The sequence below is a fragment of the Gordonia sp. OPL2 genome (assembly GCF_003797825.1).
Lineage (GTDB): Bacteria > Actinomycetota > Actinomycetes > Mycobacteriales > Mycobacteriaceae > Gordonia.
Genome location: NZ_RKME01000005.1, coordinates 171861 through 229531 on the forward strand (window position 1 = coordinate 171861; position 57671 = coordinate 229531).

The 57671-nt window shown below is 67.4% G+C and carries 52 protein-coding genes and 1 riboswitch (2 of these 53 cut by a window edge); of the genes, 21 read left to right on the top strand and 31 right to left on the bottom strand.

Annotated features, from left to right (window positions below; all coding sequences use genetic code 11):
* Positions 1-171 carry the 5' portion of a bacterioferritin-associated ferredoxin gene (locus tag EEB19_RS07715; RefSeq protein WP_187584789.1) on the bottom strand. Its footprint begins 12 nt before the window's first position, so the window shows 171 of its 183 coding nt (coding positions 1-171); it begins with the start codon at positions 169-171; the stop codon falls past the left edge of the window.
* A gap of 114 nt (positions 172-285) precedes the next feature.
* Between EEB19_RS07715 and EEB19_RS07720 the strand changes: the two genes are divergently transcribed.
* The 3 genes from EEB19_RS07720 to EEB19_RS07730 are packed head-to-tail and all read left to right on the top strand — an operon-like array spanning position 286 to position 3319.
* The gene (locus tag EEB19_RS07720; RefSeq protein WP_187584791.1) at positions 286-1122 is read left to right on the top strand and encodes an exodeoxyribonuclease III; all 837 of its coding nucleotides are present in this window, start codon (positions 286-288) and stop codon (positions 1120-1122) included.
* A gap of 60 nt (positions 1123-1182) precedes the next feature.
* On the top strand, positions 1183-2217 hold the full coding sequence (gene trpS, locus EEB19_RS07725; protein WP_187584793.1) for a tryptophan--tRNA ligase: 1035 nt from the start codon (positions 1183-1185) through the stop codon (positions 2215-2217).
* Between the two features lie 49 nt (positions 2218-2266).
* Entirely contained in the window at positions 2267-3319 is a 1053-nt protein-coding gene (locus EEB19_RS07730) for a YhjD/YihY/BrkB family envelope integrity protein (protein ID WP_187584795.1), read from the top strand.
* Positions 3320-3340: 21 nt separating this feature from the next.
* Here the strand turns inward: EEB19_RS07730 and EEB19_RS07735 are convergent, their stop codons facing one another.
* Genes EEB19_RS07735 through EEB19_RS07750 form a run of 4 tightly spaced genes read right to left on the bottom strand, consistent with a single transcriptional unit; the run spans position 3341 to position 7496 of the window.
* Positions 3341-4621 carry a D-alanyl-D-alanine carboxypeptidase family protein gene (locus EEB19_RS07735; protein WP_187584798.1) on the bottom strand — a complete coding sequence of 427 codons (1281 nt, stop codon included), beginning with the start codon at positions 4619-4621 and terminating at the stop codon, positions 3341-3343.
* Positions 4622-4641: 20 nt separating this feature from the next.
* On the bottom strand, positions 4642-5649 hold the full coding sequence (locus tag EEB19_RS07740) for an adenosine deaminase (RefSeq protein WP_187584800.1): 1008 nt from the start codon (positions 5647-5649) through the stop codon (positions 4642-4644).
* A 3-nt stretch (positions 5650-5652) separates the two neighbouring features.
* On the bottom strand, positions 5653-7035 hold the full coding sequence (locus tag EEB19_RS07745) for an aspartate aminotransferase family protein (protein ID WP_187584801.1): 1383 nt from the start codon (positions 7033-7035) through the stop codon (positions 5653-5655).
* Positions 7032-7496, bottom strand: a complete 465-nt coding sequence (locus EEB19_RS07750) for an Lrp/AsnC family transcriptional regulator (RefSeq protein ID WP_262365509.1) — start codon at positions 7494-7496, stop codon at positions 7032-7034. The genes EEB19_RS07745 and EEB19_RS07750 overlap by 4 nt, the downstream gene beginning before the upstream one ends.
* Positions 7497-7608: 112 nt before the next feature.
* Here EEB19_RS07750 and EEB19_RS07755 point away from each other — a divergent pair, with 112 nt between their 5' ends.
* Both EEB19_RS07755 and EEB19_RS07760 read left to right on the top strand, forming a co-directional pair.
* On the top strand, positions 7609-9099 hold the full coding sequence (locus EEB19_RS07755) for a gamma-aminobutyraldehyde dehydrogenase (protein ID WP_187584805.1): 1491 nt from the start codon (positions 7609-7611) through the stop codon (positions 9097-9099).
* Positions 9100-9164: 65 nt separating this feature from the next.
* Entirely contained in the window at positions 9165-10541 is a 1377-nt protein-coding gene (locus EEB19_RS07760; RefSeq protein ID WP_187584807.1) for an FAD-binding oxidoreductase, read from the top strand.
* Here the strand turns inward: EEB19_RS07760 and EEB19_RS07765 are convergent.
* The 8 genes from EEB19_RS07765 to sdhC form a co-directional block, all read right to left on the bottom strand.
* A complete protein-coding gene (locus tag EEB19_RS07765) occupies positions 10538-11257 on the bottom strand; it encodes a type 1 glutamine amidotransferase (RefSeq protein WP_187584809.1) in 720 nt (239 codons plus the stop codon). The two genes, EEB19_RS07760 and EEB19_RS07765, sit on opposite strands and share 4 nt — an antisense overlap.
* Positions 11254-12150, bottom strand: coding sequence for a universal stress protein (locus tag EEB19_RS07770; RefSeq protein WP_187584811.1), 897 nt, complete (start codon positions 12148-12150; stop codon positions 11254-11256). The genes EEB19_RS07765 and EEB19_RS07770 overlap by 4 nt, the downstream gene beginning before the upstream one ends.
* Positions 12140-13645, bottom strand: a complete 1506-nt coding sequence (locus EEB19_RS07775) for an APC family permease (RefSeq protein ID WP_187584813.1) — start codon at positions 13643-13645, stop codon at positions 12140-12142. The genes EEB19_RS07770 and EEB19_RS07775 overlap by 11 nt, the downstream gene beginning before the upstream one ends.
* A 114-nt stretch (positions 13646-13759) precedes the next feature.
* Positions 13760-14194, bottom strand: a complete 435-nt coding sequence (locus EEB19_RS07780; protein WP_187584815.1) for a hypothetical protein — start codon at positions 14192-14194, stop codon at positions 13760-13762.
* Positions 14195-14304: 110 nt separating this feature from the next.
* Positions 14305-15093 (bottom strand): succinate dehydrogenase iron-sulfur subunit, encoded by a 789-nt coding sequence (locus EEB19_RS07785; RefSeq protein ID WP_187584817.1) that lies wholly within the window; start codon positions 15091-15093, stop codon positions 14305-14307.
* Positions 15093-16847, bottom strand: a complete 1755-nt coding sequence (gene sdhA, locus EEB19_RS07790) for a succinate dehydrogenase flavoprotein subunit (RefSeq protein ID WP_187584819.1) — start codon at positions 16845-16847, stop codon at positions 15093-15095. Before sdhA ends, EEB19_RS07785 begins: the two co-directional genes overlap by 1 nt.
* A 17-nt stretch (positions 16848-16864) precedes the next feature.
* Positions 16865-17323, bottom strand: coding sequence for a succinate dehydrogenase hydrophobic membrane anchor subunit (locus EEB19_RS07795; protein WP_187584821.1), 459 nt, complete (start codon positions 17321-17323; stop codon positions 16865-16867).
* Positions 17324-17333: 10 nt separating this feature from the next.
* Complete coding sequence (gene sdhC, locus EEB19_RS07800) at positions 17334-17741, bottom strand: succinate dehydrogenase, cytochrome b556 subunit (protein WP_187584823.1); 408 nt, start codon at positions 17739-17741, stop codon at positions 17334-17336.
* 224 nt (positions 17742-17965) lie between these two features.
* On the opposite strand from sdhC, the gene EEB19_RS07805 reads away from it, so the two are divergent.
* Genes EEB19_RS07805 through EEB19_RS07815 form a run of 3 tightly spaced genes read left to right on the top strand, consistent with a single transcriptional unit; the run spans position 17966 to position 20834 of the window.
* Positions 17966-18367, top strand: a complete 402-nt coding sequence (locus EEB19_RS07805) for a cytidine deaminase (protein WP_187584825.1) — start codon at positions 17966-17968, stop codon at positions 18365-18367.
* Positions 18364-19695: a thymidine phosphorylase gene (locus tag EEB19_RS07810; protein ID WP_187584827.1), complete on the top strand. Its 1332-nt coding sequence runs from the start codon at positions 18364-18366 to the stop codon at positions 19693-19695. The genes EEB19_RS07805 and EEB19_RS07810 overlap by 4 nt, the downstream gene beginning before the upstream one ends.
* A 2-nt stretch (positions 19696-19697) precedes the next feature.
* On the top strand, positions 19698-20834 hold the full coding sequence (locus EEB19_RS07815; RefSeq protein ID WP_187584829.1) for an adenosine deaminase: 1137 nt from the start codon (positions 19698-19700) through the stop codon (positions 20832-20834).
* A 4-nt stretch (positions 20835-20838) separates the two neighbouring features.
* Here EEB19_RS07815 and EEB19_RS07820 read toward each other — a convergent pair whose 3' ends face one another.
* The 3 genes from EEB19_RS07820 to EEB19_RS07830 all read right to left on the bottom strand — a co-directional run bounded on the left by EEB19_RS07820 (position 20839) and on the right by EEB19_RS07830 (position 23482).
* A complete protein-coding gene (locus EEB19_RS07820; protein ID WP_187584831.1) occupies positions 20839-22134 on the bottom strand; it encodes a primosomal protein in 1296 nt (431 codons plus the stop codon).
* Between the two features lie 86 nt (positions 22135-22220).
* Entirely contained in the window at positions 22221-23156 is a 936-nt protein-coding gene (locus EEB19_RS07825; RefSeq protein ID WP_187584832.1) for a C40 family peptidase, read from the bottom strand.
* Positions 23156-23482, bottom strand: a complete 327-nt coding sequence (locus tag EEB19_RS07830) for a type VII secretion target (RefSeq protein ID WP_187584834.1) — start codon at positions 23480-23482, stop codon at positions 23156-23158. The genes EEB19_RS07825 and EEB19_RS07830 overlap by 1 nt, the downstream gene beginning before the upstream one ends.
* A 50-nt stretch (positions 23483-23532) precedes the next feature.
* On the opposite strand from EEB19_RS07830, the gene upp reads away from it, so the two are divergent.
* Positions 23533-24156 carry a uracil phosphoribosyltransferase gene (upp, locus tag EEB19_RS07835; protein ID WP_187584836.1) on the top strand — a complete coding sequence of 208 codons (624 nt, stop codon included), beginning with the start codon at positions 23533-23535 and terminating at the stop codon, positions 24154-24156.
* A gap of 13 nt (positions 24157-24169) precedes the next feature.
* Here upp and EEB19_RS07840 read toward each other — a convergent pair whose 3' ends face one another.
* Genes EEB19_RS07840 through EEB19_RS07850 form a run of 3 tightly spaced genes read right to left on the bottom strand, consistent with a single transcriptional unit; the run spans position 24170 to position 27400 of the window.
* On the bottom strand, positions 24170-24961 hold the full coding sequence (locus tag EEB19_RS07840; RefSeq protein ID WP_262365510.1) for an ABC transporter ATP-binding protein: 792 nt from the start codon (positions 24959-24961) through the stop codon (positions 24170-24172).
* The gene (locus EEB19_RS07845; protein WP_187584840.1) at positions 24945-26594 is read right to left on the bottom strand and encodes a phospho-sugar mutase; all 1650 of its coding nucleotides are present in this window, start codon (positions 26592-26594) and stop codon (positions 24945-24947) included. Before EEB19_RS07845 ends, EEB19_RS07840 begins: the two co-directional genes overlap by 17 nt.
* A 2-nt stretch (positions 26595-26596) precedes the next feature.
* Positions 26597-27400, bottom strand: coding sequence for a purine-nucleoside phosphorylase (locus EEB19_RS07850; protein ID WP_187584842.1), 804 nt, complete (start codon positions 27398-27400; stop codon positions 26597-26599).
* Positions 27401-27436: 36 nt separating this feature from the next.
* On the opposite strand from EEB19_RS07850, the gene EEB19_RS07855 reads away from it, so the two are divergent.
* Positions 27437-28135, top strand: a complete 699-nt coding sequence (locus EEB19_RS07855; protein WP_187584844.1) for an enoyl-CoA hydratase/isomerase family protein — start codon at positions 27437-27439, stop codon at positions 28133-28135.
* A 10-nt stretch (positions 28136-28145) separates the two neighbouring features.
* Entirely contained in the window at positions 28146-29339 is a 1194-nt protein-coding gene (locus EEB19_RS07860) for a M20 family metallopeptidase (RefSeq protein WP_187584846.1), read from the top strand.
* A gap of 10 nt (positions 29340-29349) precedes the next feature.
* Here the strand turns inward: EEB19_RS07860 and EEB19_RS07865 are convergent, their stop codons facing one another.
* Positions 29350-29832: a gamma-glutamylcyclotransferase gene (locus EEB19_RS07865; RefSeq protein ID WP_187584848.1), complete on the bottom strand. Its 483-nt coding sequence runs from the start codon at positions 29830-29832 to the stop codon at positions 29350-29352.
* Positions 29833-29986: 154 nt separating this feature from the next.
* Between EEB19_RS07865 and EEB19_RS07870 the strand changes: the two genes are divergently transcribed.
* Positions 29987-31390 (top strand): NAD(P)H-quinone dehydrogenase, encoded by a 1404-nt coding sequence (locus EEB19_RS07870; RefSeq protein ID WP_187584850.1) that lies wholly within the window; start codon positions 29987-29989, stop codon positions 31388-31390.
* A 100-nt stretch (positions 31391-31490) separates the two neighbouring features.
* On the opposite strand, the gene EEB19_RS07875 is transcribed toward EEB19_RS07870, so the two are convergent.
* Both EEB19_RS07875 and EEB19_RS07880 read right to left on the bottom strand, forming a co-directional pair.
* On the bottom strand, positions 31491-32156 hold the full coding sequence (locus tag EEB19_RS07875) for a DUF3558 domain-containing protein (RefSeq protein ID WP_187584852.1): 666 nt from the start codon (positions 32154-32156) through the stop codon (positions 31491-31493).
* Entirely contained in the window at positions 32156-32548 is a 393-nt protein-coding gene (locus tag EEB19_RS07880) for a hypothetical protein (RefSeq protein ID WP_187584854.1), read from the bottom strand. Before EEB19_RS07880 ends, EEB19_RS07875 begins: the two co-directional genes overlap by 1 nt.
* 241 nt (positions 32549-32789) lie before the next feature.
* On the opposite strand from EEB19_RS07880, the gene EEB19_RS07885 reads away from it, so the two are divergent.
* Both EEB19_RS07885 and EEB19_RS07890 read left to right on the top strand, forming a co-directional pair.
* The gene (locus EEB19_RS07885) at positions 32790-33989 is read left to right on the top strand and encodes a hypothetical protein (protein WP_187584856.1); all 1200 of its coding nucleotides are present in this window, start codon (positions 32790-32792) and stop codon (positions 33987-33989) included.
* The gene (locus EEB19_RS07890; protein WP_187584858.1) at positions 33986-34420 is read left to right on the top strand and encodes a hypothetical protein; all 435 of its coding nucleotides are present in this window, start codon (positions 33986-33988) and stop codon (positions 34418-34420) included. The genes EEB19_RS07885 and EEB19_RS07890 overlap by 4 nt, the downstream gene beginning before the upstream one ends.
* 3 nt (positions 34421-34423) lie before the next feature.
* Here EEB19_RS07890 and EEB19_RS07895 read toward each other — a convergent pair whose 3' ends face one another.
* On the bottom strand, positions 34424-35734 hold the full coding sequence (locus EEB19_RS07895; RefSeq protein ID WP_262365511.1) for a 13E12 repeat family protein: 1311 nt from the start codon (positions 35732-35734) through the stop codon (positions 34424-34426).
* Between the two features lie 129 nt (positions 35735-35863).
* A complete protein-coding gene (glpK, locus tag EEB19_RS07900; RefSeq protein ID WP_187584962.1) occupies positions 35864-37351 on the bottom strand; it encodes a glycerol kinase GlpK in 1488 nt (495 codons plus the stop codon).
* A 75-nt stretch (positions 37352-37426) separates the two neighbouring features.
* On the opposite strand from glpK, the gene EEB19_RS07905 reads away from it, so the two are divergent.
* Together EEB19_RS07905 and EEB19_RS07910 are read left to right on the top strand one after the other, a co-directional pair.
* Positions 37427-39169 carry a glycerol-3-phosphate dehydrogenase/oxidase gene (locus tag EEB19_RS07905; protein ID WP_187584860.1) on the top strand — a complete coding sequence of 581 codons (1743 nt, stop codon included), beginning with the start codon at positions 37427-37429 and terminating at the stop codon, positions 39167-39169.
* Between the two features lie 92 nt (positions 39170-39261).
* Positions 39262-39684, top strand: a complete 423-nt coding sequence (locus EEB19_RS07910) for a pyridoxamine 5'-phosphate oxidase family protein (RefSeq protein WP_187584862.1) — start codon at positions 39262-39264, stop codon at positions 39682-39684.
* Positions 39685-39721: 37 nt separating this feature from the next.
* Here EEB19_RS07910 and EEB19_RS07915 read toward each other — a convergent pair whose 3' ends face one another.
* The gene (locus EEB19_RS07915; RefSeq protein WP_187584864.1) at positions 39722-40519 is read right to left on the bottom strand and encodes a DNA-formamidopyrimidine glycosylase family protein; all 798 of its coding nucleotides are present in this window, start codon (positions 40517-40519) and stop codon (positions 39722-39724) included.
* Positions 40512-45128: an ATP-dependent helicase gene (locus tag EEB19_RS07920; protein ID WP_187584866.1), complete on the bottom strand. Its 4617-nt coding sequence runs from the start codon at positions 45126-45128 to the stop codon at positions 40512-40514. Before EEB19_RS07920 ends, EEB19_RS07915 begins: the two co-directional genes overlap by 8 nt.
* 44 nt (positions 45129-45172) lie before the next feature.
* Positions 45173-45273, top strand: a riboswitch (adenosylcobalamin-variant (AdoCbl-variant) riboswitch).
* Between the two features lie 34 nt (positions 45274-45307).
* Here EEB19_RS07920 and EEB19_RS07925 point away from each other — a divergent pair.
* The 4 genes from EEB19_RS07925 to EEB19_RS07940 all read left to right on the top strand — a co-directional run bounded on the left by EEB19_RS07925 (position 45308) and on the right by EEB19_RS07940 (position 48248).
* Positions 45308-45535: a CbtB-domain containing protein gene (locus EEB19_RS07925; protein WP_187584868.1), complete on the top strand. Its 228-nt coding sequence runs from the start codon at positions 45308-45310 to the stop codon at positions 45533-45535.
* 30 nt (positions 45536-45565) lie between these two features.
* Positions 45566-46402 (top strand): CbtA family protein, encoded by an 837-nt coding sequence (locus EEB19_RS07930; RefSeq protein ID WP_187584870.1) that lies wholly within the window; start codon positions 45566-45568, stop codon positions 46400-46402.
* A 17-nt stretch (positions 46403-46419) separates the two neighbouring features.
* Positions 46420-46923, top strand: a complete 504-nt coding sequence (locus EEB19_RS07935; protein ID WP_187584872.1) for a histidine phosphatase family protein — start codon at positions 46420-46422, stop codon at positions 46921-46923.
* 98 nt (positions 46924-47021) lie between these two features.
* Positions 47022-48248: an acyl-CoA dehydrogenase family protein gene (locus EEB19_RS07940; RefSeq protein WP_187584874.1), complete on the top strand. Its 1227-nt coding sequence runs from the start codon at positions 47022-47024 to the stop codon at positions 48246-48248.
* 18 nt (positions 48249-48266) lie between these two features.
* On the opposite strand, the gene EEB19_RS07945 is transcribed toward EEB19_RS07940, so the two are convergent.
* The 5 genes from EEB19_RS07945 to EEB19_RS07965 form a co-directional block, all read right to left on the bottom strand.
* Positions 48267-51008, bottom strand: a complete 2742-nt coding sequence (locus EEB19_RS07945) for a molybdopterin cofactor-binding domain-containing protein (RefSeq protein WP_187584876.1) — start codon at positions 51006-51008, stop codon at positions 48267-48269.
* Complete coding sequence (locus tag EEB19_RS07950) at positions 51005-51823, bottom strand: FAD binding domain-containing protein (RefSeq protein ID WP_187584878.1); 819 nt, start codon at positions 51821-51823, stop codon at positions 51005-51007. Before EEB19_RS07950 ends, EEB19_RS07945 begins: the two co-directional genes overlap by 4 nt.
* A complete protein-coding gene (locus EEB19_RS07955) occupies positions 51823-53184 on the bottom strand; it encodes an 8-oxoguanine deaminase (RefSeq protein ID WP_187584963.1) in 1362 nt (453 codons plus the stop codon). The genes EEB19_RS07950 and EEB19_RS07955 overlap by 1 nt, the downstream gene beginning before the upstream one ends.
* 65 nt (positions 53185-53249) lie before the next feature.
* Positions 53250-54719, bottom strand: coding sequence for an MFS transporter (locus tag EEB19_RS07960; RefSeq protein ID WP_262365515.1), 1470 nt, complete (start codon positions 54717-54719; stop codon positions 53250-53252).
* 94 nt (positions 54720-54813) lie between these two features.
* Positions 54814-56241: a short-chain fatty acyl-CoA regulator family protein gene (locus EEB19_RS07965; protein ID WP_262365512.1), complete on the bottom strand. Its 1428-nt coding sequence runs from the start codon at positions 56239-56241 to the stop codon at positions 54814-54816.
* Positions 56242-56360: 119 nt separating this feature from the next.
* On the opposite strand from EEB19_RS07965, the gene prpD reads away from it, so the two are divergent.
* Positions 56361-57671 carry the 5' portion of a 2-methylcitrate dehydratase PrpD gene (gene prpD, locus EEB19_RS07970; RefSeq protein WP_187584880.1) on the top strand. Its footprint extends 192 nt past the window's final position, so the window shows 1311 of its 1503 coding nt (coding positions 1-1311); its start codon is at positions 56361-56363; the stop codon falls past the right edge of the window.

Consider the following 57671-nt stretch of genomic DNA (forward strand, 5'->3'; position numbering starts at 1 on the left):
GGTGGCGGTGGCATTCCTCTCGCTGATGATGGCCTGAAGTCGTTCGAGGCAGGTACCGCAGCCCTCTCCGGCGCCGCAACGTTCGCTGACCGCGTCCACCGACATGGCGCCGGCGGAGCAGTGCTCGTGGACCTCGTCCTCGGTCACCGCCCGGCAGATGCAGACGAACATTTCCTCACCTCGAATCCTCAGTTAGGTAAGGGTTACATAAAGGTGCCGGGCATAGCAAGGGTTGGCTTACCTCTGGTACGGACGCACCATATCTGGCCGGTACGCTGTGGCCCTGTGTCGCTCACCATCAGCACCGTCAACGTCAACGGCATCCGCGCCGCGGTCAAACACCGTTCCGAGTCCAATCGAGGCATGCTCGCGTGGCTGGCCGGAGCCGCGTCCGACGTCATCCTGATGCAGGAGATCCGTGCCGACGAGGATCAGGCCCGAGAGGCGCTCGCACCCGCCCTCGACGACGGGTGGGAGCTGACGATGAGTTCGTCGTCGGTCAAGGGCCACGCGGGAGTCGGTGTGCTGAGCCGGATTCCGATCGTCGCGACCCGCATCGGGTTCGGCAGCGACGAGTTCGACGCCACCGGCCGCTACCTCGAGGCGGATCTCGACAGCCCGCTCGGCGCCACGACGGTCGCCAGCCTGTACCTGCCCAAGGGAGCCGCGGCGACGGATGAGCCGAAAGTGGTCGCGAAGTTCGACGAGAAGGTGCGCTTCCTGGACGAGTTCGGGTCGCATCTCGACCGCCTACGTCGGCGTCGTCGGCACGTCGTGGTCGGCGGTGACTGGAACATCGCGCCCGCCGAGGCCGACATCAAGAACTGGAAGGGCAATCTGAAGAGCCCCGGATTCCTGCCGCACGAACGTGGCTGGGTGGGTGATCTCCTGTCATCGGGATGGACCGACGTGGCGCGGGAACTCGCGCCCGAGGAGCAGGGCCCGTACACCTGGTGGTCCTGGCGGGGCAAGGCCTTCGACAACGACTCGGGGTGGCGGATCGACTACCAGCTGGCCAACCGCTCCCTGGCGCGGCACGCGGTGAAGGCGACCGTCGACCGTGCCGACGCCTACGACCTGCGCTGGTCGGATCACGCTCCCATGACGGTCGTCTACGACTGAGCGCTCGCACCGACGACGCTCACCGACAGGTCCCCGCCGCCGTCTGCGAAACTGGAGACCATGAGCAGTGACGTCTCCGCAGCCGGTGCCGCGCGACCGCGCGTGCTGTCCGGGATCCAGCCGACCAGCGATTCCTTCCATCTCGGGAACTATCTGGGTGCTGTGCGTCAGTGGGTCGCCCTGCAGGACGACTTCGAGGCGTTCTACTTCATCCCGGACATGCACGCACTCACCGTCCCGTTCGACCCGAAAACCCTCGCGGAGCGGACCCGGCTCAGCGTCGCACAGCTGCTCGCCGTCGGCGTCGACCCGAGCCGTTCGACGATCTACGTGCAGTCCCACATCCCGGAGATCGCCCAGTTGACCTGGGTGCTGTCGTGCATCACCGGATTCGGTGAGGCCAGCCGGATGACGCAGTTCAAGGACAAGTCGGCGAAACAGGGAGTCGACGTCGCCGGCGTGGGCCTGTTCACCTATCCCATCCTCATGGCCGCCGACATCCTCGCCTTCCAGGTCGATCGGGTCCCCGTCGGCGAGGACCAGCGCCAGCACCTCGAGCTCACCCGTGACCTCGCACAGCGGTTCAACTCACGCTTCGGCCGCGTGCTCAAGGTCCCCGAGGCCCACATCGTCAAGGAGTACGCCAAGATCTACGACCTGCAGAACCCGACCGCGAAGATGAGCAAGTCGGCCGAGTCCGACCGCGGTCTGATCAATCTGCTCGACGAACCCAAGCGTTCGGCGAAGAAGATCCGATCGGCGGTCACCGACACCGACACGGAGATCCGATTCGATCCCGAGACCAAACCGGGCGTGAGCAATCTCCTCACCATCCAGTCCGCACTCGGCGGGACACCGGTGGACGTCCTCGTCGACAAGTATCAGGGGAAGGGCTACGGCGACCTCAAGGTCGACACCGCCGATGTCCTGACCGAGTTCGTCACGCCTCTGCGCGGCCGGGTCGACGAGTACATGCAGGACCCGGCCCAACTCGACGCGATCCTCGCGCAGGGCGCGGAGCGCGCGCGAGGCGTCGCCTCGACGACTCTGGCCTCCGTGTATGACAAAGTGGGTTTTCTGACACCCGGAGGCTGACATCCGTTGACCCGACTGGCCCGGTGACCCGAGCGAGGAGGCGGTACTCGTGAGTTCGGTAGTGGATTCGAGTAAATCGGTCGTCGATCGTGCGAAGACGACGTTCCAGGAGCGGCGCGAGCGCTGGCCGTGGCTGGAGCACCTGATCCAGACGGTGCAGCGATACAACGACCGGCGCGGGAATCTGTACGCGGCCTCGATCAGCTTCAACGGGATCCTGGCGCTGGTCCCGATCGTCATGGTGGTGTTCGCCATCGGCGGCTTCGTGCTCGCAAACCAGCCGGAACTGCTGAAGGAACTCCAGGACGCCATCGTCGAAAACGTGCCGGAGGGCATGGACGAGCAGGTCAACGATCTGATCAACTCCGCCATCGACTCCCGTGCCGCGGTGGGCATCGTCGGTCTTCTCGGTGCGGCGTTCACCGGGATCGGATGGATCTCCGGGGTGCGGCTGGGGATGACGGAGATGTGGGGCGGACGCGTGAACCGCAATGCCGTCATGTCGAAGGTGTGGGACCTGGTCACCTTCGTCGTGCTGGGACTGGCGTTCGCGGCCACCATGGCTCTCACCGCCCTCGGCAACTCGGGCCTGACGACCGAGGTGTTGTCGTGGGTCGGGCTCGACGACGCGTCCTGGGCGCCGGCAGTCGTCCGAACCGTGTCGACCATCGTGTCGGTGCTGGCGACCTGGCTGCTGTTCACCTTCGTGATGTCACGACTGCCCCTGGTGCAGTTGCCGTTTCGCAACACCCTCAAGGCCGGGCTGCTCACCGCGATCGCCTTCGAGATCGTCAAGACGGTCGGCGGTATCTACCTGCAGTCCGTGCTGAGCGGACCGGCGGGCGTCGCCTTCGGGCCCATCATCGGTCTGCTGGTGTTCGCGTATCTGGCGTCGCGGATCGTGCTCTACGCCGCCGCCTGGTGCGCGACGGATCCGATCAACGACGAGTTCCAGGTGACCGAGGAGGACGAGCCGCTGCCGCCGGTCGTGGTGTCCCCGAACTACGACGTCAACCCGGTCTCCAAGCCTGCATCGCTCGTCGCTGCCGCCGGAATCGGTGCAGCGGCCAGTGCTGTCGCGGGCTGGTTGCTCCGCCGCTGACGGCCTCGGCGGCGTCCGCCCTCAGCGTCGGGCGAAGAGGCGAAGTGCGATGAGCAGCAGCACGATTGCCGCGAGTGCCGCGATCAGACCGATCAGGATGCGCACCGACCATCGAGTGGGGTGATTGGTTCCGCCTGCGGTCACGGTCGTGTCGGCTGCCGACGTCGGGGTCGGGGTCGCCGTGTGCGCTGCTCTGTTGGCACCGGCCGCGGCGCCCGGTGCGACCAGCGTCCCCGTCGACGACTCGGCGGGTGCGCGGAATCCGTAGTCGAACAGCGACTTCGCCTGATCCCAGTACGAATCGGACTCGACGGTGAGCCCGAACATCTGCACGATCATGATCCGTCGGCCATCGCGCTCGACGGCACCGACGAATGTCTTGCGTGCGTCGTCGGTGTAGCCGGTTTTTCCGCCGAGCGTTCCCGGATAGCCCTCCAGGAGCAGCTGATTGGACGTGTACATCGGGTAGGCGGGGTGATCGGTGTCGCCGGGGACGTCGGGGCGCTTCGGATAGCCGGGGAACGGATGGGTGCGCAACGCGATCAGGTCGCGGAAAGTGCTGTGGCGCATGGCCTCGCGAAAGATGAGCGCCAGATCGTACGGCGAGCTCGACATCCCCGCAGCGTCCAATCCCGACGGTGACGCCGCGCGCGTGTCCAGGGCGTTCAGGGCCCGTGCCTTCGCGTTCATCTTGTCGAGCGTCGACTCGGTCCCGCCGAGCTCGCGGGCCAGGGCATGAGCACAATCGTTGCCGGACACCACGATCAGCCCGGTCAGCAGGTCTCGCGTCGTGTAGTGCCCGCCCGGGCCCATGCCGCATGAATCACCTTCGGCGCCCCAATCCTCCGCGGTCGCGACGACCGGTGTGTCGAGGTCGAGTTCGTCCAGCGCGACGAGGGCCAGCAACACCTTGATCGTGGAGGCCGGGCGGTACCGGCCGTGCGGGTCCTTGGCCGCGATGACATTGCCGCTGTCGAGGTCGGCGATGAGCCACCCGGCCGACGTCAGGTTCGGGGGTACCGGACCGAGCGCCGGGTCGGCGACGACACCGCACCCCGCGAGCTGCTCGCCACCCACCGGCGTGTCCGGGACGGGCAACGGAGTCGGTGACGAGGCGCCCGGGGCGACGACCTCGGATTCGTCGACCGGCGGGGGAGGACCGACCCGATGGGGACAGTGATCGGTGACGGGGGTCGGGATCGGCGTGAGCGGAGCTGCCGAGCTGACCGACGCCGGCACGATGGGGACGATCGAGATGCAGGCCGCGACGAGAACCGCCGCCGTTCGTCTCCCCACCCTCATCGCTCGGAGGTTACCAGCGGTCAGTCCGCCGCGGCCTCGAGCCAATGGTCGATGCGCGCATGCACCTGCTCCTTGCGTTCCGCGGAGAGAAAACTGGCGGACACCGAATTGTGCGCGAGGCGTGCGAGCGTGGCGTCGTCGAGGTCGAAGGTCTCGGCCACGGCGGCGAAATTGTCGTCGGCGTATCCGCCGAAGTAGGCGGGATCGTCCGAGTTGATCGTGACGTGTGCTCCGGCCGCCAGCAGGTCGGGAAGGGGGTGCGAGGCGAGGTCGGTCACGGCCTGCAGGCGCACATTCGACAACGGGCACACCGTCAGCGGGACACTATCGGCAGCCAGCTCGGCCACCAATGCGGGATCGTCGACACTGCGAATACCGTGATCGACCCGCTCGACGGCCAGCGTGTCCATCGCCATCCGGATCGACTCGGGGCCGCCTTCCTCGCCGGCGTGGGCCACCCGCCGCAGGCCGAGCGCGCCGGCACGGTCGAAGACCTCGGCGAACAGCGACGCCGGATATCCCACCTCGGCGGAGTCCAGGCCCACCCCGAGGATCGGGGCCTCGCACGCGGTGAGTTCGTCGAGGGTGGCGATGGCCTCGGCGACCGGCCGGTCCCGGAGGAAGCATGCGATGAGCTCCGCGGTGAACCCGAATTCCGAACGTGCTCGGTCGAATCCGTCGGTCAGGCCGCTCACCACGTCGGTGACGGGCACACCGCGAATCCGATGCGCCTGCGGATCGAAGAACACCTCCGCGTGCACCACCCCGCCCGCGTGCGCGCGTCTGGCGTATTCGTAGGCGAGACGACCGAAGTCATGGCGACGACGGAGAACGGCCATGTTCTCGTAGTAGATGTCGAGGAACGACTGCAGATTGCTGAACACATATCGGCCGCGCAATGACTCGGCGTCGCGGTAGGGCAGATCGATGCCGGCATCGCGCGCCAACTCCAGCACGAGCTCGGGTTCCAACGTGCCCTCGATGTGGACGTGCAACTCGACCTTGGGCAACTCCTGGATCCTCGTCATGATCTACAGGAGGGTATATGCCTCCGTCAGCACCGACCGCAGGATCTGTTCCATCTCGTCGAACTCCACCTGACCGGCGATGAGCGGCGGCGCGAGCTGCACGACCGGATCCCCACGATCGTCGGCGCGGCAGTAGAGGCCGGCCTCGAACAGTGCGCTGGACAGGAATCCGCGGAGGATGCGTTCGGATTCGGCGTTGCTGAACGTCTCCTTGGTTGCCTTGTCCTTCACCAGTTCGATCCCGTAGAAGTAGCCTTCGCCGCGAACGTCACCGACGATCGGCAGATCGTTCAGCCGTTCCAGCGTCGCCCGGAACGCGGGCGCGTTCTGCTTCACGTGATCGTTGAGGCCTTCGCGTTCGAAGAGATCCAGGTTCGCCAGCGCGACGGCCGCCGACACCGGATGCCCGCCGAAGGTGTAGCCGTGCGGGAAGGAGGTCGTGCCGTCGCGGAACGGCTCGAACAGCCGGTCGCTGGCGATCATCGCGCCGATCGGCGAATAGCCCGAGGTCATGCCCTTCGCGCAGGTGATGATGTCCGGAACGTAGCCGAAATCGTCACAGGCGAACATCGATCCGATGCGGCCGAACGCGCAGATCACCTCATCGGACACCAACAGCACGTCGTACTCGTCGCAGATCTCGCGGACACGTTCGAAGTAGCCGGGCGGGGGCGGGAAGCACCCCCCGGCGTTCTGCACGGGTTCGAGGAAGACCGCGGCGACAGTATCGGGGCCCTCGAACTCGATGGCCTCGGCGATGCGGTCGGCGGCCCATCGTCCGAACTTCTTGGGGTCGCCGGCGAGTTCGTCGTCGGCCCGGTAGATGTTGGTGTTCGGTGCGCGGAAACCACCTGGCGTCAGCGGCTCGAACATCTGCTTCAGCGCGGGCACGCCGGTGATGGCGAGCGCGCCCTGCGGTGTGCCGTGATAGGCGACTGCACGCGAGATCACCTTGTGCTTCATGGGTTTTCCGACCAGTTTGTAGTACTGTTTGGCCAGCTTCCAGGCGCTCTCGACGGCCTCACCGCCGCCGGTGGTGAAGAAGACGCGGTTGAGATCGCCTGGTGCGTATGCGGCGAGGCGTTCGGCGAGTTCGACGGCCGGCGGTGTCGCGTACGACCAGATCGGGAAGAACGCAAGCTCTTTGGCCTGTTTTGCCGCGGCCTCGGCCAGTTCGACCCGCCCGTGACCGGCCTGGACGACGAACAGCCCGGCGAGGCCGTCGAGGTAACTGCGTCCGCGGTCGTCGTAGATCCGCATGCCCTCACCGCGGGTGATCACCGGCGGAGTGATGCCTTCACCGTGACGGGCGAAGTGGCCCCAGAGGTGGGCGGCGCTGCGCTCGCCGAGCGAGAGATCGGCGGCGGGTTCGTTGGCAATGGTCATCGGGTACCCCAATTGTATTGTTGTTTGACCAGTTTCAGATAGACGAGCGTCTCGGTCGCGGTGACCTCGGTGTGCGTGCGGACCTTCTGGTTCAGGATGCGCAGGAGATGGTCGTCGTCCTCGCACACGACCTCGATCAGGATGTCGAACGATCCGGCGGTGAGTACGACGTAATCGATCTCGGGGCAGGCCGACAGCTGCTCGGCCAATGCCTCGGTATCTCCGGTGCAACGGATGCCGATCAATGCCTGCCGGGAGAATCCGAGCTTCAGCGGATCGGTCACCGCGACGATCTGCAGCAACCCGCTCTCGCTGAGGCGCTGCACGCGGTTGCGGACTGCGGCCTCGGAGAGACCGACCGCCTTGCCGATCGACGCATACGAACTCCGACCATCGGCCTGGAGTTCTTCGATGATCTTCTTGGCCGTCGCGTCGAGTGCGGGTGAGGGAGGTTCGACCACATATCGATGTTGACGGATTCGGTAGAAGTTGGCAACCCGAAGCAATGTTATCCGTAGTGAAATTCGGACTTCACATAGTGATTCCGTCATCTGCGCTGTTAGACTCTCCGCCATGTCCACCCCTGACACAGTGCCCGGATCCTGGATCGACGGAGCAGCTGTAGCCGGCTCCGGACCGACCCACACGGTCATCGACCCGGCCACCGACGCGACTGTTGCCACCGTAACCCTGGCGACACCGGCCGACGTGGATGCGGCGGTCAGGTCGGCGCGGGTGGCGCAGTCGGAGTGGGGCGGCGCGACACCGGCCGAACGCTCGGAGGTGCTGCGGCGACTGGCCGACGTCTTGCGGACCGAGGCAGCCGCCATCGCCGCCGAGGAGGTCGCGCAGACCGGGCGGACCATCCGGCTCGCGACGGAGTTCGACGTGCCGGGCAGCATCGACAACGTCGACTTCTTCGCCGGGCTGGCCCGCAACCTCGACGGAAAGGCCAGCGCCGAGTACTCCGGGGATCACACGTCGTCGATCAGGCGCGAACCCGTCGGCGTCGTCGGGTCGATCGCGCCGTGGAACTACCCGTTGCAGATGGCGGTGTGGAAGGTCATCCCCGCCCTCGCCGCCGGATGCGCGGTTGTGCTGAAGCCCGCGGAACTCACCCCGCTGACCACGCTCACCCTGGCCCGTCTGGCGACCGAGGCCGGACTGCCCGACGGGGTGTTCAATGTCGTGGTCGGCACCGGATCCGAGGTGGGGTCCGCGCTGTCGGGGCACGCCGGTCTGGACATGGTCACGTTCACCGGGTCCACCGGTGTCGGTCGCCAGGTGATGGCGCAGGCCGCTCGTAACGGCACCCGAGTGCAACTCGAACTCGGCGGCAAGGCGCCGTTCGTCGTGTTCGACGACGCCGATCTCACCGCGGCGGTCCACGGTGCGGTCGCCGGATCGCTGATCAACGCCGGGCAGGACTGCACCGCCGCGACCCGGGCCATCGTCGCGCCTGCGTTGTACGACGACTTCGTCGCCGGTGTCGCCGAACTGATGGCATCGATGACCGTCGGCGACCCGACCGATCCGGCCACCGACATGGGTTCGCTCAGTTCGCGCGCACACCGCGACAAGGTGGCGGGGATGGTCGATCGCGCCGTCGCCGCCGGTGCCCGACTGGTGACCGGCGGCGGGATCGTCGACGGCCCGGGTGCGTTCTACCGGCCGACGTTGCTCGCCGACGTGACCGAGGATGCGGAGGTGTACCGGGACGAGGTCTTCGGGCCGGTGCTGACCGTGAGCACCTTCGCCGACGACGACGACGCGATCCGCCGCGCCAACGACACCGTCTACGGACTCGCCGCGTCGGCGTGGACGCGTGACGTCTTCCGCGCGCAGCGGGCCGGCCGCGAGATCCACGCCGGGTGTGTCTGGATCAACGATCACATCCCGATCATCAGCGAGATGCCGCACGGCGGATTCGGCGCATCCGGCTTCGGCAAGGACATGTCCGCCTACTCGCTCGACGAGTACCTGGCAGTCAAGCACGTGATGAGCGACATCACCGCGATTGCCGAGAAGCCTTGGCATCGAACCGTGTTCGCGGGTGGGCGGTGACCCGCGGCGGCTCGGGCGGTCCCGCACAGCCGTGGGCGACGGAGCCGACCGAGCGGGGTCGCGCCATGGTGGCACAGGCGAGCCGAGAACCCTACTGGCTGGACCGGCCGCAACGCCCTGCGCCCCGACCACGTCTCGACACCTCGGTCACCGCCGACTTGCTCGTCGTCGGCGGCGGGTTCACAGGTCTGTGGACGGCGGTCCAGGCGGCCGAGGAGAACCCGGGCCGTCGTGTCGTGCTGGTGGAGCGCGACCGGATCGCCGAACAGGCGTCGGGCCGCAACGGCGGATTCTGCTCGGCGAGCATCACCCACGGTCTCGCGAACGGTCTGGACCGATTCGGTGACGAGATGCCCCAGCTGATCCGCATGGGGCGCGAGACCCTCGATGCAATCGAGTCGACACTCGAGCGGCTGGGCATCGACGCCGACGCGGAACGCACCGGTGAGCTCGACATCGCCAACTTCGACTGGCAGGTGGCCGATCTCCAGGAGTATTCCTCGCAGGGCGCGCTCCTCGGGGCGACGCTCCCGCTGCTGCCGGGACCGCAGGCGCGTGAGCGCGTCTCGTCGCCGATGGTGGCGGCCGCCGTCCTGGACCCCGACGTGATCATGCTCGATCCGGCGAAGCTGGCATGGGGACTGACCCGGGCCGCGGAGGATCTGGGAGTCACCGTCTACGAGAACACCGAGGTCACCGGACTCGCCTCCGACGGCGATCGTGTCCGGGCGAGCACGGCATTCGGTGAGATCGATGCTGCAGCAGTTGTTCTCGCGACGTCGGCGAGCCCGTCGCTGCTGCGTCGTCTCCGGTTGTACACCGTGCCGGTGTGGGACTACGCGTTGATGACCGAGCCGCTGTCGCCGGAGCAGCGGGCCGCGGTCGGATGGGCGGGGCGCGAAGGCCTCGCCGACAGCGGACCCCGTTTCCACTACTTCCGGCTGACCGCCGACGACCGCATCCTGTTCGGTGGCTGGGATGCGCTGTACCACTACGGTTCCGACGCCGATCCGCGTCATGCCTTCGAGCCGCGGGAGTTCGGTCTGCTGGGCGAACACCTGCTGCAGTTCTTCCCGCAGTTGGAGGGAATCCGGGCGACACACGCCTGGGGTGGGGTCATCGACACCTGTTCCCGGTTCTGCGCGTTCTGGGACCGCGCACTCGACGGCAGGGTGGTCAGTGTCGTCGGCTTCACCGGACTCGGCGTCGGCGCATCGCATTTCGGTGCGCGCACCGCGCTCGACCTCGTGGACGGACTCGACACCGAACGGACCCGACTGGCGATGGTCCGGACCAAGCCGATCCCGTTTCCGCCGGAACCGTTGCGCTGGTTCGGCATCACCCTCACCCGCAGAGAACTCGCCCGTAGCGAGCGTCGGCAGGGCAAGCGCGGTGCATGGTTGAGCATGATGGACCGGATCGGTCTCGGCTTCGACAGCTAGGGACCGATGTGCAGGTCGAACCACCGCCGGATCGCGGCGACGGCCATCGGATGCGTGACTCGGGAGGCGTCGGCGACGTCGGCGGTCAGGCGTTGCACGCCGTCCTCGCCGAGCGTCGCGCACAGTTCCGCCCGATACTCGTCGACCGCGAGCCACTCCCGTAGGAGCGGGGAATCCACTTCGAGGTGGAACTGGACGCCGTAGTGCGGGCCGTGGCGGAACAGTTGGTGTCGATACGCCGCCGACGACGCGAGCAGGTGGGCGCCGGGTGGCAGCGAGAACGTGTCGAAATGCCAGTGCAGCGCAGGGAAGCTCGACGCTCCGAGACCGGACCAGACGGGGTCACGCAGCCCGTCGTCTGTGAACGTGACGTCGAAGACGCCGATCTCCGGTGCGGGCCCGGTCGTCACCCCGGCGCCGAGTGCGGTGGCGAGGAGTTGAGAACCGAGGCAGGCACCCCAGATCGGGATACCGGCGTCGACAGCGCGGCGCAGGAAGGCGATCTCCTCGTCGATCCATGGGACGGTGGGGCCGTCGTCGGCGCCCATCGGACCGCCCATGACGAGGATGCCGTCATGGTCCGCGGGGTCGGCGGTCAGCGGCTCGGCCCACATCCGGACGGTCTCGATCCGCGCGCGGTCGGCGAGTCCGACGCCGAGCGCGCCCGGGGATTCGCATTCGGCGTGCCGCAGTTCGAGGACGGTGCGTGTGGTCACTGGTCCGTCGACCGGGGCACGACGATGACCGGAGCCGTGGTCCAGCGCAGTATCCGCGCCGCGGTACTGCCGAGGAAGACCCGATTGATCGACCCGAGATGACCGGAGCCCACCGCCACGATGTCGCCGTCGTCCCACGGCAGGTTGTCGAGGGCCTCGTCGAGGGTCGCGCCGTCGGCGACGAGGACGTCGACGTCGAGGTCGTCGGGAACCGTCGAGCGGGTCTCGTCCAGCAGCTTCTGGGCGACCGCGACCTGCTGCTCGCGTGCATCGCGCGACGACTCGTCGTCGAACGGGGAGTTCAGCGAGACCAGCGAGAGCAGGCGTACATCGAGGCCCGACGTCGTCGCCAGGGTGAGCGCGAACGGCAGCGGGTTGCTGCGACCGGGCTTCACCGACACCGCGACGGTCACCGAATCGAGCTGTGCCGGTGGACGTTCGGCGTAGCCGCGGGGAGCGAGCGCGACGGGCAGCGGTGACGAGTGCAGCAGCTCGGTGCTGACCGTGCCCAGGCTGTGGCGGCGGAACAATCCGTCGCCGGTGCCACCGACGACGATCAGCTCCGCCCCGGCTCGCTGTGCGGCGTCGATGAGGCCCTGCGCGAACGAATCGTCGAGGGTGACGATCGCGCGCTTCTCGATGCCGTCGGGGATCTCCGCGGCGCCGTCGGCGAGCCATTGCGCCGCCTGGTTCTCGATGCGCTCCTGATACGCGCGGAGTCCGGGCTGACCGTCGTACTCCACCGGATGGACGACGCAGATGAGATCGATCGCGGCCCCCGTCACCCGAGCGATGGCGACGGCCAGGGCGACGCCGTCACGACCGGATGGCGTGGCGAGGTAGCCGACGGCGAGCCGGCGTGGTGGTTGCGCGGACTGCGGTTCAGTAGACATCGGGCACCTTCACTTCGGTGTTGGCGTCGAGGGTCTCGCCCTTGAAGAAGCTGCTGTTGTGCGCGTAACAGGCCAACATGAGCGGGATGCCGAGAACGAGCATGCCCACCCCCAGGATGAACACCCCGCCGACACCGCCGATGGACGTCGAACCGTAGTCGGGCTGGATCATGTCGATGGCGCTCTTGACGAAGGCCCAGGTCATGGCGACCGCGCCGAGTAGGGGGAACAGACCACGCATGAAGAAGTTCCGGGCCGACTCGAACAGCGTCCGACGGAAGTACCACACGCACGAGTACGCGGTGATCCCGTAGTAGAACGCGACCGCGAGACCGAGCGACGCGATGGAGTCGCCGAGCGTGTTCTGGCTCAGGAACGACAGCACCAGATAGAACACCAGGGCCGAGATCCCCATGACGGCGGTACCGAACGCCGGCGTCATGTAGCGGGGGTGGATGGACGCAAAGCGTTCGGGCAGTGCCTTGTAGACGGCCATCGACAGGCTGCCTCGGGCCGTCGGCAGAATCGTGGACTGCGTCGACGAGAGCGCCGAGATGCTGACGGTGAGCAACAGTGCCGCGGCCATCACCCCGCCGGCCACGGGTTCGCCGAGGATGGTGAGCACGTCGTCGGCGTTGTCGGGGTTGTTGAGACCGATCCCGGTGTCGCCGAACCCGGCGAAGGACTCCACCGCATAGGCGACGAGCACGTAGGTGGCGACCAGGATGAGACAGGTGATCACTGCGGCGCGGCCCGGGGTCTTCTCGGGGTCCTTCGTCTCCTCGCCGATCGCCAGGCACGCGTCCCAGCCCCAATAGATGAAGATGCACAGGATCACCGCCGCGGCGATCTCGGACTGACTGAGACCGCCGGGCCACAGCCAACTGATCTCGGGCGAGATCGCCTGTGGGCCCGCCTTGTCGAGGCCGACCTTCACCAGCGCGATGACGCTGGCGAGAATGAGCACCGCGAACTGCACGAACATCAGCACCGCCTGCATGCGTTCGCTGATCACGATGCCGCGGATACTGATCCACGTCATCACCGCAATGAAGAGGCAGCCCAGAAGGACTTTGACCCACAGCGTGTCCGCCAGTGAGTCCAGGCCCAGGAACTTGAGTAGGTAGACGGCCGCGATCTCGGCAACGTTGGCCAGCACGATGATGGCCGAGACCGCCAGGCCCCAGCCGCCTATCCACCCGATCCAGGGGCCGAAGGCCTTCGTCCCCCAGGTGAACGTGGTCCCGCAGTCCGGGGTGTCGCGGGAGAGCTCGCGATAGGCGAAGGCCACGAGGAGCATCGGGATGAAGGCCAGCACGAACATCGCCGGAGCCTTCATGTGGACGGCCGCGACCACATACCCGAGGGTCGCCGCGAGGCTGTAGGCCGGCGCGACCGCCGACAACCCGATGATGACGTTGCCCAGCAGCCCGATGGAACCGGCCCGCAGTCCCTTCTCACCCGCGTGGATCTCGGCGTGTGTGGTTTCGACCATTCTGACTCCCACTCATGGAACAAGGTGGGATCAGATTACGATTTCCGCAACGCGTTCGCGCGCCAAGGAAGGAAATTGATGGGAAAGCGGCCGATTTTCGACGGATTCGGTCGTCTAGTGGCAGTAGGCAGTGGCATACCGCGGCCCGCGTGCCGTCTTCTCACGGACCTTTGTCTTGTTGATCCACACCGCGCACCGGGCGAAACGGCCGTCGGACTGCAGGACGGTGTCGATCTTCTGATGTCGCACGCGGCTCGTGTAGACGAGTGAACCCGACCAGAGTCCGGTGCGCTTGTCGAAGCGGTTCAGCGGCACGTCGCTCTGTCGCCGCATCCGGTTGTGTGCGTCGTACCAGGCGACCGCACTGTTGTACTGACGATCGGAGGTGAGGACGACGGTGATGCGGTCACCGGTGCCGGGGTAGCGGGGACCGGCCTGGGCCGGATGAGCGAGCGGCGTGCCGACGCCGAGGATCAGGATGAGGCCGGCGACGACGAGACGTGTACGGGTCATGTTCTTTGGACGCATCGGTGCGCGTTCCGGTTCCATGCGCGGACACCCGAATCCTCGTCAACGCCGACACCGCCCCTCCCGGGTGGGAGAGGCGGTGTCGTGGGCTGCAGAGAGAAGATCTGCGGGTCGCGTGTGCGACGCGGTTGTCAGCGCGAGAACATCAGGGCGCGCTTGACCTCTTGGATCGCCTGGGTCACCTGGATGCCACGGGGGCAGGCGTCGGTGCAGTTGAACGTGGTCCGGCACCGCCAGACGCCGTCGACGTCGTTGAGGATGTCGAGGCGCTCGATGGCGCCCTCGTCACGACTGTCGAAGATGAAGCGGTGTGCGTTCACGATGGCGGCCGGGCCGAAGTAACTGCCCTCGTTCCAGAACACCGGACAGCTCGTCGTGCAGCAGGCGCAGAGGATGCACTTGGTGGTGTCGTCGAAGCGGGCGCGGTCGTGCTGACTCTGGATGCGCTCACGCGTCGGCTCGTTGCCGCTGGTGATCAGGAACGGCTTGATGGCGCGGTAGGCGTCGAAGAAGGGTTCCATGTCGACCACGAGATCCTTCTCCACCGGAAGCCCCTTGATGGGCTCGATGGTGATGGTGATCTCCTTGGACTTGTCCTTCGGGAGCATGTCCTTCATCAGCAGCTTGCACGCCAGGCGATTGACGCCGTTGATGCGCATCGCGTCCGAACCGCAGACACCGTGGGCGCAGCTGCGCCGGAAGGTGAGCGTGCCGTCGAGGTAGCCCTTCACATACAGCAGCAGGTTAAGCAGACGATCGGTCGGCAGGGCCGGCACACGGAAGCTCTCGAAACCCTGGGCGTCGGGATTCTCCGGGTTGAACCGGTAGATCTTCAAGGTCACCATGGTGGCCTCGTCGGGTACCGGGGGCAATGGCGGTTCGTCGGAGGCCGGTGCCGGGTTGTCCATGATCGCTGTCATCAGTACTTACGCTCCATCGGCTCATAGCGGGTCTGCACCACGGGCTTGTAGTCCAGCTCGATGTCCGAGAGAAGGCCGGTGCCCTTCTTGTAGGCCATCGTGTGCCGCATGTAGTTGACGTCGTCGCGGTCGGGGTAGTCCTCGCGTGCGTGACCGCCCCGCGATTCCTTGCGATTCAGCGCGCCGACGACGGTGACCTCCGCCATCTCCAGCAGGAAGCCGAGTTCGATCGCCTCGAGCAGATCGCTGTTGAACCGCTTGCCCTTGTCGTGCACCCGCACGTGGTCGTAGCGCTCCTTGAGCGCGTGCACGTCGGTGAGTGCCTGCTTGAGGGTCTCCTCGGTGCGGAACACCGAGGCGTTGTTGTCCATCGTCGCCTGCAGTTCGGTCCGGATGTCGGCGACCCGCTCGTGGCCGTGATCGGAGAGCATCGTCTCGATCCACGCGTCGACCATCTCGGTCGGCTGCTCCGGCAGTTCGACGAACTCGGCCGACGTGGCGTACTCGGCGGCGGCGATGCCGGCGCGTCGGCCGAAGACGTTGATGTCGAGCAGCGAGTTCGTGCCCAGACGGTTGGCGCCGTGCACCGACACGCAGGCGCACTCGCCGGCGGCGTACAGCCCGTGCACGACGGTGTCGTTGTCGCGGAGGACCTGGCCCTCGATGTTGGTCGGGATGCCGCCCATCACGTAGTGGCAGGTCGGGTAGACCGGCACGTACTCGGTGACCGGATCGACGCCGAGATAGGTACGGGCGAACTCGGTGATGTCGGGGAGTTTCTCGTTGAGGACGTCCTCGCCGAGGTGGGTCACGTCGATGTAGACGTAGTCCTTGTTGGGTCCGGCGCCGCGACCCTCGAGCACCTCGAGCACCATCGACCGGGCGACGATGTCGCGGGGGGCGAGGTCCTTGATGGTGGGCGCATAGCGCTCCATGAACCGTTCGCCGTCGACGTTGCGCAGGATGCCGCCCTCACCACGCACGGCCTCGGAGATGAGGATGCCGAGGCCGGCCAGGCCGGTCGGGTGGAACTGGTGGAACTCCATGTCCTCCAAGGGAAGTCCCTTACGGAAGACGATGCCCATGCCGTCACCGGTCAGGGTGTGCGCATTCGACGTGGTCTTGTACATACGTCCCGAACCGCCGGTCGCGAAGACGATCGACTTGGCGTGGAACACGTGGATCTCGCCGGTGGCGAGTTCGTAGGCGACAACTCCCGTCGCGACCATCTCGCCGTCGGAGTTCTCACCGAGGCAGATGTCGAGCGCGTAGAACTCGTTGAAGAACTCGACGTCGTGCTTCACGCAGTTCTGATACAGCGTCTGCAGGATCATGTGGCCGGTGCGGTCGGCGGCGTAACAGGCCCGGCGGACCGGCGACTTGCCGTGATCTCGGGTGTGCCCGCCGAAGCGACGCTGATCGATCTTGCCCTCGGGGGTCCGGTTGAACGGCAGACCCATCTTCTCGAGGTCGAGGACCGCGTCGATGGCCTCCTTGGCCATGATCTCGACGGCATCCTGGTCGGCCAGGTAGTCACCGCCCTTGACGGTGTCGAAGGTGTGCCACTCCCAGTTGTCCTCTTCGACGTTGGCCAACGCCGCGCACATGCCGCCCTGAGCCGCGCCGGTGTGGCTGCGGGTGGGGTAGAGCTTGGTCAGTACCGCGGTCCGTGCGCGGGGTGCGGACTCGATGGCCGCGCGCATCCCGGCGCCGCCGGCGCCCACGATGACCACGTCATAGCGATGTTCCTGCATGAGTTCGTCTATCTCCTCTAGCCGACGCTGTTCACGTCGAAGGTCAGCAGTGCGTACGTACCCAGGACCAGCACCAAGATCATCGAGATGCCCAGCAGGACGTTGAGCCAGAACCGCGTGGAGTCCTTGCGGGAGTAGTCGGCGATGACCGTGCGCACGCCGTTGCCGCCGTGCAGCTGGGCGAGCCACAGCATGGAGAGATCCCAGATCTGCCAGAAGGGTTCACGCCAGCGCGCCGCCACGAAGGAGGCGTCGATGCGGTGCACGCCGTCGTCCCACGCCAGCATGATGAACATGTGGCCGATGGTCAGGATGATCAGTGCCAGACCGGAGAAGCGCATGAACAGCCATGCGTACTTCTCGAAGTTGCCGCCTTTACGCATGCGGGGCGAGCGCGGGTTGTCCAGGCTGGCCGGGCGGTCGTGCTGGGTACCCAGGGTCTTGGCGACACCCGGAGTTGCTTGCGATGCAGTCATCAGGTGCCTCCTAGAACGAGTGGGTGATCAGGATCTGCAGCAGACGGATCGCCGCCGCGCCGAACACGACCACGAAGATGGTGAGGATCACCCACAGCATCTGTCGCTGGTACTTGGGACCCTTGGACCAGAAGTCGACGAGGATGATCCGCACACCGTTCAGAGCGTGGTAGAGCACGCAGGCGACGAGGGCGATCTCCATCAAGCCGATGATGGGCGTCTTGTAGGTCTCGATGATCTCCGAATACTTGTTCGGGTCGATCCGGATGACCGCGGTGTCCAGCACGTGGACGAAGAGGAAGAAGAAGATGGTGACACCGGTGATGCGGTGGAGCACCCACGACCACATGCCTGGGTCGCCGCGATACAGGGAGCGTTTGCGCACCGGCTCGGGTGCTACCTCGGTCGGGGTGCTCATCAGGAAATTGGCCTCCAACAGCGTCGATGGATGTGCCGAGTCGGCATTATCAGGCTCGGCCGTGGACCCATGGAAGAGACTTTAAACCTATGCTGAGCCTCTCAGTAAATTGCCCGAACCGATCTGGGCGACAAGTGATCTCGACTTAGGTTTGCCTTACCAAGTTTTGTGATGGTAAGGGATGTCACATCCTGCTCGCCCGTACCGATGGGGAGGAGCTCTCCGTGAGCGCCGAAATCAACTGGAATCTGTTGCGCGACAACGCACAATCGATGATCGCGCGAGCCTACGCGCCCTACTCCGGGTTTCCGGTGGGCGCCGCGGGCCTGCTCGACGACGGACGGGTCGTCGTGGGTTGCAATGTGGAAAATGTCTCATACGGACTCGGCATCTGCGCGGAGGTCGCACTCGTCGCTCATCTCGTCGGAACGGGCGGAGGTCGGCTCGTCGCGGTGTCGGTCTGCGATGCCCGCGGTGAGGTGCTGATGCCGTGCGGTCGATGCCGACAGGTCCTGCTCGAGCACGGCGGGAGCGGGTTGGCGGTCGACCATCGATCGGCGCCGACGACCCTCGCCGCGCTGCTGCCCGATGCGTTCGGTCCCGACGACCTGGAGGCGACCCGATGAGCTCATCCGACACGGACACCGATGCGGAGATCATCGACACGATCGGTGTCATCCGCACCAAACGCGACGGCGGCGAACTGAGCGACGCACAGATCGACTGGGTGGTGGATCGCTACGCACGCGCGGCCGGTCATGTCGCGGATGAGCAGATGTCGGCCCTGCTCATGGCGATCGTCCTCCGGGGCATGACCCGTCGGGAGATCGCTCGCTGGACCCAGGCGATGATCGACAGCGGGCGTCGGATGGATTTCTCCGGACTGCGGCGCGACGGGCGGCCGATGATCACCGTCGACAAGCACTCGACAGGTGGTGTCGGGGACAAGATCACCTTGCCGCTCGCCCCGCTCGTCGCGTCCTACGGCGTCGCGGTACCCCAACTCTCCGGACGCGGCCTCGGGCACACCGGGGGCACTCTCGACAAACTCGAGTCCATCCCGGGGTGGCGCGCCGAGGTCGGACCGGACGAGATGGCCGCGCAGCTGGAGAAGGTGGGTGCGGTCATCTGCGCCGCGGGAGGCGATCTGGCGCCGGCGGATCGTCGGCTCTACGCGCTGCGTGATGTCACCGGAACCGTGGAGTCGATACCGCTGCTGGCGAGTTCGATCATGTCGAAGAAGATCGCGGAGGGTACCGGCGCACTGGTCCTCGACGTGAAGTTCGGGAGCGGTGCGTTTCTGAAGTCGGAAGCGGAGAGCCGCGAGCTCGCCGAGACGATGGTCGCTCTGGGCGAGGCCGCCGGTGTGCGGACGCGCGCGCTGCTCACCGACATGAACGTTCCGCTCGGTCTCACCGCGGGCAATGCGCTCGAGGTCGCGGAATCGGTGGAGGTCCTGGCCGGCGGCGGACCCGAGGACGTGGTCGAACTGACTCTGGCGCTGGCCCGGGAGATGCTCGACGCCGCGGGACTCGGCGATGTCGATCCCGCCGACCATCTCGCCGGAGGGCAGGCGATGGACACGTGGAGGGCGATGATCCGCGCGCAGGGCGGTGATCCGGACGCGCCGCTGCCGCGTGCGCCGCACTCCGACACCGTCGTCGCGGACGGCGATGGGGTGATGGTCGGACTGGATGCGATGGCCGTCGGTCTCGGCGCGTGGCGTCTGGGCGCGGGCCGTGCCGTGCCGGGTGAGGCCGTGCAGGCCGAGGCGGGGATCACGATGCATGCGAAGCCCGGAGATCGGGTGCGCGCCGGCGATGCGTTGTTCACCCTGCACACCCGGACACCCGAGCGCTTCGTCGCGGCACGCGCCGCGCTGGCCTCCGCGGTCTCGCTCGGTGACGCGCGGTGCGAGCGCGCGCCGCTGATCACCGATCGCGTTACCGTCTGAGCATGACGACGACTGTCACACCCGCGCCCGGCCGACCCCTCGACCTGCCGAACATCAGGCTCGCGCCCAAGGTGCTGCTGCACGATCACCTCGACGGTGGCCTTCGGCCCGCGACGATCCTCGAACTCGCCCGCGAGGTCGGGTATTCGGAGTTGCCTGCCGACGACGCGGAGTCACTCGCCCGATGGTTTCGCGACGCCGCCGACAGCGGATCGCTCGAGCGCTATCTGGAGACCTTCGCGCACACCGTCGCCGTCATGCAGACTCCCTCGGCCCTCGCGCGGGTCGCGCGCGAATGCGTCGAGGATCTCGCCGCGGACGGCGTCGTGTACGCCGAGATCCGTTATGCACCCGAGCAGCATCTCGCGCGCGGACTGACACTCGACGAGGTGGTCGAGGCCGTGCTCGCGGGATTCGCCGAAGGTGAGGCGCAGGCTCGGGCGCAGGGGCGCCCGATCATCGTGCGGTGCCTGGTCACCGCGATGCGGCACGCCGCCCGGTCGCGGGAGATCGCCGAGTTGGCGGTCCGCTATCGCGACGAGGGTGTCGTCGGCTTCGACATCGCCGGCGCAGAGGCGGGGCATCCGCCGACCCGGCACCTCGATGCCTTCGAGTTCATGCGGGCGAACAACGCGCACTTCACGATTCACGCGGGGGAGGCGTTCGGTCTGCCGTCGATCCACGAGGCGCTCGCATTCTGCGGTACCGACCGACTCGGCCACGGCGTGCGCGTCATCGACGACATCACCCTGCCGGAGGGTGCCGATCTCGCGGCGGAGAGCTTCGCGGGTGCCGAACTCGGCCAGATCGCCGACCTCGTGCGCGACAACAGGATTCCGCTCGAGCTCTGCCCGAGCTCGAACGTGCAGACGGGGGCGGTCGCGTCGATCGCCGAGCACCCGTTCAACGTGTTGGCGCGACTGCGCTTCCGGGTCACCGTCAACACCGACAACCGGCTGATGAGCGACACGACGATGAGCAAGGAGTTCTACCGGCTCGCCCAGCAGTTCGGCTATGGCTGGGCCGACTTCGAACGGTTCACCGTCAACGCCATGAAGTCGGCCTTCATCCACTTCGACGAACGGCTCGCCCTGATCGACGACGTCATCAAACCCGGTTACGCGGTGTTGCTCGGCTGACGCGTCAGGACTTCTTGACCAGCCGAGCCTCGAAGTCGTGGACGAGCGCGCGCCAGGCCTCGGACTCGTTCTCGAACGGCGGACTCGGTGCCATGCGCTTGGGATCGGGATTGATCGCGTAATCCACGAACCACCCGAGCGGCGTGGTCGATCCGAGTGCCTCGTTGACCGAGTCGTCGTCGGCGTAGTCGGCGGCGTCGGTGAGCAATTCGACGGCGAGGTCGAGCTGGTTGCGGTCCATCCGGCGGGGACCGTCGGCGATGTCGTCGACCAGACCCGGCAGGACGTAGACGTTGTCGTCGATGACGTCGAACTCGAGTGAGCCGTCGGTGGCGCCGGTGCGCACCTCCTCGAACGTCGAGAGGTCGGCGAGGTCGTGATCGTCGTCGTCGGCGAGGAACCGGCTCAGCGATCGCGGCGAGCCGAACACGAAGATCTTCCCGTTGTTCCCGAGGAAGACCGGATCGTCGCCGAGATAGCAACGCAGCGACAGGTATTCGCCGTCGCTGGTGACGATCCTGATGGGATCGATGCCGACGCCGGCCCAGAAGTCGTCGTCGTCGACCTCGTCCTCGACGTCATCGTCGTCGTCATCGTCTGAATCATCGGTGTCGTCGGACTCGTCCTCGGCCGTCGCCGCGACCGCACCATCGACGAGCTCGAGGTCGTCGTCGGCGGGTTCGTCCTCGTCCTCGGCGGACGCAGCGGCCTCGAGTTCGGCCTCGGCGGTCTCGACTGCTTTGGCGTCCACCTTCGGCGTGGTGATCACGTCGTCGATCGCGTCGATCACGTCGTCCCAGTGCTTGGCGATCAGTCGCCCGATGCGCACCCACAGGTCGACACCCTCGCGTCCGACGAAGTTCCGGGTGCCGGTGGTGACCGCTCCGAGGATGGGATTGCCGTTGAAGAACTTCGTGATGACCGTGAGTTCGCAGACCTCACCGAGGATGCGCACGATCTCGAGTGCGTCCTCGAGTTCGGCGATGACCTCGGGCGACGGGTCCTCGGCGGCGAGTTCCGGCACCCCGACGAGGTCGTAGGAGTGGCGATCGTCCGGCACGAGTTCGTCGGCTTGCAGCCCGACGACGGTCTCCCATGCCGGATGTTCCACGAGATCGTTGTCGTCGTCGTTGCGGATGAACGCCGCCAGCTCGGCCACCCCGGGGAAGCCGTACAGATCCTCGTCGAGGCCGAGGAATGCCTCCCACTCGTCGTCGCCCTCACGCCACCGGGGTGCCCAGAGGGTGAAGATGTTTCCGTCGGTGAGTCCGAGCTCGATGGGGACGATGTCTCCGGCCATGAGGACACAGCGTACTGATCGGATCTGTGAACTCGGGTGGCGGCCCCGCGACCAGACGGTGAACGCCGTGGGATCGGGCTGCGGCCTCATCGTGGGCGGAAGAATCCCTGAAAGCCCTGACCCGCATTGGTGGTGCGCAGCGGCGAGGTCTGGACCGGGTTCCCGGCCTCCACGAGCTGGTCGTTCCCGATGTACATCGCCACGTGCCCGTCCCACACGGCGAGATCGCCGGGCATCAGGTCTCCCTGACTCACCTGGACCCCCGCGGTGTCCTGGTCCTGCGCCAGCCGCGGGAGTTCCAGGCCGGCCTGGCGATAGGACCACTGGGTGAACCCGCTGCAGTCGAATCCTTCCGGCGTCGTGCCACCCCAGACATAGGGCACCCCGCGCTGGCTGAGCGCAGCCTCGACCGCCTTGGCCGCCCGCTCGTTCGGGGCGTAGGCGACCGATCCGTCCGGCAGCCTGACGGGGATCCCGCCGGCGACTGGTTCCCGCGACAGTCGCGAGACCTCGGCGGGCGCCTCGGTGCGCCCGAGGCTCACCATGCGATCGGTGTCGGCCCGCAGGTCGCTCTGGGTGCGCGCGACGATCTGCATGCCGCGGCCGACGTGGTCGAGCGCGATGGGCAGGATCATCGAGATCCCGTGCGGCGTGAACAAGGTCGGTCCGAGTGCCGCGGCGATTCGTTCGAACGAGTCGATGAGCGCGCCGAGCTGGTCGGCGGCCAGCTTGACTTTGGTCCCCGCCTGCTCGATCAGCGTCGCGATCTCGGCGCTGTCGTCGCCGACATCGGCGACCGTGTCGCGGTCTCGGCCGGCGGCCCGGACGGCCGCGTCGGCACCGGTGCCGCGCCACTGCGCGGCGACCCGATCGGTCGCCGCCGACGACGTCTGCCGGATCTGGTCGAGCTGCGAAGTCGACGTGCGCAGGCGGTCGGCCGGGTTGTCCGGCGGCAGGACACCGGTCCCGAGGGCGGTGATCATGATGCGCAACGGTGCGATGAGGATGTCGATCGTCAGCATCAGAGTGACAGCTCCCGGTCGGGCACCGACGAGCGCAACGCGGCGGCGCCGGCGTCGTCGGACTCGGTGTAGCGGGCGTCGGCCGCGCGAGTGGCGTCCGCCTGGTCGGCATGACTTCCGGCGACGGTGTCGAGTCGTCGTGAGCGACCGTCGAGGACGAACGCGGTGGCGGCCAGGAAGTCGGCGCCGATGACGCCGAAGGTCGGTGTGAGCTCGCCGACCTCACCTCGGCGGTGGGCGGCCTGGGCGCGGAGTTCGTCCGCGGCGGCGTGCTGGGCGCGCGCATAGGTGGACAGCGCGGGGGAGTGGGCGGTTACCTCGGTCATGTATCTCTGACGCCCGACCGACGCGTCTGGTTCCACTTAGGGTGATTCCCATGCAGGTACAGATCGTCGATCATCCGCTGGCGGCCGCTCGCCTCACCACGATGCGCGACAAGCGCACCGACAACGCAGGGTTCCGTGCGGCCCTCTCGGATCTCACGCAGATGCTCGTGTACGAGGCGCTGGCCGGGGCCCCGAGCGAGACGGTGCCGATCGAGACACCGCTGACCGCCGTCGACGGGTCGCGGCTCGCGACACCGCCGCTGTTGGTCCCGGTGTTACGTGCCGGGCTGGGGATGGTCGAGCAGGCGCACGCGATGGTGCCCGAGGCGCACGTCGGGTTCGTCGGCGTCGCGCGTGACGAGTCCACCGCACGGCCCGTGCCGTACCTGGAGTCGCTGCCCGACGATCTGTCCGGGTTGCCGGTGTTCGTCCTCGATCCGATGCTGGCGACCGGCGGGTCGATGCTGCACACCATCGAGCTGCTCATGGCACGCAAGGCCACCGACATCACCGCGGTCTGCGTGGTCGCCGCGCCAGAGGGGGTCGCCGCACTCGACTCGTCGGGCCATCCCGTGCGGCTCGTGGTGGCAGCGGTCGACGAGGGACTCAACGATGTCGCCTACATCGTGCCGGGCCTCGGCGATGCCGGGGACCGCCAGTTCGGTCCCCGCTGATCACCTCGAACGCTCAGGCCGCGACGGCCGCCCAGCGTCCATCCGACCGCCGCACGACCACGGCGTGATCAAAGCATGCGCTGATGGTCTCGGAGGTGAGTGCGTCGTCGACAAGACCCGCCGCGATCGCCTCACCGTCGCGCAGCAGCATGGCGTGACTCGTGCTCGTGGGCAGATCCTCGAGATGATGGGTGACCAGCACGCTCGCGAGATCGGGCACCTCCGAACGCAATTGGTCGATGCCGGTGAGGAGCTTCTCGCGTGCGGCCAGGTCGAGTCCGGTGGCAGGTTCGTCGAGCAGCAGGAGAGCGGGTCGGGGCATCAGTGCACGCGCGATCAGGGTGCGGCCGCGCTCGCCCTGGCTCATCACCGGCCACACCGAGTCCCGTCGCGCCGTCATGCCGAGGAGTTCGAGCAGGTCGTCGGCGTGCCGGTGTTCGTCGGCGGTGTAGGTGTGGCGCCGGTCGAGTTCGGGAGTGTTGGTGAGACCCGTCAGCACCACCTCGTGGGCGGTCAACGGGACGTCGATGCGCCAGCGCGGATCGACATGCCCGATGTGGGTGCGCAGTTCGCGCATGTCCACCCGACCCAGCCGCTTGCCCAGCACATCGACCGTTCCCGTCGTCGGATGTCCCCGCGCCCCCAGGATCGTCATCAGGGTCGACTTGCCCGCTCCGTTGGGGCCCAGCAGCGCCCAGTGCTCACCGGGCTGGACGCGCAGGCTCACCTTGTGGAGCAGGGCACGTCCGTTGCGGACGACGTCGAGGTCGGTGGCGTCGAGGATCGGATCAGAAGCCGTGTGCACGCTGATCACCGTATCCAGCATCTGCGGGGAGGTCGTCGGCGACTCGGTCCGCGATCTCTCGCAGCCATCGAGTGATGTCCGGAATGTCCGCTGCCGCAGCCGATGCAACGACCTCGATGTAGTACTTCAGTTTCGGCTCGGTGCCCGAGGGCCGCGCCATCACCCGGATCGCCACGCCGTCGGTCGACGTACCGGTCATCCGCAGGGCATCGGTCCGCAGCGAGTCGTCGCGGGTGGCGAAATCGTCGGTCCGGACGGGGATGTCGGCGAGCGCGGTCGGCGGTGTCCGCCGTAGCTGCGACATCAGGTCGGTGATCTCGTCGAGGTCGGTGACCCTGACCGAGCGCTGCGTGGTCACGTGCACGCCGTGTTCGACGGCGAGCTCGTCGAGCGCGCCGGAGAGATCGTCACCGGCGCAACGACGTTCGTGACACAGGCGGGCTGCGACCACGGCGGCGGCGATGCCGTCCTTGTCGCGCACCGCGTCCGGGTCGACGCAGTGTCCGATAGCTTCCTCGTAGGCGTACAGCAGCGGTTCGCCCGCGCGGACAAGCCATTTGAATCCGGTCAGGGTGGTCACGTATCGCGCACCCATCGAGCCGGCGACCTTCGCCAACAACGATCCGGAGACGATCGTGGAGGCGACGACGGGATCCGCCAGATCGGTGGTCGCGAGCAGTTGTCGTCCGAGGAGCGCGCCTGTCTCGTCGCCGGTCAGCATGCGCCAGTGGCCGTGCACGCGCGTGCCGATCGCGCATCGGTCGGCGTCGGGGTCGAGGGCGATGGCCAGATCGGCGTCCACGTCGTCGGCGAGGGCGAGCAGCCGATCGGAGGCGCCGGGCTCCTCGGGGTTGGGGAAGCGCACCGTCGGGAAGTCGGGATCCGGGGCGAACTGCTCCGCGACGACGTGCACGTCGTCGAACCCGGCGCGGCGCAACGCGGTCAGCGCGGTCGCCCCGCCGACGCCGTGCATCGCGGTGAGGGCGATACGGACGGGGGATCGACCGACGCGTCCGAACCGTCGGTCCAGTCGGTCCAGATAGCGGCGGGTGTTCAACGATGCCCGCCAGTCCGACGACACCGGTTGTCGCGGAATCGTGTTCGCGGGTGGCGCGGCGACGATCAGCGACTCGATCTCCGCATCGGCCGGTGGGATGAGCTGCGCGCCGCCGGTCAGGTACACCTTGTAACCGTTGTCGGCGGGCGGATTGTGCGACGCGGTCACGGTGACGGCCGCCGCGGCTTCGAGGTCGCGGCACGCGAAGGCGACCAGCGGGGTGGGAGATGCGCCCGGGAGTACCACGACGTCGAAACCCTGCGCGGCGAGGACTTCGGCTGTGGCCGTGGCGAACTCGCGTGACCCGTGACGCGCATCCCGGCCGACGACGACCGTGGCGCCGGTGTGACCCCGGTCGATGAGCCAGCGTCCGAGACTCTCGGTGGCCCGGATGACGACGGCCACGTTCATGCCGTTGGGGCCCGCCCGCACCGGTCCCCGCAGGCCGGCGGTACCGAAATGCAGAGTGTCGGAGATGCGTTCGGCAAGGTCGTCGTGTCCGAGCGCGGCCAGCTCGCGCCGGGTGTGCGGGTCAGGATCGCCGGCGATCCAGTCGTCGGGTTCGATCACCGGCATTGTCAGAGCCGACCGATGATGGACGCGAGCAACTCGCCCATGCGACGTGCCGATGCGCGGCCCACCTCGAGGACCTCCGTGTGGCTCAGCGGTTCGCCGGTCATCCCGGCGGCGAGGTTGGTGACCAACGACATACCGAGCACTCTCAGACCGGCGGCTCGGGCGGCGATGGTCTCGTGCACCGTCGACATCCCGACGAGATCCGCCCCGAGGGTGCGCAACATCCGGATCTCTGCGGGCGTCTCGTAATGGGGACCGGGCAGGCCGGCGTAGACGCCGTCGGCCAGCGTCGGATCGATGGTGCGAGCGAGGTCGCGCAGAGCGGGGGAGTATGCGTCGACGAGGTCGACGAACTGGGCACCGACCAGGGGTGACCGCGCCGTCAGATTGAGGTGATCGCTGATCAGGACGGGCTGCCCGACGGACATGTCCTGGCGTAGTCCGCCGGCTGCATTGGTCAGGATGATCGTGTGCGCACCGGCGGCCGCCGCGGTCCGGACGGGGTGGACGACGCGTGACAGGTGGTGCCCCTCGTAGGCGTGGATGCGTCCGAGCAGGATGAGCACCCGCCGATCGCCGATGCGAACCGAATGCGCGACACCGCCGTGACCTGCGGCCTTCGGCGGTGTGAAGCCCGGTAGATCTGCCATCGGCACGCTGGCGACGGGAGTCCCGAACGCCTCGGCCGCCGGTGCCCAGCCCGACCCGAGGACCACTGCGACGTCGTGCGCGGTGCAATCGGTCTCGGCGGCGATCGTCGCGGCGGCTGCGATCGCAGCGGCGTCGGCATCGGCAGTGGGGTCCATGGGCCCAACAGTAATGCCCGGCGATAAGGTCGCTACATGCCGTTTCTCAGTTCTGCGGGCGATGTCACCGAGCTCTACCTGGGCGCAGAGGGTGTCGAACTCGACGAGTCCAATCCGGACAACCGGTTTCGGATCGAATGGATGGCGACAGTCGGGGAGTACCTCGATCAGATCGCCGCGGAGCCGACCAAACCACTGGTGATCACGGCCACCGGCAAGTTCTTCACCAACGGGCTCGACACCGACTACATCGCGGCGAATGCGAGTGGACTGCCGCGCTACCTCGATCGCGTGCACGAGCTCTACGTCAAACTGCTCACCCTGCCCGTCCCGACGGTCGCCGCGATCAACGGCCATGCCTTCGGTGCGGGCGCCATGCTGGCCCTGTGCGCCGACGTCCGACTGATGCGCACCGAGCGGGGATTCTGGTCGTTGCCCGAGGCCGCGCTCGGCATGCCCTTCACCCGTGGCATGAGCACCCTGCTGCGGACGCGTCTCACCGACGCGACCGCCACCGAGGGGATGCTGACGTCGAAGCGCTACGGCGGTGCCGATGCCAAGGCGGCGGGCATCGTCGAAGAGGCTGTCGACGTCGACCAGCTGCTCAGTCGTGCACGCGAGCTCGCAGCCGAGCGCGCCCCGCTGGCAGGGCAGAACCTGGGACAGATCAAGCGAGGACTGCGGCGTCCGCTGCTCGAGGATCTGCAGATCACCACACCCCCGTCGGTGCTGTGATGGTGGCGCGATGGCTGTGAGCGAATCCGGTATCCACTCGGTGGCTTCGCGCGACGTCATTGGCGCGTGGTGGGCGGCGAACGGGCAGGACGTGGTGCAGTGGCGCCGACAGATCCATGCTCATCCCGAGCTGTCACGCCAGGAGGTCAACACGACCGAGCTGGTGATGGTCGAACTCACCAGTGCCGGGCTGGAACCTCGACGGCTGCCGCTGGGTACGGGCGTCGTCTGCGACATCGGTCCGGGCGACAAGCCACGGATCGCGTTGCGCGCCGACATGGACGCGCTGCCGATCACCGAGCACACCGGGTTGGCGTTCAGCTCGACTGTCGAAGGTGTGTCCCATTCCTGCGGTCACGACGCACACACGGCGATCCTCATGGGTGTCGCCAAGTTGCTGGCATCTCTCGACGAACTGCCCGTCGGTGTTCGACTGATCTTCCAGCCGGCCGAGGAGGTCATGCCGGGCGGCGCGCTCGATGCCGTTGCGGCCGGGGTGATGAACGGGGTCAGCCGGATCTTCGCGCTGCACTGCGACCCCAAACTGCCGGTCGGATCGGTCGGACTGCGCTCCGGGGCACTGACGTCGGCGGCAGATCACATCGACCTGCAGTTGCACTCGGCCGGTGGCCACACATCGCGTCCGCACCTCACCGGAGACCTTGTGTACGCGATGGGGACCGTCATCACCGGCCTGCCTGGCATCCTGTCGCGCCGCATTGACCCACGGTCGGGGACGGTCATGGTGTGGGGTGCCGCACATGCCGGGAGCGCACCCAACGCGATCCCACAGGAAGGTCGGCTGCTCGGAACGGTCCGCACCGGCGACCACGCCATGTGGTCCGAGCTCGAGCCTCTGGTCCGCAGCGTGATCGGTGAACTCCTGGCACCTCTCGGCGTGCGCTACGACCTCTCGTACTTCCGGGGCGTCCCTCCGGTCGTCAACGACGAGACGGCCGTCGGCATGCTGCGTGCTGCCGTCGCCGAGATCGGGCCGAACGCGGTCGCCGACACCCCGCAGTCACCCGGTGGCGAGGACTTCTCCTGGTACCTCGAGCATGTGCCCGGAGCGATGGGTCGCCTCGGGGTGTGGGACGGGATCGGTCCGCACGTGGACCTGCATCAACCCAACTTCGACCTCGACGAGCGTGCGCTCGAGGTCGGCGTCCGCACGTTGGCGGGGGTCGCTCTCGGCGAGGTGTGAGGCTCCCGGGTCAGGGTTCGACGGGCCCCGGCCCGGGCCCGACGTTGCGTGATTCGCGCAACCGAAGTTCCTGCACATACTCGGCAGGCGCCCCGGCTATCTCCGCTGCCTCGGCCATCACGCCCAGGTAGCGGGCCGAGGGGAGTCCGCCCTCATAGGCGTCCAGGACGTACAGCCAGGCAAGGACCGGGCCGTCGGCCGTGTCGATGCGAACCCGCAGCTTCACGTGGATGCCGAGCTCGGAACCCTCCCAGCGGTCGAGATTCTCCTCGTCCTCGCTGGTGACGTCATACAGGACGACGAAGACCTTGGAATCGGGGTCGTCGCGGTCCTCGGTGACGGTGGCGAGCGAGCCTTCCCAGCCGATGTCGCCGCCCCCGAACGTGAGACGCCAACCGTGCAGCCACCCGGTTCCCGACATCGGGGAGTGCGGTGCACGCTCAGCCATCTGCTCGGGATGCATGTTCGACCCGTAGGCGGCGTATATCGGCACGGGCGAAAGCCTAGATGCTCCGCGCGCGGCGCGAAAGCTGGGCCTCCCCCGAGGGTGCGACGACCGCCCGCCGGGGGACTAGGTTGGTAGGCGACATCCGGCGCGCGAGCAGCCCATCCGTACCGCGCCGGCGACGACGACAGGAGTGGTGGACGTGACCAAGATCGTGATCATCGGCGGCGGCCCGGCCGGCTACGAGGCAGCGTTGGCTGCGGCCGCGTATGGCGCCGACATCACGGTGATCGACTCCGACGGCGTCGGCGGCGCGTGCGTGCTGTGGGACTGCGTGCCCTCCAAGACGTTCATCGCGTCGAGCGGTATTCGCACCGAGGTGCGCAAGGCCGTCGATCTCGGCATCAACATCCGTACCGATGATGCCCTGGTCACGCTTCCGCAGATCCATCAGCGGGTGCGCGATCTGGCGTTCGCGCAGTCGTCCGACATCCGCTCGCGACTGATCAGTGAGGGTGTCAAACTCGTCTCCGGTCGGGCGCAGCTCGACGAACGGCAGATCGGCGTCTCCACCCACGGCGTCGTCGCAACACTCGACGACGGCAGCACCGAGCGTTTCGAGGGCGATGTCGTGCTCATCGCGACTGGCGCCTCACCGCGCGTGCTCCCGGATGCCCGGCCCGACGGCGAGCGAATCCTCAACTGGCGCCAGCTCTACGACCTGGAAGAACTGCCCGAACACCTCGTCGTCATCGGTTCCGGCGTGACCGGTGCCGAATTCGTCCACGCCTACACCGAACTCGGCGTGAAGGTGACGTTGGTCTCGAGTCGCGACCGCGTTCTGCCCGGCGAGGACGAGGACGCCGCGCTCGTCCTCGAGGACGCACTGGCCGAACGTGGTGTGGAGCTCATCAAGCACGCCCGCGCCGACAAGGTGGAGCGGCACGGGGATTCGGTGACCGCGCACCTGGCCGACGGACGCACGGTCACCGGCTCACACGTCCTGATGACAGTCGGTTCCGTGCCGAACACCGGCGACCTCGGGCTCGACCGCGCAGGGGTGGAAGTCGATCGCGGCGGTTACATCACCGTCGATCGCGTCTCCCGCACCTCGGTCGCCGGCATCTACGCGGCGGGTGACTGCACCGGCCTGCTACCGCTCGCGTCGGTCGCCGCCATGCAGGGCCGCATCGCGATGTATCACTCGCTCGGCGAGGGTGTCAGCCCCATCAAGCTGAAAACCGTTGCGTCCGCGATCTTCACACGTCCCGAGATCGCGACCGTCGGCGTCTCGCAGAAGGCGATCGACAGCGGCGAATATCCCGCGCGGACCGTCATGCTGCCGCTGGCGACGAACCCTCGCGCGAAGATGAGCGGGCTGCGTCGCGGCTTCGTGAAGATCTTCTGCCGCCCGGCCACAGGGGTGGTCATCGGTGGTGTCGTCGTCGCGCCGACCGCTTCAGAACTGATTCTTCCGATCGCGCTCGCCGTGCAGAACAAACTGACGGTTTCCGATCTGGCACAGACATTTTCGGTCTACCCATCGCTGTCGGGCTCGGTCACCGAGGCCGCGCGCCAGCTGGTCCGGCACGACGATCTGGACTGAGGTTCGGCGCTGGGTTTGTCTCGAGTATCGAGGTGATGCGGCGTGCTCTGTTCCCTGAGGGACGAGGCGATAGCCGAGTGTCACGAAGGGGCTCGACTGACTACTCGGGGATTTGATTGATGGTTGCGCGGGTGTAGTCCAAAGCCTTCTCGCACATCTGTTCTCGAGTTGGCTTTTCGATGACAAAACTCATCGAAGTAAAGACCATTGCAGTGCCTGATCGAACAATCGTCGTGCATTCGCTATTGCCGGGAGAGATCGCGACGGCTCGACCAGCTTCATACGTGTCAGCCAAGAATTGGTCTCCTGTAGCTGCGTAGCGCTGCTTGTACTGATTGAGTGATCCGTTGAAGTTGCCAACAAACTGTGACAAGTACGCGAGCTTTGGCTGAATGAGTTTCCATTCGCAGCCGCGGACGGTCTGATGATCTGCAACCGCTGCATCGGCTACTGAATTCTCATCCACCTGAAGTCGGGTGCGAGTGTCGGAGGCTTCGGCGGTGCACGGTTCAAACGTCGTACCGTCGTTGTTCGAACTCCACCGATTTGGGAACTTGGTTGCAAACGGCAGACGACGTCCCGCTGCGTCGGTTTGCCTAACGCTCGCCTGATGACTTGTCGGGGACGCAGAGTCTGAAGCTTGAATGGTCTCACTGGAGGGAGAACCGTCGACATCGCAGGCAACTAGGGTCATCGCGGCAAGAAGCGCGGCGGCAACATAGTTAGACGCACGAAGCGTTCTGCCGGAGAGCTGACGAACCAGCATCAGGCGTGAAAGTCAGACTGCGATAAGCGGTCCGTGTCCGAAAGCGAATGCTTGGCATCAACACATTTTTCCGCTAGTCCGGTGAGTTCCTGGGCTTGGCGCTCAAGTTGGGTCCGGAAAGTTGTGATTACCGGAGCAAGCGCCTCGAACATTCCGGTCCCCTCTGAACACTCGCCGAAGTAGTTTCCGGCCGCCACCCGCGACAAGCTCACGCTGGCCGCCGCTAACCGAGCCGCCCCATCCGCCGCAACCTGCGCCCGCTTCTCCCACTCACCCGCAGTCAGCTTCACGACACCACCGGAGGCGGTGCCGCCGTCGAGCGGAACGGTCGACGGGGTCGACGAGTTCGGGATGCTGACGGAGTCGCCCGGCAGCGGGTAGTAGTCGGTCATCCATCCCCCTCATGTGACGTCACGACTTGGACGCACAGTACACAGCCCCTGGTTCCCGTGCCCCGAAGATAATACGGAAGGCTGTATTCTCGCAGGTGTCCACGGGTCGGACGAGCTCATAGGGGGGACTGTGCCGCCGGACGATGGCCAAGATGCCAGCAAGTACCTGTGGCCGAGCGGCCAGGAGAGGTCGACCCTCGGCGCACCGGCTTCGGCTGGAGGGCAGTCGCCGTGGGGATCGATGGCCTTGGACGAGATCATCTCGATCCTCCAGACCATGCGCGACGGAGATGCACGCGGTGACGCCGAGGCAGTCCTGCAGGCGATCAACGAGGCCAACGGCGTCGCTGACGACATCGATGCCGCCTTCGGCTCCGGCAGCGGCACGCTACTCGGGTACGCCGTCGACATGAGCGTCGCCTCGGCACAGGGCACGGCCGGCGACATCCGCGGCGGCGCCCAGACCGCCTCACAAGCACACAAGGCGATGTCCGCGGCCGCAGACGCCGTCAGTTCCGCGAAGTCCAACGAATCCTTGCTCGAATCCCTGCGCGCGGCACTGAAGGAGTCGCCGGAGTCGGCGCCGACCGTCCGCAACGCCGTCGACACGTTGATGTCCGGCACCTACACGATGCCGATGAACGACGCCCAGGGCGGTCTGCCCGCCGGGTCGATCGCCGGCGAGACCCGACTGATCGGTTCAGGGACGAGCGGACCATCGGGGGGCGGCGGTGGCGGTGGAGGCGGAAGTCTCTCCACGTCCGGCACCCATTCGTCTGCCGGCGGCGTCTCGGACCTCGGTGAGTACGGGAGATCCTCTGCGACGCCGACTGCCGGGGCACCCGACGGCGGCGGTTCACCTCCGACGACAGCCACGCCGGCGTCGGCGTCGACGGGTGACAAGCCCTTGTCGCTCGGCAACGAGACGGCGAACAACAACGGCAACGGTCCCGACGACCCGGACAGCCTGACCCGCGGCGGGCGCGGGACGGCCGACACCATGAACGGAACCGCGCCGGCGGGGCTCACCGGGGGAGCGATCCCCGCCGCTGGAACGCTCGGCTCGCCAGTTGGTGGCGCGCCTCGGGTTGGAGGCAGCGCCGTACCGGGTGGCGCCGGCGGTTCAGGGTCCGGCGCGAGCTCGGGGATGACCCCGATGTCCCGACGACTCATGGGGGCCATGCCGACGTCCGGGATGTCGAATCCGTCGACGCCGGTGTCGGGTGTGCCCGGCGGTGCCGGACGTCCCGGGGCCGGGCCGCTCGGCGGTGCCCCGCACGGTGCGCGGTCCACCAAGGGCGGCGACGACGAGCACAAGACACCGCACTATCTACACACCAAGGAGAACGGCGAAGAGATCGTGGGCACACTGCCTTTGGTCAGCCCGCCGGTCATCGGTGACTGGGCACCACCCGCGAAACAAGAATCGGAAGACCGGTGACCCATCGCATCGAACGGCTGCCCGGAGGTGTGGGCGCGCTCGTCGACAAGGTCCCGGAGACCGAGATACCGCGGTGCCTGCAGCTGCTCGCTGTGACAGCCATCGACGTCAACGACCTCGGCGGTTCCGAGGTGGTGCGCGGCGCACTTGCACAGTGGCGCCAACACGGGCAGGTCTCTGGAAAGACGAGGCTCGAGGTCGAGTCGCTCATGTACTCCCGCGACCGGGACGGATTCGCCCATCAACGGCGCGGGGACACGACAGCGCACCACGAGAGCTTCTTCCAGGCCCGCGCACTGAATTGCCTTGCGCACGGCGTGAACACCCGGGTCGACCCGCGCGACACTCTCCGCGACGCCGCCTACGAGGCCGCCGTCGCGATGAAGGGCAGCGCGGGCGTCGTCTCGATCCTCAACGATTTCGTCGAGTGAGGATCACGCGGCGTTGATCGCCGCGCGCAGTCGCGCATCCACCAAGCTGTCGTGGGCGAATCGGAAACCCACTGCCGCTGCTGCCGAACTGGCATGCCCCTGTCCGGAGGGAGTGACGATGTCGATCACGTGTCCACCGTCGCTCCGGTGCACCGTGAAGCTCCATCCGTCGGCCTCCTTCGCGCGGTTGTGAGCGCGGCAGAGCCCGTCCCCGTTCTCGGCATCCGTGGCTCCGCCCAGCCGGTGGGGCAGGGCGTGGTCGATCTCCTCGATCGCGGCACCGCAGTAGTCCACCCGGCAGAACCGGTCACGCATCTTGATGAAGTGTGCCAACGCCTTCGGGAAGCATCTCGACTTCGCGTCCATGGACACCAGCGACCCATCGGACGGACGTGCGTACAGTCGCCGAATGCTCGTTGCGACGTCGCCGTCGGCTTCGAACCCGTCGGCGATCAGGCGTCGGGCGACATGCGCGGGCACAGGTCCGTAGCCGTCGACCTCGGCCGCCTCGTTGCTGTCGCCGAGGAGCGTCCGCTCCGACATCACGACGTTGACCGCGATCGGTACCGCCGCGGCCTTCGCCTGTCCGGTCACCCGCTCGACGAGGGTGTCGGCCATGATCTGCGAATGCGTCCGCTCATCGCCGCCGACGACAGAGTCCGCGTGGGTCTTCAGCGAGGCGTACACCGAGATGCCCTGCGCCATCGGCAACAGGGCGGACAGCTTGGTCATCACGTCGGGCGCCGGACGCACCGACACCCGACGATCTTTCTGCGCCTTGCCGATGCGGCCGACGACAGCGGCCGGGTCCAGCTCATAGGCACGCTTCTTGACGCTTGCCTCCAGCTCCCGATCGCTCACCCCGACAAGCGTCTGCGGGTCCGCACACATCAATCTGTCGATCTCCGTGCGGGTCTCCCGCGTGAGGTAGGCGGTCTCGCGGACGAGGATGGTGGCGCGCCACTCCGTCAGCAGCCCGGACTCCAGCGCTCCTCGGGTGTGCGGCATCTCGTGGACGAGCGCTCGTGCGAAGCCGAGATACTGCGCCCCTCGTGTCGGGGAAGCCTTGCGCGCCAGCCCGATCTCCGACGACAGGCCACGACCCTGACGGCTCTTCGGCACGCCGCGTTGCATCTCGTCGGTCTGGCGGAGCTGATCGATCTGCGCCGTCTCGCGTGCCTGCGCGGCCGCGCAGACAGCCTTGATCTCCTCGAGCGCAGCCAGCCGTGCGAAAGCCTCCTCCTGCGAGTCGGCCGCGGCCGCGCTCGACAACTGTGCGACCAGAGCGTGTAGATCCGTTGCCTTTTCGATCATGGTCCCCCCAGATCTCGTGATCGACTGTGAGATCTAGGATATCGCGGGGGTCTGACAGAGTCGGGCGCGTGCGCCCGGCGATCGGGTCGGCCGGATCGAGTGAGTGACGTTGCTCCGCAGGGCCATACGTCAGGCCAGATCGAGACTGTGCTCGACCGCCCGATTCCACCCGCTGTACAGCCGATCGCGGTCGTCGTCGGCCATCGACGGTTCCCAGCGTTTGTCCTCCGCCCAGTTCTCGCGGATCTCGTCCTCGGACTCCCAGTAACCGACGGCGAGACCTGCCGCGTAAGCCGCACCCAGCGCGGTGGTCTCGTTCACGACCGGTCGAACCACCGGCACGTCGAGGATGTCGGCCTGGAACTGCATGAGGAGATCGTTGACCACCATTCCGCCGTCGACCTTGAGCGTCGACAACTCGACACCCGAGTCGGCCTGCATCGCCTCGATCACCTCCCGCGTTTGGAAAGCGCTGGCCTCCAGAGCTGCACGCGCGAGGTGGCCCTTGTTGACGAACCGCGTCAGGCCGACGATCACCCCGCGCGCGTCAGGGCGCCAGCGCGGTGCGAAGAGACCGGAGAACGCCGGCACGAAGTACGCGCCGCCGTTGTCGTCGACGCTTGCCGCCAGCGACTCGATCTCCGACGCGTGCGCGAACAGGCCGAGATTGTCGCGCAACCACTGCACCAGCGAGCCGGTCACCGCGATCGATCCCTCCAGCGCGTAACGCGCCTCCTGCTCGCCGATCCGGTAGCAGACGGTCGTGAGCAGGCCGTGGTCGCTGAACACCGGTTCGGTGCCGGTGTTCAGCAACAGGAAATTGCCCGTTCCATAGGTGTTCTTCGCCTCGCCGGGATCGAGGCAGGCCTGCCCGAAGGTGGCGGCCTGCTGATCACCGAGGATGCCGGCCAGCGGGACGCCGGGCAGGGAGCCGTGCTCGCGTAGCGGTCCGTAGACCTCCGACGAACTGTGGATCTCGGGGAGCAGCGCGGGCGGGATGCCCATCTCGTCGCAGATCTCCTCGTCCCAGCGCAGCGTGCGCAGGTCCATCAGCATGGTGCGCGACGCGTTGGTGACATCGGTGATGTGCAGCCCGCCGTCGCGTCCTCCGGTCATGTTCCAGGCGGTCCAGGAATCCATTGTGCCAAAGCATAATTCGCCCGCCTCAGCACGTTCGCGCGCGCCGTCGACGTTGTCGAGCAGCCAGCGGATCTTCGGGCCGGCGAAATATGTCGACAACGGAAGCCCGGTGCGGTCGCGATAGCGGTCCTTTCCGGCGTCACCGGCCAGGGTGGTGCACAGCTCATTGGTCCGCGTGTCCTGCCAGACGATGGCGTTGTGGATCGGCTCCCCGGTCTCACGGTCCCAGATGAGAGTTGTTTCACGCTGGTTGGTCAGTCCGCACGCGGCGATGTCGCCGTGCTTCAGGTCGGCGGAGGCCAGGGCCGCGGCGGCGACCCGGCGGGTGTTGCGCCAGATCTCCGCGGCGTCGTGCTCCACCCATCCTGCCTGCGGAAATATCTGCTGATGCTCGATCTGCTCGCTGCTGACGACCCGTCCGCGGCGATCGAAGATCATCGCCCGTGTCGAGGTGGTGCCCTGGTCGATGGCGGCCACATAAGTGCTTGGGTTGCCCACGCCGCCAGTGTCGCACGCGGTGCGCTCGGCCGACATCAATTACGCTCGGGAATCATGAACACCGAGTTCAACCCGGATCGACCAGCAGACATGGGTCCGCTGTATCGGGACGAGGCGTGGCGGCGGCTGGGCAGCGAGCAGTTCGACATCGTCGTCGTGGGTGGTGGCGTCGTCGGTGTGGGCGCAGCGCTCGACGCTGCGACCCGTGGCCTGCGGGTCGCCCTGGTGGAGGCGCGCGACATCGCGTCGGGCACGTCGAGCCGGTCGTCGAAGATGTTCCACGGCGGGTTGCGCTATCTCGAGCAACTCGAGTTCGGACTCGTCCGTGAGGCGCTCCGCGAGCGCGAGTTGTCGTTGCGCTTGCTCGCCCCGCATCTGGTGAAGCCGCTGCCGTTCCTCTACCCGCTCACCCGGCGCGTCTGGGAGCGACCCTATGTGGCCGCCGGCATCTTCCTGTACGACCAGATGGGTGGCGCGAAATCGGTTCCCGGGCAACGGCACATCACCCGCTCGGGTGCGCTGCGAGTGGCGCCGGCCCTCAAACGGAACTCGTTGATCGGAGGAATCCGCTACTACGACACCGTTGTCGACGACGCGCGTCACAGTCTCACCGTCGCGCGCACCGCCGCCAATTACGGTGCGGTCATCCGTACCTCGAGTCAGGTCGTCGGATTCCTGCGCGAGGCGGACCGTGTTCTCGGTGTCCGCGTGCGTGATTCGGAGAACGGGGAGATCACCGAGGTGCGTGCGCACTGTGTGATCAACGCCGCGGGGGTGTGGACCGACGAGGTGCAGGCGCTGTCGAAGCAGCGGGGGCACTTCAAGGTCCGCGCGTCCAAGGGCGTCCACATCGTCGTCCCGCGCGACCGCATCGTCAGCGAGACCGCGATCATCTTGCGGACCGCGAACTCGGTCCTCTTCGTGATCCCCTGGGAGACGCACTGGATCATCGGGACCACCGACACGGACTGGAACCTCGACCTCGCGCATCCGGCCGCCACCCGCGCCGACATCGACTACATCCTCGAACGCGTCAACGAAGTGCTCGTCACCAAGCTCACCCACGCCGACATCGAGGGCGTCTACGCCGGGCTGCGTCCGCTGCTGGCCGGTGAGGACGACGAGACGTCGAAACTCTCCCGCGAACATGCCGTCGCGACGGTGGCACCCGGGCTGGTATCCATCGCCGGCGGCAAGTACACGACCTATCGGGTGATGGCCGCCGACGCCGTCGACGCGTGTACCGATTTCATCCCGACGCGTGTCGCGCCGTCGATCACCGAACGCGTCCCGCTGCTGGGTGCCGACGGCTACTTCGCGCTGATCAACCAGTGCGAGCACCTCGGTCAGCGATTCGGGTTGCATCCGTACCGGATTCGTCGCCTGCTCAACCGGTACGGATCGTTGATCGACGACGTGCTCTACTACGGCGTCGCCGACCCGTCCCTGATGCGTCCGGTGGCCGCTGCACCGCAGTACCTGCGCGTGGAGATCGTGTATGCCGCGATCGACGAGGCCGCACTGCATCTCGAGGACGTGCTCGCCCGACGCACCCGCATCGCCATCGAGTACCCGCACCGCGGAGTCGATTGCGCCCAGGAGGTCGCCGACCTGCTGGCGCCGATCCTCGGGTGGACGCCCGAGCAGACGGCGTTCGAGGTCGCGACGTACATCGCGCGCGTCGAGGCCGAGATCGACTCGCAACGCCAGCCCGACGACGACTCGGCCGACGCCTTGCGTGCGGCGGCGCCCGAGGCGCGTCCCGAGATCCTCGAACCGGTGCCTGTGCCGGAGTGAATCCGTGATCCCGACGGGTGAAGTCGGGACCTTCGCCCCTGTCCGAACCACCCATGTGGGAGGAACAATGGGTTATGGCAGAAGGACAGATCATGGTCGACAATGTGGTGCACGTACTCACCGATGACGAGGCCTGGGAACTTCTCGCGAGTGTGTCGCTCGGACGAATTGCGTTGAGCGTCAACGGACAGCCCGACATCTTCCCGGTCAATCACCATGCCGCCGACGGGCGTGTCGTCTTCCGCACGGGTGAGGGCACCAAGCTCTCCGAGATCGCGGTCAACGGCGACGTCGCCTTCGAGGCCGACGATCACACCGAAGTCGGCGGCTGGAGTGTCGTCGTCAAAGGGACTGCACGCGTGCTGGTCTCGACTCACGAGATCGCCGAGGCGGACGAGTTGCCGTTGCGTCCGTGGATACCGACGCTGAAGTACAACTACGTCGAGATCACGGTCACCGAGATCAGCGGTCGACGGTTCCTGTTCGGTCCTGAGCCGGAACGGTACCCGGTCTAGTGTCGGATCGGCCGATGCTTCGGGGGCGGGTACCGCTTCACGATTGACACCGCGGACAGAAATAGATCACACGATCTTCGCCGGCCGGGCCGAGGAAACCTCGCTCGACCGGCGTTCCGCAGCGTCGGCACAACCCGCCACGCCGTCCGTACACCCACATCCGGGCGTTCTGCGTAGTGTTCCCGGTCGTCGTCCGGGCTGATCGCCCCCGGTTGGCCCACAGCATCCGCCGACTCAGGTCGACGGTCGCGGGAACGTCGACATCGGCGACCAGACGGGTCGGCAGCATTCTGCGCACAAAGCAGATCTCGCATCGGAACACGTTTCCCACGCCGGCCATGAGGCGCTGGTCGAGGAGGGCGATCCCGACCTGTTCGTCCGGGACCGCCTCGATCCGGCTGATCGCCTCCGCTGCATCCCAGTCGTCGGCCAACAGGTCGGGACCCAGATACGACAGCGACTCGTCAGGGTCGGTCAACAGGTCCAGGATGCCCAACTCGAAGCCCACCGCCTCGTGGGTCGCCGTACGCAATACGACGCGGGCCTGGAAACCTGGACGCCGCCAACGCCGACCGAGCGGGTGAACGTGCCACGCGCCCTCCATCTTCAGGTGCGAGTGAATGCTGAGGGTTCCGGTGTCGGGACGGTCCGGATCCGGGCCGTCGACGTCGATGAGGAGATGTTTGCCCCGCGACCGCACCGAGCGGACCCGACGGCCGGACAGATCCACGGTGGCCAGCGACGGAACCCGGAACTGCGTGTGCTCCAGTCGCTGACCGTCGAGGGCGGCACGGAGCCGTGCGGCTGCGGCGTAGACGGTATCGCCCTCAGGCATGCTGTCCGTAACGCAGACGGATGCCGCGCGGCGTCGTCGCGAATCCGGCACCGACGAGAAGTCCGCCGAGTTCGGAACCGCGTACCGGTTGCGAATCCACCTGATCGATCATCAGTCTCGACACCCGCCCCGCGCGCACCAGCGCGGCCAGGGCTGCCGCCGCCGCCTCGAGGTGCGACTGCGTCTCGGTGAAGGTGAGCACGGTCTTGCCGCCGCGTTCGACGAACACCACCAGCGCGCCGTCGACCAGGACCACGAGTGCGCCCGGCTTGCGCCCCGGACGGTGCCCACCGTCGGAGTCACGCGAGGTCGGCCACTCCAGCGCCGCCCCATACGGATTGGCGGGGTCGGTCGCGGCGAGCACGACGGCAGAGTCCTTGGACCGGCGCTCGACGAGCGCATGACGGCGGAGATCGTCGACGGTGGCCGGCGAGGCGAACTGCGCACCGCCCAGTCCTTCCACGTAGTAACCCCGGCGCACCTGTCCGTTGTCCTCGAACACGGTGAGCGCCTTGTAGATCCGGGCGAATCCGCCGAGCAGGTTCTCTGCGACCACCGGACCGCGGGTGATCACGCCGTACCGGGTGAGCAGCTGCTCGCACAGAGCCTGCGTGGCGATGGTGGGATCGGTGTCGATCCGGTCGAGAGCGAACCAGCGCCCGCCTGCGGTGGGCGTGACCGGCCGTGCGGCACCGTGTTCGGCGAGGTAGCGCGTCGACAACCGTTGTGCGCGCAAACGCGGTGCCCTGCCCCGGGTGCGGTGCGCTGGAGCGGATCGCGACGCGGACGCGCTGCGCCGGGGCTGGAGCAGCGCGCGGACCGGGGCGAACGAATCGTTGCCGACCTGGCCCGCCCACACGAGGTCCCAGACAGCGGTCTCGATGTCGGCCGCGGATGTCTGGGACTCACCGGCCACGGCATCGGCCAACTGCGGAAAGCGTAGGGCGCCACCGGGGGAGAGCGTCTGGATCACCCCGGCGTGCAGGGGGGTCATGTCGATCTCGTCCGGTGCGGCGAGGGTGAGTGGCGCGATCTCGGTGGGATGCAGGGCGATCCAGCCGTCCGACCCGCCGATCCGTCCGTGCCCCGACCATACGACCTCGCCGGCGCTGAGCAGTTCGTCGAGCATCGCCGGTGTGTAGTCGGCCACCCGCGCCGGCAGGACCAGAGACTCCCAGGCCGACGCGGGGAGGGGATATCCGGCCAGCTGGTCGACGATCGTCGCGACACCGTCGACGCCGCGCAGTACATCGTCCGGAGCGGTGTGCTGCCAGGAGGTCAGGAATCGGGCGAGGACATCGGGATCGACCGGCGCGATCTCGGCGCGGCTCGCCGCCAGCGATCCACGCCGGATCTGTCCGAGGACGTCGGCGTGGCACCACTGGGTGGCCCGTGGACTGCCGGTCGGGTCGTCGTCGGGCAGGAAGTCGCCCTCGACGACCCGGCGGTCGGCGGCCAGGCGGATCAGCGTGTCGCGCACGACACCGACGGCCATCCCGATGTCTTCTGCTGCGTCGGTGACGATGAACGGACCGTGCGTCCGCGCGTAGCGGCCGACGAGATCGCCGACCGGATCGGCGACGGGCTCGAGATAGGCGGCCGGGATGCCCTGCGGGGCAGGGACGCCGAGCGCATCGCGGAGTCGCGCCGTGTCGTCGATCGAGGCCCAGAGGGCCCGTCCGCGATGGTTGATCGAGATGATCTGGCCGGTGCGATGCAGGTCGGTGAGATGATCGCGCGCGGAATCATCCGCGCGGTAGCGGGCTTCGACATCCTCGGTGGTGAGCGGACCCAGCCACCGCAACAGGTCGACGATGTCCTCGGCGTCTCGGGCCTGACGGTCGGGCGACAGGCGCTGCAGCCGTGCGGTCACCTCGGCGATGACCGCGGGATCGAGCAGTTCCCGCAGATCCACCCGCCCGAGGAGTTGGGCGAGCAGGCTGGTGTCGAGGGACAGTGCGGCAGCGCGGCGTTCGGCCAGCGGTGCGTCGTCGGCGTACATGAACGCCCCGACATAGCCGAAGAGCATGGACGCGGCGAACGGCGACGGTCCCGACGTCTCGGTCTCGACGATCCGGATACGCCGTTGCCGCACCCGGGTGAGCAGGTCGGTCAGCGATGGGAGGTCATAGACATCCTGGAGGCATTCGCGGACCGCCTCCAGCACGATGGGGAAGTCAGGGAATTTCGATGCGACGGAGAGCAGTTGCGCACTGCGCTGGCGTTGCTGCCAGAGCGGTGCGCGCCGGCCCGGGTCGCGCCGCGGCAACAACAGCGCCCGCGCGGCGCACTCACGGAATCGCGAGGCGAACATCGACGAATCGGCGAGCGCGTCGGTGACGAGCTGTTCGATGTCGTCGGGGTCGATGACGAACACCGATGTGCCGGGCGGTTCGTCGTCGGTGTCGGGGAGGCGGACGATGATGCCGTCGTCGGAGGCGGTGGTCGCACCCTCGATGCCGAGGGTTTCCAGCAGCCGGGCGGAGATGGCGCTCGCCCACGGCGCATGGACTCGCAGGCCATAGGGGGAATGCAGGATCAGTCGCCAGTCGCCGAGCTCGTCGCGGAAACGCTCGACGACGAGGGTACGGTCGCTGGGCAGATGCCCGGTCGCCTCCTGCTGCTCGGTGATGAGTGCGGAGAGGTTGTCGCGGGCGTACTCGGTCAGGCCCAGGCGTTCGGCGTGCCGGTCGAGGGTCTCGGGATCGGCCACGGCTGCGGTGAACTTGCCGATCGCCGCGCCGAGTTCGGCGGGGCGTCCGACGGTGTCGCCGATCCAGAACGGCAGACGACCGGGTTGCCCGAACGCGGGCGATACGAGCACCCGATCGTGGGTGATGTCCTCGATGCGCCAACTCGTCGCACCGAGCGCGAAGACGTCGCCGACGCGCGACTCGTAGACCATCTCCTCGTCGAGTTCGCCGACGCGCGTGGACTTCTCGCCGACCATGAACACGCCGAACATCCCGCGGTCGGGGATGGAGCCACCCGATGTCACCGCGAGACGCTGCGCTCCGCGACGACCGACGAGCGTGCCGGCGTCGCGGTCCCAGGTCACGCGTGGCCGTAATTCGGCGAACTCGTCGGAGGGGAAGCGGCCGGAGATGAGATCCAGTGTCGCGTCGAACACCTGCCTGCCGAGCTCGCGGTAGGGGGCCGCACGACGCACGATCTCGAACCAGTGGTCGACGTCGAGTTCGTCGACGGCGGCGGCGGCGATCGTCTGTTGCGCCAGGATGTCGAGTGGATTCTGCGGCACCCGCAGTTCCTCGATCACACCGTCGAGCATGCGCTCGACGGTGACCGTGCAGTGTATGAGGTCGGTCCGGTGTTTCGGGAACAGCACACCCTGCGAGATCTCGCCGACCTGATGACCGGCGCGACCGATGCGCTGCAGGCCGTTGGCGACCGACGGGGGCGCCTCGACCTGGATCACCAGATCGACCGCACCCATGTCGATACCGAGCTCGAGCGAACTCGTCGCGACCACGCACGCGAGCCTCCCCGCCTTCAGATCGTCCTCGATCTGGGCGCGCTGCTCCTTGCTGACCGAGCCGTGATGTGCACGCGCCAGGGTGGGTTCGGCGCCCGCACTGGCTCCGCTGGCCATGATGTGGGCGGGCGCGCCCCCGGGCACGGTGGGGTTGCCGCCGGGGCGCGCGGGATCGGACGTCCGCGCGGCATGGATCTCGTTGAGTCGCGCGGTGAGACGCTCCGACAGCCGGCGTGAGTTGGCGAAGACGATGGTGGCGCGGTTCTTCTCGATGAGGTCGACGATCGACGACTCGACGAACGGCCACAGCGAACCGGCCGCGGGAGAGAAGGCGTCGTCGAGCTCACCCGCGGGATCGGCATCGGCAGGCGGCGGGATGTTCGCCATGTCCTCGACGGGAACATCGACACGCAGGTCGAAGGTCTTGGTCGTCGGCGGGCGGACGACGGTGCACGGCGCGCTCCCGCTGAGGAAACCGGCAACGACCTCCGGTGGCCGGACGGTCGCCGAGAGCCCGATGCGCTGGGCCGGCTTGTCGAGCAGCTCGTCGAGCCGCTCGAGGGTGAGGGCGAGGTGCGTGCCGCGTTTGGTGGCGGCGACCGCGTGGACCTCGTCGATGATGACCACGTCCACGTCGGTCAGGGTGTCCCGGGCCGCCGACGTCAACATCAGATAGAGCGATTCCGGGGTGGTGATCAAGATGTCGGGCGGCGTCCGGACCAGCGATCGTCGCTGGGCGGGTGAGGTGTCGCCGGACCGGACACCGACGGTGATGTCGGGTTCGGGCAGGTTCAGCTCCTGCGCGGCGCGGGTGATGCCGGTGAGGGGAGCACGCAGGTTGCGCTCGACGTCGACCGCCAGCGCCTTGAGGGGCGAGATGTAGACGACCCGGGTCTTGTGCGCCCGACCGGATTCCGCGGCCAGCCGGTCGAGCGCCCACAGGAACGCCGACAGCGTCTTTCCCGAGCCGGTCGGTGCGATGACCAGCGTGTTGTTGCCATCGGCGATGGACTTCCACGCCCCGGTCTGGGCGGTGGTCGGGGAGTCGAAAGCACCGGTGAACCACCGCCGCGTCGGGGCGGTGAAGCGATCCAGGACGTCGGACTTGCGTGCCACAGTGCCATCATCCCGCACACCTCCGACAAACCCGGGTATACAGTCATCTCACACCAATGCGCGGGGAATCCGGTGAGAGTCCGGAGCGGTCGCGCCGCTGTAACAGCCAGAGTGCCGCGCAGGTGGAGTTCACTTCGAGAAGACAACGGGACGCGACATCCCGCCGGAAGGATCGACACATGACCGCAACCATCCACAGCAGCCCGGGCAGGACCCGGTCGCTGGCCGTCCCCGACCTCTCGGTGGCCAGTGCCGCCGTGTGGCTCAGCCTCACGGTTCTCCTCGCCGCCCTGGCCTACTACTTCCTCGGCTACGACCAGGGAGCCGTGTCGGTCTTCGGCTCCGACACGCACGTGCACGAGTTCGTGCACGATGCACGTCACTTCCTCGGTTTCCCCTGCCACTGATCGAATCCAGGACGCAGGAGACAACCACACATGGAGAAGAAGTTCATCGGCGCAGGCCTGCTCTCCGGCCTGATCGCCGGCATCGTCGCGTTCGTGTTCGCGCGGCTGTTCATCGAGCCGCAGGTCGCCAAGGCGATCGACTACGAGGGTGGACGGTCGGAGGCCGAGGAGGCGCTCGAGGCCGCCGCTCACGGCGGCCACGTCCACGGTGAGGGCGGTGAGGTGTTCACCCGCTCGGTCCAGGAGAACATCGGTGCCGGTGTCGGCACGATCGTGTTCGCGGTCTGCATGGGCGCGGTCTTCGCGGTCGCGTTCACGGTGCTGTGGGCCTACCTCGGTCGCCGCTACCCGGCAACCGACCCACGGATGGTGTCCGCGGCTCTGGCCGTGATCGGATTCGTGGCCGTGTTCGCCGTACCGTTCTTCGCCTATCCGGCGAATCCGCCGGCCGTCGGCGACGACGACACCATCGGCGCCCGCAGTGGCGCTTTCCTCACGATCACCCTGCTGTCGTCGGCGTTCGCGATCGCGGCGGTCGTCGCGGCCCTGTGGCTGCGGCCGCGACTCGGCGGCCTCGTGTCGTCGGTCGTCGGCGCGATCGGTTATCTGGTCGCGGTGACCATCACGGTCGCACTGCTGCCCGAGTTCCACGAAGTGCCCCAGCCGGTCACCGACGATGGCGGGCAGATCGTGTTCCCCGGGTTCCCCGGTGACGTCATCGGTGACTTCCGGGTGTACGTGATCGCCAACCAGGTCATCCTGTGGACCGTGCTCGCCGTCGTCTTCGCGCTGATCCTGGGCAGGCTGTCGAAGCCCGTGACGTCGGCCGATGCCACCGCCGACCGGATCGTCGCCGAGCAGAGCTGACCGGGACTCCGTCGTACGTGCTCGTCATCACCGCCGGCCGCACCGGCCCCAATCGTTCGGTGCGGTTCGGCGGTGATCTGTCTCTGGACGACCGGGGCCGGCGCGACAGCGTGGCCCTCGGGACGGAACTGATCCTCGGCTCGTCGGAGACGGTGGTCTGCGGGCCCGAGCGGGCGAGCCGAGAGACGGGTGACCTGCTGATCCGCGGCGGGGTCGTCGTCGATGAGCGGTTGCGCACGCTCGACGTGGGTGACTGGGCCGGACGGCCGCCGGAGGAGATCTCACCGGACGAGCTCGGCGCCTGGTTCAGCGATCCCGCCGCCCGTCCCCACGGCGGTGAGACCATCGCCGAGTTCGTCGACCGCATCGGTCGATGGCGAGTCGCGATGCGGGCGCTGCCCGCCGCGTGTGTGGTCGCGATGCCGGTCGCCCAGGCCCTGCTCGCCACCGATGCGGACCACTACTTCGCGACCGAGGTGCGGCCTGCAACGGTGTACGAGGTCGCAGCCCGCGATCAATGACACGAGATCGCCAGAGTGTCCCTTTACTTCCGCAGTGACTCCTGACACAGTAATCACACAGCAACTGAAACGTGTTCTGATCTGGGGAGTGTGTGGCGATGTTCGAGTGGTCCGAAGAAGATGTCATGGTCCGAGATGCGTTGCGGGCCTTCATCGACAAGGAGATCAGGCCCAACATCGACGAACTCGAGACCGGACAACTGCCGCCCTACGACATCACCCGCAAGCTGCTGTCCACCTTCGGTGTCGACGCGATGGCCAAGGAGGCCCTGGAGAAGGAACTCGAGGCCGAGGCCAACGGTGAGAAGAAGCCGTCCGGGGGCGGCGGCGGGAACATGGCCAGCTCGACCTTCATGATCCTCAACATCGAACTGGCCGGCGTCTGCCTCGGACTCGTGGGTTCGATGGGCGTGAGCATGGGGCTCACCGCGTCCACCATCCGCAGCAAGGGCACCCTCGCGCAGAAGAAGCGCTGGCTGCCCGAACTCGTCACGATGGAGAAGGTCGGCGCCTGGGCGATCACCGAGCCCGATTCGGGTTCGGATGCGTTGGGCGGCATGAAGACGAGCGTCAAACGCGACGGTGACGACTACGTCCTGAAGGGCCAGAAGACATTCATCACCAACGGTCCGTACGCGGACACGATCGTGGTGTTCGCCAAGCTCGACGAGGGCGACGACACGCCGATCCGTGATCGCAAGGTGCTCTCGTTCGTCCTCGACAAGGGGATGCCGGGACTCACCCAGGGCAAGGCGTTCAAGAAGATGGGCATGATGAGTTCGCCCACCGGCGAACTGTTCTTCGACAACGTGCGGCTCGGCAAGGACCGCCTGCTCGGAGAGACCGAGGACACCGGATCGGACACCCGCGGTGGTGAAGGGGCCAAGGCAGGCTTCACCGCCGAGCGTGTGGGGATCGCCGCGTTGTCGTTGGGCATCATCAACGAATGTCAGCGCCTCTCCCTCGATTACGCGAAGAACCGCACGCTGTGGGGCCAGGAGATCGGGCAGTTCCAGCTCATCCAGCTGAAGCTGGCCGAGATGGAGGTCGCCCGGATCAACGTGCAGAACATGCTGTTCAACGCGATCGAGCGCACCCAGGCGGGAAAACCGCCGACGCTCGCCGAGGCGTCGGCGATGAAGCTCTACTCGTCGCGGGCGGCGACCGAGGTCGCGATGGAGGCGGTCCAGCTGTTCGGCGGCAACGGGTACATGGCGGAATACCGGGTGGAACAGCTTGCGCGCGATGCCAAATCACTGATGATCTACGCGGGCAGCAACGAGATCCAGGTCACCCACGTCGCCAAGGGCTTGCTGCGCGCGTAGGGCACCCTCGGGCCGACCTCACGACGACAGTAGTCGCCAGACCCGGTCACGCGACATCGGCAGCTCGTGGGGTCGCACGCCGACGGCCCGGCGGATCGCGTTCGCCAGCGCCGGGGCGACCGGGTTGTACGGCGACTCACTCATCGATTTCGCGCCGAACGGGCCCAGAGCATCCGATGTGTCCGCGAAGTAGACCTCGGTCGTCGGGATGTCGGCCATCTGAGGCACGCGGTAGGTGCGGAACACCGGGGTGAGCACGACTCCCTGGCCGTCGAGCATGACCTCCTCGTACAGCGACGAACCGATCGCCTGCGCCACGCCGCCTTCCACCTGTCCGAGGCATTGCTGCGGGTTCATGACGGTGCCCGCGTCGGCGGCCTGCACCGACTGCAGGATCTCCACGCTGCCGGTCTCGACGTCCACCGCGACACGAAAGGCCTGCACGTTGAACGCGATCGAGCGCAGGTCGCCGTTCTCTTCACCGGTGGCGACGATGCGGTCGCCGACACGGGAGGTGTCGTCGGCGGCCGCGATCAACTCGCCGAACGAGAGGTTGCGCACACCGGTCCGCACGCCATCCGGGCCGAGGGTGACCTCGTCAGTGCCGGCGATTCCGGCGGCGATGCCGGTCAGCGTGTCACGCAATGCGAGGCAGGCCGCATGCAGGGCCTTGCCTGCGACCGTCGTCCCGGCCGACGCGAACGCGCCGGTGTCGTAGTCGGCGGCATCGGTGTCGCTGTGGCTCAACCGGATCCGGTCCGGTGAGGTGAGCAGGTCCGCAGCGGCGATCTGCGTGTGCACCGTGGTGGTGCCGTTGCCGAACTCCGTGGTGCCGATGCCGACGTGGTAGATGCCGTCGGCGTCGACGCCGACCTGCACCCGCGAGATGTGTCCGCGCGGGGCCATGGTCGCGATGGCCGCCAACGCCATCCCCTCGCCGACACGCCACTGTGGGCCGTGCGGCGCCTGCACGCCGTTTCCGCGGACGAGCGCCGCCTGGGCCAGATCGAGGCACTGGTCGAGACCGTAACTGCCGTAGACGAGATCGGGTTCGGGTTCGGGGTGGGTGATGAGCAGGGGGTCGCCGTCGGCGACCGCATTTCGTCGGCGGAGTTCGAAGGGATCGATGTCGAGTGTCACCGCGAGTTCGTCGAGCGCCGACTCGACCGCGAAGATCACCTGTCCGAGTCCGTATCCGCGGAAGGCGCCGGACGGCGGGTTGTTGGTGTACACGACCTCGGCGTCGACGCGTTTGACCGGGCAGTTGTACACCGAGATCGATTCCGCGCACGCGTGGAACATCACGCCCACCGAGTGATTGCCGTAGGCGCCGGTGTCGGACAGGACGTCCACCTTGATCGCCGTGAGTCGCCCGTCGTGGTCGGATCCGAGATCGACCCCGACCCGGAACGGATGCCGGTAGGTGGTGCGGGTCATCTCGTCGGTGCGGCTCATCTCATATCCACAGGCGCGTCCGGTGCGCAGGACGGCCAGCGCCACCAGGTCCTCGGTCAGCAACTCCTGCTTGCCGCCGAATCCGCCACCGACACGGGCGGTGAACACGCGGATGCGGTCGGCGTCGAGGTCGAGGATGTACGCGAGTTCGTCGCGGACCAGGAACGGCACCTGTGTGCTGGTGCGGATCACCAGTCGGCCGTCGTCGTCGAGCCACCCGATGCTGCCGTGGGTCTCCAACTGCGCGTGTGCAACCCGCGCGGTGCTCCACGTGCCGCCGACCGTGACCGCGGACTCCGACAGCGCCGCATCCACATCGCCTCCGAACCCGTGATGGAAGTCGGCGATGATGTTCCGGTCGGCATGATTCACACGGTCGAGCGGCGTGCGGTCGGGATGGATCAGCGGAGCACCCGGTGTCCGCGCCTCCTCGGGATCGAAGACCGCGGGCAGTTCGTCGTAGGTCACCTCGATCAGCCGGCATGCCTGCTCGGCAGCGGCCGCCGTCTCGGCGACGACCGCGGCGACCCGTTGTCCGATGAAGCGCACCACCGGGTCGAGGATCAGTGTGTCGTCGGGGTCGTCCTCGCGGTGTTCGTGTCGGGCGGTCGAGAATCGCCGGATGGGGACGTCCTCGTGTGTCAGGATCAACACGACCCCATCCACGCGCTCCGCCGCCGATGTGTCGATCGAGGCGATACGGGCATGGGGGACAGGGGAACCCAGCACCCGCAAGAACGTCATGTCGGGGACGGTGACGTCGAAGGTGTACGGCTCGGTGCCGGTCACGACCCGACGCGCGGCCGGGGGATGCAGCGAGCGGCCCACCAGGCTGTCGGCAGAGTCGCCGGTGGCGGACGCGGAGGCCGCGGGAGAGGCGGTGCCGGCGGCGATCGACGCGCGGATCGATCGATAACCCGTGCAACGGCAGATGTTCCCCTTCATCTTCCGGGGGAGATCGCCGAGATCGTCGGCGTCGAGGGTGGAGGCCGTCACGATCATGCCGGCGGTGCAGAATCCGCACTGGAAGCCGAAGTTGTCGACGAACGCCTCCTGCATCGGATGCAGGTCGTCGGGTGTGCCCAGCCCGGACACGGTGGTGACGGCATGGCCGTCGATCCGCTGGGCCGGATAGATGCAGGAGTGGACGGGGGTGCCGTCGACGAGAACGGAGCATGCGCCACAGTCGCCGGCGTCGCAGCCCTTCTTCACCTCGAAATGTGCGGAGTCGCGCAACAACGTGCGCAGGCATTGGCCGGGACGCGGTGTGACGTCATGGCATTCGCCGTTGACCGTGAATCTCACGAGGCCACCTGCTCGGCCAGTTCGGCACGCACGTGCTCGGCCAGAACGGCCGCGGTCGCGCGTCGCCAGTCCGCCGACCCCAGCGGGTCCGTGTAGTAGCCGTCGGCGGCGAGCACCTGCCCGCGGAGGACGTCCGGGCCGGGGATGCCCTCGTGCCGGATGAGGACGGGCCGCGCGGTCGCGGCCGTGATGCCGATGACGGTCGCTCCGTCCTCGTCGACCCGGCCCGTGATGACGGTGCCGGACCGGCCGAGTTCGGCGAGTGCCAGTTTGCGGAAGGCGGTCCGGGCCCGCATGGACGTCCCCGGTACGTCGACGGCGCGGAGGATCTCGCCATCGGAGAGCGAGTTGGTGCCGTTGCCGGTCACCAGCTGCGCCACCGGGAGCCGCCGTTCGGAACCGTCGGGGAGCCAGATCAGGGCGTCGGCGTCGAGCCCTGCCGCGAGAGAGACCATCGATGCCGCGGCGAACGATCGGCAGATGTTGCCGCCCACCGTCGCCACGTTCCAGATCTTGAACGACGCCAGCAACGCGTTGGCGCACTGGGCGAACAGCGGTCCGGCCCGGTGGTCGGGACGTGCGGGCAACCGGACGATGTCGGCGATCGGGCACGTCGCGGCAATTCGGAGGCCGCCATCCGGAAGGTCTTCGAGCGCAGGCCATCCCATCGTGGTGAGGTCGACGATGCCGGATGTGTCGATCTGCGGCTCGGAGAAGAACCAGGTGCCACCGCCGACGACCCGTTCGCCGGGTGCGAGCCGCAGATCGTCGCGGGTCCGGGCGTACCGGTAGCGCTCGACGGTGTTCAGATCCATCAGCCGGCCTTCGCGATCAGCCGTCGATGCTCGCGGGCGACATCGGCGGCCACCTGCCCGGTGTCCACGGTGAGCAGCTCGCCGTCGGAGATGATCGGGCGGCCGTTGACCCAGCTCGCGGCGATCGGCGGGACGGCGCCGAGCACGAGGGCGGCGACCGGGTCCGTGATTCCGCTGTGCGCCACCGAGTTCAGATCCCACAGGACGAGATCGGCGAGCTTGCCGACCTCGATGGACCCGGTGTCGGTTGCGCGTCCGAGAACGCGCGCGCCACCGATGGTCGCCAGTTCGATGGCCGTTCGGGTCGTCAGGGCGGTGGGCCCACCGCGGGCCCGGGCCATGAGGACGGCCTGATGTGCCTCCTCGAGGAGCCGACAGGATTCGTTCGACGCGGCCCCGTCGACGCCGAGACCCACCGGGACGCCGGCATCCACCAGATCACGAGTCCGGCAGATCCGGTTGCCCAGGCGTGCATTCGACGTCGGGCAGTGGGCGACACCGGTCGAGGTGGCTGCCAGCCGGGCGATCTCGTCGTCGTCGAACTCGATGCCGTGCGCGAACCAGACATCGTCGCCGACCCAGCCGACCGACTCCATGTATTGCAGTGGTGTACAGCCGAAATGCTCGTCGCAGTAGGTGTTCTCGTCCAGGGACTCCGCCAGGTGGGTGTGCATCCGTACACCGAGATCGCGTGCCAGGATCGCCGATTCATGCAACAGGTCGGTGGTGACCGAGAACGGCGAGCAGGGCGCCAGTGCGATCCGCAGCATGGACTCCGCCGACGGGTCGTGCCATCGTGCGACGGCTTCCGAACTCGCCGTCAGGATGTCGTCGATCCGCTGGACCACGGAGTCCGGCGGCAACCCGCCGTCCTTCTCCGACAGATCCATCGATCCCCGCGTGGGGTGGAACCGCAGCCCGATGGCCGTCGCCGCGTCGATCTCGGCACCGAGGAGATCGCCGCCCTCGGCGGGGAACACATAGTGATGATCGGTGGTCGTGGTGCAGCCGGAGAGAGCCAGCTGGGCGAGGCCGCCCGACGCGGCCGTCCGGACGGCGTCCTCGTCGATACCCGCCCAGATCGGGTACAGCGTGGTCAGCCACTGGAACAACGTGTGGTCGGCGGCGAGTCCGCGGGTGATCCACTGGTAGAGGTGGTGGTGGGTGTTGATCAGGCCGGGAGTCAGGACCCGGCCGGACCCGTCGATCCGGGTGACATCCGCCGGGAGGTCGGACGGGATGTCGCCGACGGCGGCGACCCGTGAACCGTCGATGAGGACCGAGGCCGACTCGAGTTCACGGCGCCGGCCGTCGACGGTGACGACGTAGGCGTTCTCGATGAGGGTCGGGGGACGATTCACGGACACTCGCGACACGCTACGACGATCTCGTTACGGCTGGGTTTCGAGCCGAATCCGACGCGACATCAGACATTCTCCACGTACAGCGGCGGCCTCGGAGGGATGGCCAGCGCGAGGGCGATGGCGAGGACGCACGCGCCGAGAGAGATCCCCGACGCCCACAGGTAGCCGGTCTCCGCGGGCACCGACACGACGGTGCCGTCGGGTTCGGAAGCGGTCACCATGGACCAGGTGAGGATCATGCCCACGACGGCCGCCGAGGTCGATGTGCCGACCACCCGCATCAGCGCATTCACGCCATTGGCCTCGCCGGTCTGTTCCACCCGGACCGAGCGCATGATGAGGGCCGGCATGGCCGAGTAGGCGATGCCGAGCCCCGCGCCGATGAGGCTGGCCACCACGAGCATCAGCCACCACGCCAGATCCCAGTCGACGAGCAGGGCGACGATGAACACGATGTAGCCGACCCCGATCACGACGCCGCCGGTCGCGAGGGAGATACGTGGGCCGAATGCCGCCGTCAGCCGGGCGCTCACGTGCGAGAACACGAACATCAGTACACCGCTCGGGGCCAGCACCAGGCTCGCGGTCAGCATGTCGAGGCCCAGCCCGTTCGGGCTGGCGGTGGGCGCCATCAACAACTGGATCGGGATGAGCTGCATCGAGTAGAAGGCGAATCCGGTCGCGACCGAGGCGATGTTGGTGAGCAGCACCGGGCGCTCGGCCGCGACACCGAGATCGATGAGGGGATTGGCAACACGGCGTTCGACGAGCGCCCAGAGCACGGCGATCACGACGAAGCCGCCGAAGAGGCCGAGGGTGAGCGGATCGGCCCACCCCCACACCGATCCCTTCGAGAGCGGGAGCAGCAGGCAGACCAGCATCGCGATCAATCCGAGGGCGCCGACGATGTCGAAGCGACCGCCGCTGCGGGACGCGCTCTGAGGCACGGTCAGTGCAATCCCGATCGCGCCGGCGATCGCGGCTGCGGCGCACGCCCAGAACAGGGCGTGCCAACTGACGTGCTGGGCGATCGCGGCGGCGAACGGCAGGCCGAGCGCGCCGCCCACGCCCAGCGATGCACTCATGGTGCCGACCGACGATCCGAGATGACGCGGCGGCACGATGTCGCGCATCACGCTGATCCCGAGCGCGATCGTGCCGAAGCCCAGACCCTGCATCCCACGCCCGACCAGGAAGACCGGCAGAGTGGTGGCCAGCGCGCCGATCACCGATCCGAGGGCGACGCAGATCATGCTGGCGACGAGCATCAGGCGCTTGCCGTACATGTCGCCGAGCCGTCCGCCGATGGGTGTCACGACGGCACCGACCAGCAGGGTGATGGTCAACGCCCATGAGGTGTTCTGGGGTGCGGCATCGAGGAGCGTCGGCAATTGGGGGATCAGCGGGACGATGATCGTCTGCATCAGGGCGACGACGATCCCGGCCGCACACAGCACTGCCACCGCCAGTCGGGGATGTCGGTCGGGTGCGACGGTCGCCGACACGATCTCTCCGTCGATCGGTCTGCTCAACGCACTCACGACTCATGCACCTCCACCTGGCACGTTATCCACAAGGTGGCGAAGAGGAGAAATCGGATATGTCACCCGGTGTCAGGAATGGCCGTCACGCTCGCGGCCGGTACGGCACCGAATCGCTCACGCGGGGATCGACATGGATCGGCCGGCCGAGCTGAGGGAAGGCCCGCTGCGGACACGCGGGACGGTCACACACCTTGCATCCGGCGCCGATCGGCACCACGGTGCGCGCGTCGGACAGGTCGACGCCCGTCGAGTAGACAAGACGATCGGCATGGGCGACGTCGCATCCGAGCCCGATCGCGAAACTTTTGTGCGGTGCGAGGTACCCGTCGTGTTCCGAGGTGGTTCGCGCCAGCCAGAAGTACGAGCGTTCGTCGGGCATGGACGACACCTGGGTGACGATCCGCCCGGGTGTGGCGAAGGCATCGTGCACCACCCACAACGGGCAGCTGCCACCCACCCGGGAGAAGTGGAAGGCCGTGGCGGACTGACGTTTCGAGATGTTTCCGGCGCGGTCGACGCGAACGAAGATGAATGGGATTCCCCGGCTTCCCGTGCGTTGGAGTGTGGAGAGCCGATGGCACACGGTCTCGAAGCCGACCTCGAAACCCAGACTCAGCAGCTCGATGTCGTACAGCGCCGATTCGGCGGCCCGTCGGAAGATCTCGTAGGGCAGCAGGAGAGCGCCCGCGAAGTAATTGGCGAGGCCGATGCGGGCGACGGGGACCGACTCCGGGCTGAGGTTGTCGGCGTGCGCGACGACCTCGTCGATGACGGCGGACTGGGTGAGCATCGCCAACTGCGTCGCCAGCTGGAACGCTCGTTGTCCGGAGGTGAGACGCCCGGCCAGGTGCACGACCCGATCGACCGGATCGTAGCGACGCTTGGGTGTTCGCGCCCGCGACAGCGGGTCGCCGTCGTGTGCGATCGCCACCCGGATGTCGTGGTCGCGCGCCAGCAGCTCAGCGAGCTGGAGGTCGAGACCTCCGACGGAGAGTCCGTTGTCGGAGAAGATCTGTTCGGCCGCCTCGTCCAGCACATCGACATGATTGCGTCTGTCGTAGAAGAAGTCTCGGACCTCCTCGAACGGCATCGGAGTTGCCGGCGACCCGGTCGGCTCGCCGGACGCGTGCGCCCGAAAGCTCTCGAGTTCGCTGTTGGTGCCGGCCAGCCGCCGGTGCATGCTCACCAGCGCGGTCGCCACCGTGGGCATCCGTGCCGCGAGTTCGGCGATTTCGGCACGACTGACGTCGGGGGTGTCCGGCTGCGCAGCCAAGGCATCGACCAGGTCGGCGACCAATCGCGCGTCACCGTCGGATGCGAAGTAATCGGCGTCGAGATCGAACTCTCGAGTGAGCGTCAGAAGCACCGGGACGGTGATCGGCCGCTGATCGTTCTCGAGCTGATTCACGTAACTCGTCGACAGGTCGATCCGACGGGCCAGTGCAGCCTGAGAGAGCCCGCGCTCGTCGCGTAGGCGGCGCAAACGTGCGCCGACGTACATCCTGGCCATGATTGGAAGCATAGCGCGGCGAACGTTCACAACGTTCGCATATTGTCGCGAATGGGTCCGCAAAAGTACGCACTTGCCAGGTCTTTTCCTTGTTATCGCGGCGTGCGTACGCTGCGAATATGATCAATCATCTCGTTCGCACCCATCGCAGTTCCGAGGATTTCCCACAGCCGGAGCACCTTGCTCAGAAGATCGCCGAGGTCGCCGCCGACCCGGTCGAGGTGGGCGCTGACACGCGCGAGATGGTCATCAACCGCATCATCGACAACGCCGCCGTGAGTGCGGCATCGGTCATCCGCCGGCCGGTGACGTCGGCGCGGCGACAGGCGCAGGCCCACCCCGCGACGCCGGGTGCGTCCGTGTTCGGTGTCGAGGGCACCTACTCCCCGGAGTGGGCCGCCTGGGCCAACGGTGTCGCGGTCCGCGAACTGGACTTCCACGACACCTTTCTCGCGGCCGAGTACTCCCATCCTGGTGACAACATCCCCGCGCTCGTCGCCGTCGGACAGCATGTGGGTGCCAGTGGTCACGACCTCATCCGTGGTCTCGCCACCGCCTACGAGATCCAGGTCGACCTGGTGCGCGGAATGTGCCTCCACGAGCACAAGATCGACCATGTCGCGCATCTCGGACCGTCGGTCGCCGCCGGTCTCGGCACGATGCTCGGCCTGGACACCGAGACGATCTACCAGGCAGTCGGACAGGCGCTGCACCTGACGACGGCGACGCGACAGTCGCGCAAGGGCCTGATCTCCAGTTGGAAGGCCTACGCACCCGCCCATGCCGGCAAGATCGCCGTCGAGGCGGTCGACCGGGCTATGCGCGGAGAAGGGGCCCCGGCACCCATCTGGGAAGGCGAGGACGGAGTGATCGCCTGGCTGCTGTCCGGACCGGATGCCGAGTACACCATTCCGTTGCCGGGTCCGGGTGAGGAGAAGCGGGGCATCCTCGACACCTACACCAAGGAACACTCCGCCGAGTACCAGAGTCAGGCGCCCATCGATCTGGCGCGGCGGATGCGCGAGAAGATCTCCGACTTCGACGACATCGAGTCGATCGTGTTGCACACCAGTCATCACACCCACTACGTGATCGGTACGGGATCCGGGGATCCGCAGAAGTTCGATCCCTCCGCCAGCCGGGAGACCCTCGACCACTCGGTGATGTACATCTTCGCCGTCGCGCTCGAGGACGGAACCTGGGATCACGAGAAGTCGTATGCACCGGAGCGTGCCAATCGGCCCGAGACCATTGCGCTGTGGAAGAAGATCTCCACCGTCGAGGACCCGGAATGGACTCGGCGCTATCACTCCACCGACCCGAACGAGAAGGCCTTCGGCGCCAAGGCCGTCATCACGTTGCGCAACGGGGAGGTCATCACCGACGAGCTGGCCGTCGCCGACGCCCATCCGCTGGGTGCGCGGCCGTTC

Excerpts from the sequence above, each read along its gene's own strand:
- EEB19_RS07915 (WP_187584864.1), bottom strand. The coding sequence starts at position 40,519 with ATGCCTGAGGGCGATACCGTCTACGCCGCAGCCGCACGGCTCCGTGCC.
- EEB19_RS07785 (WP_187584817.1), bottom strand. The coding sequence starts at position 15,093 with ATGACAGCGATCATGGACAACCCGGCACCGGCCTCCGACGAACCGCCA.
- EEB19_RS07745 (WP_187584801.1), bottom strand. The coding sequence starts at position 7,035 with ATGACCATTGCCAACGAACCCGCCGCCGATCTCTCGCTCGGCGAGCGC.
- EEB19_RS07770 (WP_187584811.1), bottom strand. The coding sequence starts at position 12,150 with ATGTCTACTGAACCGCAGTCCGCGCAACCACCACGCCGGCTCGCCGTC.
- EEB19_RS07880 (WP_187584854.1), bottom strand. The coding sequence starts at position 32,548 with ATGACCGACTACTACCCGCTGCCGGGCGACTCCGTCAGCATCCCGAAC.
- EEB19_RS07910 (WP_187584862.1), top strand. The coding sequence starts at position 39,262 with ATGGTCGACAATGTGGTGCACGTACTCACCGATGACGAGGCCTGGGAA.
- sdhC (WP_187584823.1), bottom strand. The coding sequence starts at position 17,741 with ATGAGCACCCCGACCGAGGTAGCACCCGAGCCGGTGCGCAAACGCTCC.
- EEB19_RS07850 (WP_187584842.1), bottom strand. The coding sequence starts at position 27,400 with ATGGACCCCACTGCCGATGCCGACGCCGCTGCGATCGCAGCCGCCGCG.
- EEB19_RS07905 (WP_187584860.1), top strand. The coding sequence starts at position 37,427 with ATGAACACCGAGTTCAACCCGGATCGACCAGCAGACATGGGTCCGCTG.
- EEB19_RS07830 (WP_187584834.1), bottom strand. The coding sequence starts at position 23,482 with ATGACCGAGGTAACCGCCCACTCCCCCGCGCTGTCCACCTATGCGCGC.
- EEB19_RS07740 (WP_187584800.1), bottom strand. The coding sequence starts at position 5,649 with ATGACGAGGATCCAGGAGTTGCCCAAGGTCGAGTTGCACGTCCACATC.
- EEB19_RS07810 (WP_187584827.1), top strand. The coding sequence starts at position 18,364 with ATGAGCTCATCCGACACGGACACCGATGCGGAGATCATCGACACGATC.
- EEB19_RS07950 (WP_187584878.1), bottom strand. The coding sequence starts at position 51,823 with ATGGATCTGAACACCGTCGAGCGCTACCGGTACGCCCGGACCCGCGAC.
- EEB19_RS07760 (WP_187584807.1), top strand. The coding sequence starts at position 9,165 with ATGGTGGCACAGGCGAGCCGAGAACCCTACTGGCTGGACCGGCCGCAA.
- EEB19_RS07860 (WP_187584846.1), top strand. The coding sequence starts at position 28,146 with ATGGCTGTGAGCGAATCCGGTATCCACTCGGTGGCTTCGCGCGACGTC.
- EEB19_RS07965 (WP_262365512.1), bottom strand. The coding sequence starts at position 56,241 with ATGGCCAGGATGTACGTCGGCGCACGTTTGCGCCGCCTACGCGACGAG.
- upp (WP_187584836.1), top strand. The coding sequence starts at position 23,533 with ATGCAGGTACAGATCGTCGATCATCCGCTGGCGGCCGCTCGCCTCACC.
- EEB19_RS07940 (WP_187584874.1), top strand. The coding sequence starts at position 47,022 with ATGTTCGAGTGGTCCGAAGAAGATGTCATGGTCCGAGATGCGTTGCGG.
- EEB19_RS07755 (WP_187584805.1), top strand. The coding sequence starts at position 7,609 with ATGTCCACCCCTGACACAGTGCCCGGATCCTGGATCGACGGAGCAGCT.
- EEB19_RS07815 (WP_187584829.1), top strand. The coding sequence starts at position 19,698 with ATGACGACGACTGTCACACCCGCGCCCGGCCGACCCCTCGACCTGCCG.
- EEB19_RS07825 (WP_187584832.1), bottom strand. The coding sequence starts at position 23,156 with ATGCTGACGATCGACATCCTCATCGCACCGTTGCGCATCATGATCACC.
- EEB19_RS07795 (WP_187584821.1), bottom strand. The coding sequence starts at position 17,323 with ATGACTGCATCGCAAGCAACTCCGGGTGTCGCCAAGACCCTGGGTACC.
- EEB19_RS07820 (WP_187584831.1), bottom strand. The coding sequence starts at position 22,134 with ATGGCCGGAGACATCGTCCCCATCGAGCTCGGACTCACCGACGGAAAC.
- EEB19_RS07780 (WP_187584815.1), bottom strand. The coding sequence starts at position 14,194 with ATGGAACCGGAACGCGCACCGATGCGTCCAAAGAACATGACCCGTACA.
- EEB19_RS07895 (WP_262365511.1), bottom strand. The coding sequence starts at position 35,734 with ATGATCGAAAAGGCAACGGATCTACACGCTCTGGTCGCACAGTTGTCG.
- EEB19_RS07855 (WP_187584844.1), top strand. The coding sequence starts at position 27,437 with ATGCCGTTTCTCAGTTCTGCGGGCGATGTCACCGAGCTCTACCTGGGC.
- sdhA (WP_187584819.1), bottom strand. The coding sequence starts at position 16,847 with ATGCAGGAACATCGCTATGACGTGGTCATCGTGGGCGCCGGCGGCGCC.
- EEB19_RS07925 (WP_187584868.1), top strand. The coding sequence starts at position 45,308 with ATGACCGCAACCATCCACAGCAGCCCGGGCAGGACCCGGTCGCTGGCC.
- EEB19_RS07775 (WP_187584813.1), bottom strand. The coding sequence starts at position 13,645 with ATGGTCGAAACCACACACGCCGAGATCCACGCGGGTGAGAAGGGACTG.
- EEB19_RS07885 (WP_187584856.1), top strand. The coding sequence starts at position 32,790 with ATGGCCTTGGACGAGATCATCTCGATCCTCCAGACCATGCGCGACGGA.
- trpS (WP_187584793.1), top strand. The coding sequence starts at position 1,183 with ATGAGCAGTGACGTCTCCGCAGCCGGTGCCGCGCGACCGCGCGTGCTG.
- EEB19_RS07845 (WP_187584840.1), bottom strand. The coding sequence starts at position 26,594 with ATGCCGGTGATCGAACCCGACGACTGGATCGCCGGCGATCCTGACCCG.
- EEB19_RS07930 (WP_187584870.1), top strand. The coding sequence starts at position 45,566 with ATGGAGAAGAAGTTCATCGGCGCAGGCCTGCTCTCCGGCCTGATCGCC.
- EEB19_RS07875 (WP_187584852.1), bottom strand. The coding sequence starts at position 32,156 with ATGCTGGTTCGTCAGCTCTCCGGCAGAACGCTTCGTGCGTCTAACTAT.
- EEB19_RS07735 (WP_187584798.1), bottom strand. The coding sequence starts at position 4,621 with ATGAGGGTGGGGAGACGAACGGCGGCGGTTCTCGTCGCGGCCTGCATC.